This window comes from Acidovorax delafieldii, assembly GCF_007993815.1.
In the GTDB taxonomy this organism is placed as follows: Bacteria; Pseudomonadota; Gammaproteobacteria; order Burkholderiales; family Burkholderiaceae_C; genus Acidovorax; species Acidovorax delafieldii.
The window spans coordinates 395,295-451,317 of the sequence record NZ_VJWE01000011.1 but is presented as its reverse complement, the minus strand read 5'-3'; the positions used below and the strand labels follow the sequence as shown (position 1 = coordinate 451,317).

General features: G+C 61.4%; 56 protein-coding genes (2 of these 56 only partly in view). 46 read left to right on the top strand and 10 right to left on the bottom strand.

Annotation, left to right across the window (positions count from 1 at the left end):
• From phhA to ATF69_RS04760, 5 genes are all read right to left on the bottom strand, one after another.
• Positions 1–127, bottom strand: partial view of a phenylalanine 4-monooxygenase gene (phhA, locus tag ATF69_RS04780; protein WP_056059511.1) — the start only. The gene continues 713 nt to the left of window position 1, outside the view; only the first 127 of its 840 coding nucleotides appear in the window; it begins with the start codon at positions 125–127; the stop codon falls past the left edge of the window.
• A 65-nt stretch (positions 128–192) separates the two neighbouring features.
• Positions 193–1,161 carry a Bug family tripartite tricarboxylate transporter substrate binding protein gene (locus ATF69_RS04775; RefSeq protein ID WP_146870043.1) on the bottom strand — a complete coding sequence of 323 codons (969 nt, stop codon included), beginning with the start codon at positions 1,159–1,161 and terminating at the stop codon, positions 193–195.
• A gap of 73 nt (positions 1,162–1,234) precedes the next feature.
• Entirely contained in the window at positions 1,235–2,347 is a 1,113-nt protein-coding gene (gene hppD / locus ATF69_RS04770; protein WP_108499960.1) for a 4-hydroxyphenylpyruvate dioxygenase, read from the bottom strand.
• A gap of 189 nt (positions 2,348–2,536) precedes the next feature.
• Complete coding sequence (locus ATF69_RS04765; protein ID WP_146870042.1) at positions 2,537–3,526, bottom strand: lipase secretion chaperone; 990 nt, start codon at positions 3,524–3,526, stop codon at positions 2,537–2,539.
• Between the two features lie 3 nt (positions 3,527–3,529).
• On the bottom strand, positions 3,530–4,471 hold the full coding sequence (locus ATF69_RS04760; protein WP_146870041.1) for an esterase/lipase family protein: 942 nt from the start codon (positions 4,469–4,471) through the stop codon (positions 3,530–3,532).
• 165 nt (positions 4,472–4,636) lie between these two features.
• Here ATF69_RS04760 and ATF69_RS04755 point away from each other — a divergent pair, with 165 nt between their 5' ends.
• The 6 genes from ATF69_RS04755 (at position 4,637) to fabB (ending at position 10,732) form a co-directional block, all read left to right on the top strand.
• Complete coding sequence (locus tag ATF69_RS04755; protein WP_015012403.1) at positions 4,637–5,119, top strand: Lrp/AsnC family transcriptional regulator; 483 nt, start codon at positions 4,637–4,639, stop codon at positions 5,117–5,119.
• Positions 5,120–5,465: 346 nt separating this feature from the next.
• A complete protein-coding gene (locus ATF69_RS04750) occupies positions 5,466–6,206 on the top strand; it encodes a GNAT family N-acetyltransferase (protein WP_056059504.1) in 741 nt (246 codons plus the stop codon).
• 107 nt (positions 6,207–6,313) lie between these two features.
• Positions 6,314–7,198, top strand: a complete 885-nt coding sequence (locus ATF69_RS04745; RefSeq protein WP_060986846.1) for a CorC family transporter — start codon at positions 6,314–6,316, stop codon at positions 7,196–7,198.
• On the top strand, positions 7,198–8,829 hold the full coding sequence (gene lnt / locus ATF69_RS04740; RefSeq protein WP_146870040.1) for an apolipoprotein N-acyltransferase: 1,632 nt from the start codon (positions 7,198–7,200) through the stop codon (positions 8,827–8,829). The genes ATF69_RS04745 and lnt overlap by 1 nt, the downstream gene beginning before the upstream one ends.
• Positions 8,830–8,990: 161 nt before the next feature.
• Positions 8,991–9,512, top strand: a complete 522-nt coding sequence (gene fabA / locus ATF69_RS04735; RefSeq protein ID WP_008907199.1) for a 3-hydroxyacyl-[acyl-carrier-protein] dehydratase FabA — start codon at positions 8,991–8,993, stop codon at positions 9,510–9,512.
• A complete protein-coding gene (gene fabB, locus ATF69_RS04730) occupies positions 9,509–10,732 on the top strand; it encodes a beta-ketoacyl-ACP synthase I (RefSeq protein WP_099731313.1) in 1,224 nt (407 codons plus the stop codon). Before fabA ends, fabB begins: the two co-directional genes overlap by 4 nt.
• 63 nt (positions 10,733–10,795) lie before the next feature.
• Here the strand turns inward: fabB and ATF69_RS04725 are convergent, their stop codons facing one another.
• Positions 10,796–11,725 (bottom strand): LysR family transcriptional regulator, encoded by a 930-nt coding sequence (locus tag ATF69_RS04725; RefSeq protein ID WP_056745449.1) that lies wholly within the window; start codon positions 11,723–11,725, stop codon positions 10,796–10,798.
• Positions 11,726–11,933: 208 nt separating this feature from the next.
• On the opposite strand from ATF69_RS04725, the gene ATF69_RS04720 reads away from it, so the two are divergent.
• The 7 genes from ATF69_RS04720 to ATF69_RS04690 all read left to right on the top strand — a co-directional run bounded on the left by ATF69_RS04720 (position 11,934) and on the right by ATF69_RS04690 (position 19,463).
• Positions 11,934–13,010 (top strand): type II asparaginase, encoded by a 1,077-nt coding sequence (locus tag ATF69_RS04720; RefSeq protein WP_146870039.1) that lies wholly within the window; start codon positions 11,934–11,936, stop codon positions 13,008–13,010.
• 342 nt (positions 13,011–13,352) lie between these two features.
• Positions 13,353–14,258 carry a glycine--tRNA ligase subunit alpha gene (glyQ, locus tag ATF69_RS04715; RefSeq protein ID WP_008907201.1) on the top strand — a complete coding sequence of 302 codons (906 nt, stop codon included), beginning with the start codon at positions 13,353–13,355 and terminating at the stop codon, positions 14,256–14,258.
• 20 nt (positions 14,259–14,278) lie between these two features.
• Positions 14,279–16,426: a glycine--tRNA ligase subunit beta gene (gene glyS, locus ATF69_RS04710; protein WP_146870038.1), complete on the top strand. Its 2,148-nt coding sequence runs from the start codon at positions 14,279–14,281 to the stop codon at positions 16,424–16,426.
• Between the two features lie 47 nt (positions 16,427–16,473).
• Entirely contained in the window at positions 16,474–17,070 is a 597-nt protein-coding gene (gene gmhB, locus ATF69_RS04705; RefSeq protein WP_056059492.1) for a D-glycero-beta-D-manno-heptose 1,7-bisphosphate 7-phosphatase, read from the top strand.
• A gap of 85 nt (positions 17,071–17,155) precedes the next feature.
• Complete coding sequence (locus ATF69_RS04700) at positions 17,156–17,929, top strand: lysophospholipid acyltransferase family protein (RefSeq protein ID WP_056059490.1); 774 nt, start codon at positions 17,156–17,158, stop codon at positions 17,927–17,929.
• 10 nt (positions 17,930–17,939) lie between these two features.
• Positions 17,940–18,902, top strand: a complete 963-nt coding sequence (locus tag ATF69_RS04695; protein ID WP_146870037.1) for a M48 family metallopeptidase — start codon at positions 17,940–17,942, stop codon at positions 18,900–18,902.
• 138 nt (positions 18,903–19,040) lie between these two features.
• Positions 19,041–19,463, top strand: a complete 423-nt coding sequence (locus tag ATF69_RS04690; protein WP_146870036.1) for a rhodanese-like domain-containing protein — start codon at positions 19,041–19,043, stop codon at positions 19,461–19,463.
• A 76-nt stretch (positions 19,464–19,539) separates the two neighbouring features.
• On the opposite strand, the gene lysM is transcribed toward ATF69_RS04690, so the two are convergent.
• Positions 19,540–20,028, bottom strand: coding sequence for a peptidoglycan-binding protein LysM (lysM, locus tag ATF69_RS04685; protein ID WP_056745437.1), 489 nt, complete (start codon positions 20,026–20,028; stop codon positions 19,540–19,542).
• Positions 20,029–20,208: 180 nt separating this feature from the next.
• On the opposite strand from lysM, the gene ATF69_RS04680 reads away from it, so the two are divergent.
• Positions 20,209–20,976, top strand: coding sequence for a type III pantothenate kinase (locus ATF69_RS04680; RefSeq protein WP_056059481.1), 768 nt, complete (start codon positions 20,209–20,211; stop codon positions 20,974–20,976).
• Positions 20,977–21,168: 192 nt separating this feature from the next.
• Here the strand turns inward: ATF69_RS04680 and ATF69_RS04675 are convergent, their stop codons facing one another.
• The 3 genes from ATF69_RS04675 to ATF69_RS04665 form a co-directional block, all read right to left on the bottom strand.
• The gene (locus ATF69_RS04675; protein ID WP_146870035.1) at positions 21,169–21,945 is read right to left on the bottom strand and encodes a tetratricopeptide repeat protein; all 777 of its coding nucleotides are present in this window, start codon (positions 21,943–21,945) and stop codon (positions 21,169–21,171) included.
• 56 nt (positions 21,946–22,001) lie between these two features.
• Complete coding sequence (locus ATF69_RS04670) at positions 22,002–22,664, bottom strand: TetR/AcrR family transcriptional regulator (RefSeq protein ID WP_056059478.1); 663 nt, start codon at positions 22,662–22,664, stop codon at positions 22,002–22,004.
• A 229-nt stretch (positions 22,665–22,893) separates the two neighbouring features.
• A complete protein-coding gene (locus ATF69_RS04665; RefSeq protein WP_146870034.1) occupies positions 22,894–23,499 on the bottom strand; it encodes a phasin family protein in 606 nt (201 codons plus the stop codon).
• 228 nt (positions 23,500–23,727) lie between these two features.
• Here ATF69_RS04665 and ATF69_RS04660 point away from each other — a divergent pair, with 228 nt between their 5' ends.
• From ATF69_RS04660 to argB, 32 genes are all read left to right on the top strand, one after another.
• Positions 23,728–25,713 carry an SDR family oxidoreductase gene (locus ATF69_RS04660; RefSeq protein WP_146870033.1) on the top strand — a complete coding sequence of 662 codons (1,986 nt, stop codon included), beginning with the start codon at positions 23,728–23,730 and terminating at the stop codon, positions 25,711–25,713.
• Between the two features lie 111 nt (positions 25,714–25,824).
• Positions 25,825–26,919 carry a dTDP-glucose 4,6-dehydratase gene (gene rfbB, locus ATF69_RS04655; protein ID WP_146870032.1) on the top strand — a complete coding sequence of 365 codons (1,095 nt, stop codon included), beginning with the start codon at positions 25,825–25,827 and terminating at the stop codon, positions 26,917–26,919.
• Positions 26,916–27,806, top strand: a complete 891-nt coding sequence (gene rfbD, locus ATF69_RS04650) for a dTDP-4-dehydrorhamnose reductase (protein ID WP_146870031.1) — start codon at positions 26,916–26,918, stop codon at positions 27,804–27,806. The genes rfbB and rfbD overlap by 4 nt, the downstream gene beginning before the upstream one ends.
• A gap of 13 nt (positions 27,807–27,819) precedes the next feature.
• Positions 27,820–28,704 (top strand): glucose-1-phosphate thymidylyltransferase RfbA, encoded by an 885-nt coding sequence (gene rfbA, locus ATF69_RS04645; RefSeq protein WP_056745426.1) that lies wholly within the window; start codon positions 27,820–27,822, stop codon positions 28,702–28,704.
• Between the two features lie 6 nt (positions 28,705–28,710).
• Entirely contained in the window at positions 28,711–29,256 is a 546-nt protein-coding gene (gene rfbC / locus ATF69_RS04640) for a dTDP-4-dehydrorhamnose 3,5-epimerase (RefSeq protein ID WP_146870030.1), read from the top strand.
• On the top strand, positions 29,178–30,440 hold the full coding sequence (locus ATF69_RS04635; RefSeq protein WP_244303654.1) for a DUF1972 domain-containing protein: 1,263 nt from the start codon (positions 29,178–29,180) through the stop codon (positions 30,438–30,440). The genes rfbC and ATF69_RS04635 overlap by 79 nt, the downstream gene beginning before the upstream one ends.
• A gap of 83 nt (positions 30,441–30,523) precedes the next feature.
• The gene (locus ATF69_RS04630; RefSeq protein ID WP_146870029.1) at positions 30,524–31,450 is read left to right on the top strand and encodes a glycosyltransferase family 2 protein; all 927 of its coding nucleotides are present in this window, start codon (positions 30,524–30,526) and stop codon (positions 31,448–31,450) included.
• Between the two features lie 69 nt (positions 31,451–31,519).
• Entirely contained in the window at positions 31,520–33,238 is a 1,719-nt protein-coding gene (locus ATF69_RS04625) for a GspE/PulE family protein (protein WP_146870028.1), read from the top strand.
• Positions 33,231–34,439, top strand: a complete 1,209-nt coding sequence (locus ATF69_RS04620) for a type II secretion system F family protein (protein ID WP_146870027.1) — start codon at positions 33,231–33,233, stop codon at positions 34,437–34,439. Before ATF69_RS04625 ends, ATF69_RS04620 begins: the two co-directional genes overlap by 8 nt.
• Before the next feature lie 32 nt (positions 34,440–34,471).
• Complete coding sequence (gspG, locus tag ATF69_RS04615) at positions 34,472–34,909, top strand: type II secretion system major pseudopilin GspG (RefSeq protein ID WP_146870717.1); 438 nt, start codon at positions 34,472–34,474, stop codon at positions 34,907–34,909.
• Positions 34,842–35,456: a pilus assembly FimT family protein gene (locus ATF69_RS04610; protein WP_244303653.1), complete on the top strand. Its 615-nt coding sequence runs from the start codon at positions 34,842–34,844 to the stop codon at positions 35,454–35,456. The genes gspG and ATF69_RS04610 overlap by 68 nt, the downstream gene beginning before the upstream one ends.
• Complete coding sequence (locus ATF69_RS04605; RefSeq protein WP_244303652.1) at positions 35,453–35,905, top strand: prepilin-type N-terminal cleavage/methylation domain-containing protein; 453 nt, start codon at positions 35,453–35,455, stop codon at positions 35,903–35,905. Before ATF69_RS04610 ends, ATF69_RS04605 begins: the two co-directional genes overlap by 4 nt.
• Positions 35,902–36,513 carry a prepilin-type N-terminal cleavage/methylation domain-containing protein gene (locus tag ATF69_RS04600; RefSeq protein ID WP_146870026.1) on the top strand — a complete coding sequence of 204 codons (612 nt, stop codon included), beginning with the start codon at positions 35,902–35,904 and terminating at the stop codon, positions 36,511–36,513. The genes ATF69_RS04605 and ATF69_RS04600 overlap by 4 nt, the downstream gene beginning before the upstream one ends.
• 140 nt (positions 36,514–36,653) lie before the next feature.
• The gene (locus ATF69_RS04595; RefSeq protein WP_233584181.1) at positions 36,654–37,424 is read left to right on the top strand and encodes a type II secretion system minor pseudopilin; all 771 of its coding nucleotides are present in this window, start codon (positions 36,654–36,656) and stop codon (positions 37,422–37,424) included.
• 455 nt (positions 37,425–37,879) lie between these two features.
• The gene (locus ATF69_RS23215) at positions 37,880–38,422 is read left to right on the top strand and encodes a PilN domain-containing protein (protein ID WP_244303651.1); all 543 of its coding nucleotides are present in this window, start codon (positions 37,880–37,882) and stop codon (positions 38,420–38,422) included.
• Complete coding sequence (locus tag ATF69_RS04585) at positions 38,419–38,973, top strand: GspMb/PilO family protein (RefSeq protein ID WP_208758691.1); 555 nt, start codon at positions 38,419–38,421, stop codon at positions 38,971–38,973. The genes ATF69_RS23215 and ATF69_RS04585 overlap by 4 nt, the downstream gene beginning before the upstream one ends.
• 665 nt (positions 38,974–39,638) lie before the next feature.
• Positions 39,639–41,879, top strand: coding sequence for a type II secretion system secretin GspD (gene gspD / locus ATF69_RS04575; protein ID WP_244303650.1), 2,241 nt, complete (start codon positions 39,639–39,641; stop codon positions 41,877–41,879).
• A gap of 66 nt (positions 41,880–41,945) precedes the next feature.
• The gene (locus ATF69_RS04570; RefSeq protein ID WP_146870023.1) at positions 41,946–42,401 is read left to right on the top strand and encodes a hypothetical protein; all 456 of its coding nucleotides are present in this window, start codon (positions 41,946–41,948) and stop codon (positions 42,399–42,401) included.
• Positions 42,402–42,571: 170 nt separating this feature from the next.
• A complete protein-coding gene (locus ATF69_RS04565) occupies positions 42,572–43,516 on the top strand; it encodes a hypothetical protein (RefSeq protein WP_146870022.1) in 945 nt (314 codons plus the stop codon).
• A 20-nt stretch (positions 43,517–43,536) separates the two neighbouring features.
• Positions 43,537–44,760 carry a hypothetical protein gene (locus tag ATF69_RS04560; RefSeq protein WP_146870021.1) on the top strand — a complete coding sequence of 408 codons (1,224 nt, stop codon included), beginning with the start codon at positions 43,537–43,539 and terminating at the stop codon, positions 44,758–44,760.
• Between the two features lie 13 nt (positions 44,761–44,773).
• Positions 44,774–45,664, top strand: coding sequence for a peptidylprolyl isomerase (locus ATF69_RS04555; protein ID WP_244303649.1), 891 nt, complete (start codon positions 44,774–44,776; stop codon positions 45,662–45,664).
• Between the two features lie 178 nt (positions 45,665–45,842).
• The gene (locus ATF69_RS04550) at positions 45,843–46,820 is read left to right on the top strand and encodes a glycosyltransferase family 2 protein (protein ID WP_146870020.1); all 978 of its coding nucleotides are present in this window, start codon (positions 45,843–45,845) and stop codon (positions 46,818–46,820) included.
• Positions 46,821–46,822: 2 nt separating this feature from the next.
• Complete coding sequence (locus ATF69_RS04545) at positions 46,823–48,049, top strand: glycosyltransferase family 4 protein (protein ID WP_146870019.1); 1,227 nt, start codon at positions 46,823–46,825, stop codon at positions 48,047–48,049.
• A complete protein-coding gene (locus tag ATF69_RS04540) occupies positions 48,049–48,969 on the top strand; it encodes an NAD-dependent epimerase/dehydratase family protein (protein ID WP_056745400.1) in 921 nt (306 codons plus the stop codon). Before ATF69_RS04545 ends, ATF69_RS04540 begins: the two co-directional genes overlap by 1 nt.
• Complete coding sequence (locus ATF69_RS04535; protein ID WP_056745873.1) at positions 48,966–49,790, top strand: ABC transporter permease; 825 nt, start codon at positions 48,966–48,968, stop codon at positions 49,788–49,790. The genes ATF69_RS04540 and ATF69_RS04535 overlap by 4 nt, the downstream gene beginning before the upstream one ends.
• Positions 49,791–49,794: 4 nt before the next feature.
• Positions 49,795–51,015, top strand: a complete 1,221-nt coding sequence (locus tag ATF69_RS04530; protein ID WP_056745398.1) for an ABC transporter ATP-binding protein — start codon at positions 49,795–49,797, stop codon at positions 51,013–51,015.
• Entirely contained in the window at positions 51,012–51,899 is an 888-nt protein-coding gene (locus tag ATF69_RS04525) for an LpxL/LpxP family acyltransferase (RefSeq protein ID WP_146870018.1), read from the top strand. Before ATF69_RS04530 ends, ATF69_RS04525 begins: the two co-directional genes overlap by 4 nt.
• On the top strand, positions 51,869–52,912 hold the full coding sequence (locus ATF69_RS04520; protein WP_244303648.1) for a class I SAM-dependent methyltransferase: 1,044 nt from the start codon (positions 51,869–51,871) through the stop codon (positions 52,910–52,912). The genes ATF69_RS04525 and ATF69_RS04520 overlap by 31 nt, the downstream gene beginning before the upstream one ends.
• Before the next feature lie 11 nt (positions 52,913–52,923).
• Positions 52,924–53,562, top strand: a complete 639-nt coding sequence (locus tag ATF69_RS04515; RefSeq protein WP_082564988.1) for an acyltransferase — start codon at positions 52,924–52,926, stop codon at positions 53,560–53,562.
• Positions 53,559–54,257, top strand: coding sequence for a lytic transglycosylase domain-containing protein (locus ATF69_RS04510; protein ID WP_244303647.1), 699 nt, complete (start codon positions 53,559–53,561; stop codon positions 54,255–54,257). Before ATF69_RS04515 ends, ATF69_RS04510 begins: the two co-directional genes overlap by 4 nt.
• A gap of 219 nt (positions 54,258–54,476) precedes the next feature.
• Positions 54,477–55,580 carry a glycosyltransferase family 4 protein gene (locus tag ATF69_RS04505; protein WP_056745385.1) on the top strand — a complete coding sequence of 368 codons (1,104 nt, stop codon included), beginning with the start codon at positions 54,477–54,479 and terminating at the stop codon, positions 55,578–55,580.
• 76 nt (positions 55,581–55,656) lie between these two features.
• Positions 55,657–56,023, top strand: the 5' portion of a protein-coding gene (argB, locus tag ATF69_RS04500; protein WP_056059422.1) for an acetylglutamate kinase. It continues 524 nt past the right edge of the window; only the first 367 of its 891 coding nucleotides appear in the window; it begins with the start codon at positions 55,657–55,659; the stop codon falls past the right edge of the window.

The following is a 56,023-nucleotide window of genomic DNA, read 5'->3' as shown; positions in this document are numbered from 1 at the left end:
AGGTGTCGTGGTCGGCGGCGGTGTAGGCCGCGTAGTCCTGCGGGCAGGTGTAGTCCGCGTTGGCACGCGAGTAGTCGCCACGCGGTGGGCGGGTGGATTGGCCATAGACGACAGGGGCTTGTCCCATTTTTTTCTCCTTTGCCGCCATGGTCGGCGCACCGCGACGGGGGTGCGCACCAGCCCACGCGGCTGCTAATCGATCTTGATCTTTGCGGCCCGGATCAAGAACTCGTACTTGCTGTTTTCCGAGCGCACAAGCTGCGCAAATCCGTCGAGCGTCAGCTCTTCGGGCGTGATACCCATCTTCTTGAACTTCTCCTTGCCCGCAGGCGAGTGCATCGCGGCGCTGAACGCGTTGGCATAGCGGCGTGCATCCGCATCGGGCAGCGAGGCCGGCGCGAACAGGCCGAACCAGGTGGACACGTTGAAGCCCTGCACGCTGTCGTTGATGCTGGGCACTTTCGGTAGCGCCTCGTTGCGGCTGAGGGTGGTCACACCCAGCGCCAGCAGCTTGCCCGACTGGATCTGCGGCAGCGCCGAGGCCAGGTTGTCAAACACCATCAGCACCTGGCCGGATTCCAGCGCGGCGAGCGCGGGCTTGGAGCCCTGGAACGGCGTGTGGCCCATCCGGGTGTTGGTGAGCGACTTGAACATCTCGGCCGAGATGTGGCCGATGCTGCCGTTGCCGCCCGAGCCGTACTTGGCCTGGTCCGGGTTCTTCTTGAGGTACTGCACCAGGTCGGGCGTGGTCTTGATGCCCAGCTTGGCCGCCTGCTCCGCGTTCACCACCAGCACATTGGGCGTGCGCGCCACGAGGACGAGGGGTTTGAAGTCCTTGAGTGCGTTGTAGGGGAAGTTCTTGTACAGCCAGGGGTTCACCGCGTGCGTGGCCACGGCGCCCATCAGCACCTGGTTGCTGGTCTTCCCGGCCTTGGCGACCTGGTCGGCGCCGGTATTGCCACCTGCCCCCGGTTTGTTCTCCACGGTAATGGAGCCCAACTGGGCTGCAGCACCATCGGCCACGATGCGGGCCGAGGTGTCCAGCGGACCACCAGCGGGGTAGGGCACCACGATGGTGAGCGGGGCAGACGGGTTCTGCGCCAGCGCGGCAGTGGCCGCGCCGGCCAGAAGGGTGCTGAACAGGGTGCTACGGAGCGACATCGGGATCCTTTTGAGTTCCGGGGAGCGCGCAGTATAGGCACCTGTGCAGGGTTAACCCTGGATGTCCGATGTCTTACGTGTTCAGCACACCACGGCGGATCTGGTCGCGTTCCAGCGACTCGAACAGCGCCTTGAAGTTGCCTTCGCCAAACCCGTCGCGGTAGTCGCCCTCGCGCTGGATGAATTCGAAGAACACCGGGCCCAGCATGGGCGTGGAGAAGATCTGCAGCAGCAGGCGGGGCGTGCCGTCGGCCGTGGTGCCGTCCAGCAAGATGCCGCGCGACTGCAGCTCGGGCACCGGCTGGCCGTGGCCGGGCAGGCGGGTGTCCAGCATTTCGTAATAGACCTCGTTGGGCGCGGTGGCCAGCTGCACGCCGGCCATGCCCAGCTTGTCCACCACGTCCAGCAGGTTGTCGCAGATCAGCGCGATGTGCTGAATGCCCTCGCCGTTGAACTGCATCAGGAATTCTTCGATCTGGCCGCCGCCCTGCTTGGACTCTTCGTTCAGCGGGATGCGGATCTTGCCGTCGGGCGCGGTCATGGCCTTGGACGTGAGGCCCGTGTATTCGCCCTGGATGTCGAAGTAGCGGATCTCGCGGAAGTTGAACAGCTTCTCGTAGAAGTTGGCCCAGAAGCCCATGCGGCCGCGGTACACGTTGTGCGTGAGGTGGTCGATGAGGTTCAGGCCGTGGCCCACGGGGCGGCGGTCCACGCCTTCGATGAATTCGAAGTCGATGTCGTAGATGGACTTGCCGTCTTCAAAGCGATCAATCAAATACAGCGGTGCGCCGCCAATGCCCTTGATGGCGGGCAGGCGCAGCTCCATGGGGCCGGTGGGGATCTCGATGGGCTGGGCGCCCAACTCCAGCGCGCGGTTGTAAGCCTTGTGCGCATCCTTCACACGGAAGGCCAGGCCACAGGCGGAGGGGCCATGCTCGGCACCAAAGTAGGCGGCCTGGCTGTGGGGCTCGCGGTTCAGGATGAAGTTGATGCCGTTCTGGCGGTACAGCACCACATCCTTGGACCGGTGCTTGGCGACCAGGGTGAAACCGAGCTTTTCAAACACCGCCTCCAGCACGCCGGGCTGGGGCGAGGTGAATTCGACGAACTCGAAGCCCATCAGGCCCATGGGGTTGTCCCAGGCAGCGAGCTGGGCGGTGGTTTCTTGCGGCAAGGCGGCATTCATGGGGTGTCTCCGGCATTCGTTGATGAATGTCATGGACTGTAGGCGCGGCCTGCCTCATGTTTCTGGCGAAATCAAGAGGCTTTGGCCTTTGATTTGCAGGAATCTTGTGAATGGTCAAAATTTTGCGCAGTCTGACGGCGCGTTGGGCGAGGTTGGCCGCCGCAGCGCTGCGCGGTCGGCAGAAGGTCCCTATGAGCCCGAGGTGCCCGCGTTGAGCTGGCGCAGCGCCAGGGCGGCGTCAATGCGTTGTTGCTCTTCGGGCGAGAACAGCTGCTGGCGCAGTTGCTGCAGGCCGGGGCCCTCGCCCTGCTGGGTGCGGGCTTGGCTGTACTGGTCGAGGCGCTGGTTCCAGTGCTGTTCGTCCCTGTCCAGCTGCGCCATGGCCTGGGCGGCTGCCGGGCCGTACTGCGCGCTGCGGGTGGCGTAGCGGCTGCGCTCGTCGGTGTTGCTGGCGTTAAAGGCGGCCGTCTGCGCGGCGGCGGTCATGTGTTCGGTGGCGGCGCTGCGTTCGGCGCGGCGCTCGGCGGAGAGTTCGTTGTCGGCCGCCTGCCGCGCCTGGGCGCGCTGCTCGGGGCTGAGCTGGGTGTTGCGCTCAATCTCCAGGCGCGCCAGGGTGTAGCGGTCCAGGTCTGCCTCGCGCGCAAACAGGGCGTCGTATTCGGCGTCGTCAAAAAACTGCAGGCGTACCTTGTGGCGCGCTTCCAGGGCATCGCGCAGGGCGCGTGGGTCGGTCAAATCCTGTGGCGCGCGCAGGCTGCCCAGGGCCACGCGATAGTCCACATAGCGCTCGGCCAGGGCCAGCGCCCGCGTGGCCAGGGAGGCGGGGAAATGTTGATTCACCAAGGCGGCCAGGCGCTGCTTGAGCGTGGCCGGGTCGCTGGCGTCGCCCGCTTCCATCAGCAGCGCTTCCAGCGTGTCGCGCAGGCCGTGCACCAGCAGCGGGTCGGCCGGGCCGTCGGCGGTAGTGGCGCGGCGGCGTGCAAAAAAACTGTGGTCCACGCCCTGTGCTGGCGACGGTTGTACCTGGGCACCGGCGGAGGCGGCGACCGCCCCCACGGGTGGTTGATGCGTATCCCCCGCGCCCAACCCGGCAGGGCCTCCCTGCCACCAGACCACGGCGGCCGTGGTGAGAGCCAGGACTGTGGCGGCAACCGCCAAGGTGCGCGAGAGTTGGGCCATGGTTTACAGGCCTTGTTGCTTCAGGCGGTTGGCGTGCTGGCGGTAGAGCGTCACCGGGTCGGTGGAGAACCAGTCGCGCAGGCCCAGCAGCTGGTTCACCTCGTCGAGGTGGTTCTGGCGGTAGTCGCCCAGGTGTTTGCCCAGGCGCGACGAGCAGGCTGACACCAGGCCGTCGTTGGCTTCGCCAAAGGTCAGGCTCAGCGTGGCCAGCAGCGCGTCGCTGGCGTCGAGCACGTTGGTCAGGGGCAGGGTGCCGGTCCAGGAGTAGTAGCGAACGCCGTTCACCAGCTCGGCCCCGCTGCCGCAGCCGGAGGTGGGAACGCCTGGGGGGAAGCGGCCGTTGAACTTGGCCGAGCCCGCGGTGGTCAGCGAGTCCAGCGCCGCCGTAGGCATCTGGGGCAGGCCGGTGCCGCCGGAGGTCAGGTTGATCAGGCCCACCAGCGCCTTGGCGGCGGCGCTGGCCACGGCTTCGGACACCGAGCCCGCGGGCGCTACGCCGCGCAGGATGTCGGCTACGCGCGAACCCCGGTTCACGCCGCCGATCGAGGTGACCGATGCCACCAGCTGCGGCGCCACGCCCGCCACATAGCGGGTGGTGGGGCCGCCGTGCGAATGGCCTACCAGGTTCACCTTGGGGGCACCGGTCAGCGCCAGGATGGTCTTGACCTGTGCCAGCAATTGCTCGCCGCGCACCTCGGTGCTGTTGGCGGCCGAGACCTGGGCGACGTAGACCTTGGCGCCGCCCTGGCGCAGTGCGTCGGGGATGCCGTAGAAGTAGTCGATCCCAAGGGCCGAGTCAAAGCCGAACAGGCCATGCACCAGCACGATGGGGTAGCGCGTCTGGGTGTAGCCCGTCTGCGCCTGCGCGCCCACGCCCAGCAGCAGCAACCCCGCCGTTGCTGCCAGCACCAGTCGCCGCAAAAAGCAGCTGAAAAATCCGGTCATGTGTTTGTCTCCGTTGGTATGGTTTCTTATGCTCGCAAAAACGAACGACCGTTCTTTTTTGCGAGATCAATTTTTGTATTCGGGCCATAGAGTCACTATCGGGACATACCCGTGTGTGCGCCGCACCATGCAGAAATCACGCAGTTGTTCGTAAAATCCTGCGCCATGAAAGCCTTTGACGCACTCGACAAGCTGGACCGCGCCATCCTGCGCCGCCTGCAGGACAACGGCCGCGAGACGTACGACGTCATCGGAGAACAGGTGGGCCTGTCGCCCAGCGCGGTGCTGCGCCGCGTCAAGCGGCTGGAAGACAGCGGCGTGATCCACCGCTACGTGGCCCTGGTGCAGCCCGAAGCGGTGGGGCTGGGGCTCACGGCGTACCTGAACGTGCGGCTGGAAAAACACACGGAAAGCCACAAGCGCAACCCCATGGACCTGTTCCGCGCCAGCGTGCAGACCTGGCCCGAGGTGGTGGAGTGCGCATCGCTCACCGGCGAAATGGACTACCTGCTGCGCGTGGTGGTGGCCGACATGGCGCACTACAGCCGCTTCATCATGGACACGCTGCTCAAGCATCCCAGCGTGCAGGACTGCAAGACCAGTTTTGTGCTCGACCGCGTGAAGGCGACGACGGCTGTGCCGGTGTAGTCCAGCGCGGGCCTTCGCCCTTGGCTGGGATGGGGCACGTCACAGGCGTGACTCCCTGTGGCGTCTGGCGGTGCGGCGGAGGTTGCTGTTAGGCGGTCCGCGCTTTACGCTCTGGCCCGTGCGGAGAAGGCTTGGCGCAGACGGGGGTGCAGCCACCCCAGCCGTCGCGTCTGCGACCCATGCTGAGGAGATCCGGGGCATGAATACTCTCAAATTGATAGCTATTGAGGCATGATCTTCCAGCGCTTGGAGCCGATTTTTCCGCATTTTGAGTAGGATCACTATTTTGTTGCGGCGCAGCAATTTGGACTGGAAAAGATGAGGGAAAACCCTTATATTTGGCGACATGTTCGCAACCAAAGACTGGCTCAAGGCATCCTGGTACGCAGGCCGGGACCTGCTGCGCCCGGTAACCAGCGGCTCTTCTGCCTCTGACATTCACATCCACCAGCAGGAGACGCCCGTGATGGTTCCTATCCGCTCCCTGGGCCCCTCCTACCGGGAGCGGATCACCCAGCACCTGCTGCAGCTGGAGCCTGCAGACCGCTACCTGCGCTTTGGCTATGCCGCCAACGACGAACAGATCCGCCGCTACGCCGAGCAGCTCAACTTCGAGCGCGATGAAATCTTTGGCATCTACAACCGCCGCCTTGAGCTCATCGCCATGGCCCACCTGGCGTTTTCGGAAAACCCCGAACACAAGCCGTGTGCTGAATTCGGTGTGTCCGTGCTCAAGCAAGCACGGGGTCGAGGCTTTGGCGCGCGCCTGTTCGAGCGTGCCGTGATGCATGCGCGCAATGAGGGCGTGAACATGGTGTTCATCCATGCGTTGTCTGAAAACACCGCCATGCTCAAGATCGCGCGCAACGCCGGTGCCACCGTGCGCCGCGACGGGTCCGAGTCCGAGGCTTATCTGCAGATACCACCCGCCAGCCTCGACACGCGCATGACCGAGATGGTCGAGCAGCAGTTCGCCGAGGTGGACTACCAGCTCAAAAAGCAGGCCAAGCAGTTCTGGGACTTTCTGGCCAATGTGCAGGAAGTGCGCAGCGGCGTGCAACACGCGCGCCACCAGTCGGCCGAGTGATCCGTTGCGGTCGCACCCGCGGCAGTGACGCCGGTGGTGGCCGGTTGTCACGGCAATCCGCTATCCTAGGGGCCTGATTCACTACCGCACGTCCTGCACTCCAGACAGTGTCTGACCCGCACCCCGCGCACCCCGGGCGACCGCCCGAGAGGGAAGACAAGCGCACCTTCCTGCAGAAAGTGGCCGAGTTCATCCATCCTGGGCCGGACTCCACGGAAGAACTCATCGAAACCCTGGCCGAGGCCGAGGACAACGAGGTCATCGGCGCCGAATCGCGCGTGATGCTGGAGCGCGTGATCCGCATGGCCGACATGACGGCGGGCGATGTGATGGTGGCAGCACCGCGCATGGACCTCGTCAACATTGACGCGCCTTTCGATGAGCTGCTGCACCTGGTGATCAGCACCGCGCATTCACGGTTTCCGGTCTACCAGGGCGAGCGCGAGAACATCATCGGCATCCTGATGGCCAAGGACCTGCTCAAGCTGCAGCGGGCGCCCGAGCTGAACATCCGTGCGTTGCTGCGCCCGGCAGCGTTTGTGCCCGAAAGCAAAGGCCTGAACGACCTGCTGCGCGAGTTCCGTGGCAACCGCAACCACCTGGCCATCGTGATCGACGAGTTTGGCCGCGTGGCCGGGCTCATCACCATCGAAGACGTGCTGGAGCAGATCGTCGGTGAGATTGAGGATGAGTTCGACATCCCCGAAGACGATGGCGACATCTTTGGCTTGGCCGACCGGACCTACCGTGTGAGTGGTGACACCCCCATCGAGCGTGTGGCCGAGGCCTTTGAGGTGGCCATCGTGGGTAGCGACCCCAACGAGCATTTCGACACCATCGGCGGCCTGATTGCCCACGAAATGGGCCATGTGCCCAAGCGCGGTGAGCATCTGCAGCTCAGCGGCCTGCATTTTGTGGTGCTGCACACCAAGGGCGGGGCGGTGCGCTGGTTCAAGGTGTCCAGGGTCGAAGACACGCCCTCCGACGGCTGATGTCGCGGCGCTCTCGGATGGCGGGCGGGCCGCTGCTGCCGCAACTGCTGCTGGCACTGGCGGCGGGCCTGGCCCAGGCGGCCTCGCTGGCCTGGCCGGGCAGCGGCCAACCCTTGTGGTGGCTGCAGCTGGCTTCGATGGCTGCGCTCGCCTGGATGGTGCGGCCTTTCGCTGTGGAGCACCCGCGCGTCGCTGCGCCCTGGCGGCGCGGTGCGCTCGTGGGTGGTTTGTTTGCCACCGCCTGGCTGGCAGGCACTTTCTGGTGGCTGTTCATTTCCATGCATTCTTATGGTGGCCTGCCCGCGCCTTTGGCCGTGGCAGCGGTGCTGGGGCTCGCTGCCTTTCTTGCCAGCTACTATTCGGCGGCTTTGGCCTTGTTTTGCCGGTATGCGCCGATGAATCGTGCCGGGAGTGCTCTTCTTTTCGGAGCGCTGTGGCTGCTGGCCGAACTGGCACGGGGCGTCTGGTGGACGGGGTTCCCGTGGGGTGCTGGCGGCTACGCGCATGTGGATGGGCCGCTCGCCGTGCTGGCCCGCCACATGGGGGTGTATGGCATCAGCGCGGTGGCTGCGGCGTTGGCGATGGGCGTGGTGCAGGTGCGTGCCACCGATCTGCGCAAGGTGCGCTGGTGGGCGCTGGTGCTGGCGGCGGGCGGCCTGCTGGCCTGGGCCACGGTGGACCGACTGTGCGCGGTCAATCTGTGCCACACCCCGGCACGGCGCGCAGCGCCCGCCCTGAGCCTGGAGCTGCTGCAGGGCAATATCCCGCAGGACGAAAAGTTCCAATCCGGCAGCGGCGTGCCCGTGGCCCTGCAGTGGTATGCCGAGGTCCTGCGCAACTCCCAGGCTGACCTGGTGGTGGCGCCCGAGACCGCCATTCCGCTGCTGCCCCAGCAGCTCATCCCAGGGTATCTGGAGGGCATCCAGCAACGCTATGCGCAAGGCACCCAGGCCGCCATGGTGGGCATTCCGCTGGGCGATGAAGCGCAGGGCTACACCAACTCCGTACTGGGCATGAGTGCTGCCACACAAGCCGAGCCCTACCGCTACGACAAGCACCACCTCGTGCCGTTTGGAGAGTTCATTCCGCCGTTTTTCAAGTGGTTCACGGCCATGATGAACATCCCTCTGGGCGATTTCAACCGGGGGACCGTGGGCCAGGCGTCGTTTGCCGTGGCGGGGCAGCGCATCGCGCCGAACATCTGCTACGAAGACTTGTTCGGCGAGGAGCTGGGGGCGCGATTCATCGACCCCGCCCAGGCCCCCACGGTGTTTGTCAACTTCAGCAACATCGGCTGGTTTGGCGACACCCTGGCCATCGACCAGCATCTGCACATCAGCCGCATGCGTGCGCTCGAATTCGAGCGCCCGATGGTGCGCGCCACCAACACGGGAGCCACCGTCATCATCGACCACCGGGGCGTGGTTACGCACCAGCTGGCCCGCTACACGCGCGGCGTGCTCAAGGGCGAGGTGCAGGGCCGGGGGCTGGACGCACAAAGTGGCTGGGCCATCACGCCTTACGCGTGGTGGGTGTCCCGCTGGGGGCTGTGGCCGCTGTGGGCGCTGGGGGCTCTGGCGCTGGTGGGGGCCATGGTCGCCAGGGGGAGCCGCAGGCCGCGTGGCAATTGATCCAGGTCAGGCATTGCGCCCGGCGGCGCAGGGGCCTGCGCACCCCCGTGTTTAGAGGCGGCTCCCTATGCCTTGATAATAGAGGCCCGCAACCGGGGGCTGGTGTTGCGTAAAACGATGATTTGAGGCGGGCCATCCGCCGTTCTGGAGCACGACTGAAAATGGCAGATTCCTTTTCCTACGAACAACTGATCGCCTCGGGCGAGGGCCGGCTGTTCGGCGCTGACAGCGGGCGTCTGCCGCTGCCACCCATGCTGATGTTTGACCGCATCACGCACATCGACAGCGATGGTGGCGCGCACGGGCTGGGAAAGATCCGCGCCGAGCTCGATGTCAAGCCCGACCTGTGGTTCTTTGCCTGCCACTTCCAGGGCGACCCGGTCATGCCGGGCTGCCTGGGGCTCGACGCCATGTGGCAGCTCATCGGTTTTTACTTGACCTGGCTGCAACTGCCGGGCAGGGGTCGTGCGCTGGGTGCGGGCGAGGTCAAGTTCACCGGCGAGGTCGGCCCTGATGTGAAACTGGTCACCTACGAAATCGATATCAAGCGCGTCATCAAGCGCAAGCTGGTCATGGCCATTGGCGATGCCCGTCTGCTGGCCGACGGTAAGGAAATCTATGTGGCCAACGACCTTCGCGTGGGTCTGTTCAAGCGCGAGGAAGACGGTAAGGACGCAGCATGACCACCAAGAAGCGCGTAGTCATCACCGGCGCGGGCATCGTCTCGTGCATTGGCAACGACCTGGCCTCCGTGGAAGCTTCGCTGCGTGCGGGCACCAGCGGCATCAAGGCCGTGGAGAAGTTCAAGGAACTGGGTCTGCGCAGCCAGGTGGGCGGCGCCCCGGAGATCGATATCGAAGCGCGCATTGACCGCAAGCAGCTGCGCTTCATGGGCGATGCGGCGGCCTATGCGCAGATCGCGCTGGAAGACGCTATCCAGCAAGCAGGCCTCACGCCCGAGCAGGTCAGCCACCCGCGCACCGGCCTCATCATGGGTTCGGGCGGTGGCTCGCCCGCCAACCAGATCGAAGCGGCCGACACGCTGCGCGAAAAAGGCATCCGCCGCGTGGGGCCCTATCAGGTCACGCGCTGCATGAGCTCCACGGTTTCTGCGTGCCTGGCCACCAACTTCAAGGTCAAGGGCATCAACTACTCCATCACATCGGCCTGTTCCACGTCCGCCCACTGCATCGGCGCGGCCGCGCAGCAGATCGCCTGGGGTGTGCAGGATGTGATGTTTGCGGGCGGTGGCGAAGAGCTGAGCTGGGGCATGTCGCTGCTGTTTGATGGCATGGGCGCCATGTCCAGCAAGTACAACGAAACGCCCGAGAAGGCCTCACGCGCCTACGACGCGAACCGCGACGGCTTCGTGATCGCTGGCGGCGGCGGTGCCGTGGTGCTGGAGAGCCTGGAGCACGCCCAGGCCCGTGGCGCGACCATCCTGGCCGAAGTGGTGGGCTTTGGCGCCACCAGCGACGGTGAAGACATGGTGGCCCCGTCGGGCGACGGTGCCATTGCCTGCATGCAGCAAGCCATGGAAGGTCTGGACGCCCCCATCGACTACATCAACACCCACGGCACCTCCACCCCCGTGGGCGACATGCAGGAAGTGCGCGCCATGCGTGCCCTGTTTGGCGACAAGGTGCCACCGTTCTCGTCCACCAAGTCGCTCACCGGCCACTCGCTGGGCGCCACGGGCGTGCAGGAGGCCATCTACTGCATGATCATGCTGAACAAGGGCTTCATCGCTGGCTCTGCCAATGTCGAGACACCTGACCCGGCCCTGGGCGACATGCCTCTGGTCACGCAAACGCGTGATGCGCAGCTGAACACGGTGTTGTCCAACAGCTTCGGCTTTGGTGGCACCAACGCCAGCCTGGTGCTGCGCCGCTGGAACCACTGACCGCGGACTCCCCACCGCAACGGCCTGCCTGTCTCTGGACATGCAGGCCGTTTTTCATGGGCTCTATCGGCCCGTCAGCGCCTGACGGGCCTTGGGGTTGGGCTGCAGGGCCTCGTGCAGCAAGGCTGGCAACATGCCCAGCATGCGGGTGGCCTGCAGACCGGGCGGAAAGGCGCGCGCGTGATAGCTGTACAGCGACATGGGGGCCAGCTCGTGCAGCTCCTGCGCCACCATCTGTGCAGGGTCCAGCCCCTTGGCGGTGAGAAAGTCCACCACCGTCCAGCCCATGCCCCGGCGCACCAGCTCCAAAGCGAGGCGTGATGTCTGCACCTGGATGCCGGGCCCGGCGGGGGAACCGAGGCGGTGTGCGATTTCGTCAATCGCCTGGCGCATGGGGTCGTCGCCCACCAGGCGGATCACGGGCACCTGCGCCAGCCGCGCACCGGGGCTGGCGGCACGGGGAGCACGCGCCCACACGCTGGTCGCGACCGCCAGGTACAAGCGACCACTGACCAGCAGGTCGCTCGCGATTTGTGGGTGGGGGTGCTTGTAGAAACCCAGGCAAAAGTCCACGCTGCGCGTGAGCAGGGCCTGCGTCATCTGGTCCTGGTGGATGGTGCGCACCTCCACACCCACCTGCGGATGCTGCTCGGCATGGTGCTGCAGCAGGCGCGGCAGAAATTCGTGCGTGATGGACGGTATGGCGCCCAGCCGCACATCGCCCGAATCACTGGTGGCCAGGTTGCGCGCGGTGCGCTTGAGCGCATCCAGCTGCCGGTAGATGCCGGTGGACTCGGTGGCCAGCACCTGGGCCTCGGGCGTCGGGGTCAGGCCTGCGGGCGAGCGGTTGAACAGCCGGTAGCCCAGCTGCAGCTCGGTGTGCGCCACGGCCTTGCTGATTGCTGAGGGGGTGATGCACAGCAACCGCGCCGCAGCGCTCATGTTGCCGGTTTGCAGCACGGCCTGAAAAACTTCCAGTTGTCTCAAATTCATGGCGGAGTTGTCTTGTGGCGGTGGCCGAGGGGCTCTTCATGGCCTTCGAACGGCAGCTCAGGGGTGTGAGCTGAATTCATAAGGGTGGGTCAATTATTCCGCATGACTGTGTTCTGGTTTCTCATAGGATGCGGCACCGCTTCACCGGCGGTTTTGAATAAAGCGGCGCAACGCGTGCTGCCACCCAAAAAAATCAGGAGACCTCTTCATGCGCATTTCTTCCTCCCCCACCGCCAGCCGCTGGCTCGCGGGTTTGCTGTTGTCTGCTGCCTCCGCCGTTGCCATGGCCCAGGCTGCCAAGCCCAATGTGGTGGTGCTGGCCACGGGCGGCACCATTGCCGGTGCGGGCGCCTCGGCCGCCAACAGCGCAACCTATGCCGCCGCCAAGGTGCCGGTGGACAAGCTCCTGGCAGGCCTGCCTGAGCTGGCCAATGTGGCCAAGGTGTCGGGTGAGCAGGTGTTCCAGATCGCCTCCGAGAGCTTCACCAACGAGCACCTGCTGCGCCTCGGCCAGCGCGTGTCGGCCCTGGCCAAGCAGGCCGATGTGGACGGCATCGTGATCACCCACGGCACGGACACCCTGGAAGAAACCGCGTACTTCCTGAGCCTCACCGTGCGCACCAACAAGCCCATCGTCGTGGTCGGCTCCATGCGTCCCGGCACGGCCCTGTCGGCCGACGGCGCGCTGAACCTGTACGACGCCGTGACCGTGGCCGCCAGCAAGGACGCCGCCGGCAAGGGCGTGCTGGTCACGATGAACGACGAGATCCAGAGCGGTCGCGACGTGAGCAAGACCATCAACATCAAGACCGAGGCCTTCAAGAGCCAGTGGGGCCCGCTGGGCATGGTGGTGGAAGGCAAGAACTACTGGTTCCGCGCCCCGGTCAAGCGCCACACGACCAACTCCGAGTTCAACATCGACGACATCAAGGCGCTGCCCGCCGTGGACATCGTGTACGGCTACGGCAACATGAACACCACGGGCATCGAGGCCTACGGCAAGGCCGGCGTCAAGGCGCTGATCCATGCTGGCACCGGCAACGGCTCGGTGGCCGCACAGGCGGTCGATTCGCTCAAGGCCTTGCGTGGCCAGGGCGTGCAGATCATCCGTTCAGCCCGCGTGCCCGATGGTTTTGTGCTGCGCAATGCCGAGCAGCCCGACGACAAGTACGACTGGGTGGTGGCCCATGACCTGCGCCCCCAAAAGGCTCGCATCCTGGCCATGGTGGCCCTCACCAAGACCAATGACAGCAAGGAATTGCAGCGCATTTTCTGGGAGTATTGATCCCTGTTTTCGAGGTTTGAACGCCATGCTTTGACGCGATGCATGCGTTGACGGCCACACCCGTGTGGCTACCGGTACGCACCGGCTTATAGCTCGCGTGACTGGTTGGGAAGGCTGGGGCTCCAAAAGGGCTCCGGCCTTTTTTCATGGGCGCGGGCCGGTGTTGCTGGCGCTGCCGCAGCACGCGCGGCTGCGCGCCGTAAAATCACCGGTTTGCGCGCGCGATGCCCGTCCTTGTTGCCCATGGGGCGGCGGGCGCTGGGTTTGGCTCGCGCACCGCGTTTTCTTCTTTTCCCCTTACTTGCCAGGCCCTGGCTTGCCAGTGCCTAAGCCACAGACGCCATGTTGACATTCCAGCAAATCATTTTGAAGCTGCAGTCCTACTGGGACGCGCAGGGTTGCGCCCTTCTGCAACCCTATGACATGGAAGTGGGCGCCGGCACCTCGCACACTGCCACCTTCCTGCGCGCCATCGGCCCCGAGCCCTGGAAGGCCGCCTACGTGCAGCCCAGCCGCCGCCCCAAGGACGGCCGCTACGGCGAGAACCCCAACCGCCTGCAGCACTACTACCAGTACCAGGTGGTGCTCAAGCCCGCACCGGCCAACATCCTGGAGCTGTACCTGGGCTCGCTCGAAGCCCTGGGCTTCGACCTGAAAAAGAACGACATCCGCTTTGTCGAAGACGACTGGGAGAACCCCACGCTCGGCGCCTGGGGCCTGGGCTGGGAGGTGTGGCTCAACGGCATGGAAGTCACGCAGTTCACCTATTTCCAGCAGGTCGGCGGCATTGACTGCAAGCCTGCCACGGGCGAGATCACCTACGGCCTGGAGCGCCTGGCCATGTACCTGCAGGGCGTGGACAACGTCTACAACCTGAAGTGGACCGACACCCTGAGCTACGGTGACGTGTACAAGCAAAACGAGGTGGAGCAGTCCACCTACAACTTCGAGCACAGTGACGCGGACTTCCTGTTCACGGCCTTCAACGCGCACGAAAAGCAGGCCAAGTACCTGATGGAGCAGCAGCTGGCGTTGCCTGCGTATGAGCAGGTGCTCAAGGCCGCACACAGCTTCAACCTGCTGGATGCGCGCGGCGCGATCAGCGTGACTGAGCGCGCTGCTTATATCGGCCGCATCCGCAACCTGGCCCGCGCCGTGGCGCAGAGCTACTACGAAAGCCGCGAGCGCCTGGGCTTCCCCATGGCGCCGCGCGAGTGGGTGGAACAGATGGTCAAAAAGGCAGCGTGAACGAGCGAAAGAACAAGAACATGACAACCCAAAACCTCCTCGTTGAACTGTTTGTCGAAGAGCTGCCGCCCAAGGCGCTGCAGAAGCTGGGCGATGCTTTCGCCACCGTGCTGGGCGACCAGCTCAAGGCCCTGGGCCTGGCGACGGCTGCCGCGGTGGTCACGCCCTTTGCCTCGCCCCGCCGCCTGGCTGCGCATGTGACCGCCGTGGCCGACAAGGCCGCCGACAAGGCCGTGCAGCAAAAGCTGATGCCCGTGACCGTGGGCCTTCAAGCGGACGGCAACGCCACGCCTGCGCTGCTGAAAAAGCTGCAGGCGCTGGGCGCCGATGTGTCCAACCCCGCAGCCGCTGTGGCTGCTTTGAAGCGCGCGCAGGACGGCAAGGCCGAAGCCCTGTTCTACGACAGCGTGGTGCCCGGTGCTACGTTGCAAGCGGGCTTGCAAAAGGCGCTGGACGAAGCCATTGCCAAGCTCCCTATCCCCAAGGTGATGAGCTACCAGCTCGAAACCGACTGCGAGCTGCCCGGCTGGACCAGCGTGAACTTTGTGCGCCCCGCACACGGCCTGGTGGCGCTGCATGGCAGCACCGTGGTGCCCGTGAAGGCGCTGGGCCTGACCGCTGGCAACAGCACCACCGGCCACCGCTTTGAAGCCGCCGTGTCGCCCGTGGTGCTGGCCGATGCCGACAGCTACGCCGCCACGCTGAAGAAGGGCGGCGCCGTGATCGCCAGCTTTGCCGAGCGCAAGGCCGAGATCGCGCGCCAGCTGGCTGCGGCTGCTGCGAAGGTGGGCAACGGCGCCCGCCCCATCGAAGACGAAGCCCTGCTGGACGAAGTGACCGCGCTGGTGGAGCGCCCCAACGTGGTCATCTGCCAGTTTGAAGAGCAGTTCCTGGGCGTGCCACAAGAGTGCCTCATCCTCACGATGAAGGCCAATCAGAAGTACTTCCCGCTGCTGGACGCCGCGGGCAAGCTCACCAACAAGTTCCTGGTGGTCAGCAACATCAGCCCCGAAGACACGAGCTTTGTGACCGGCGGCAACGAGCGCGTGGTGCGCCCCCGCCTGGCCGATGCCAAGTTCTTCTTTGACCAGGACCGCAAGAAGACCCTGGCCTCGCGTGTCGAGGGCCTGGGCAAGGTGGTCTATCACAACAAGTTGGGCACGCAGGGTGAGCGCGTGGAGCGCGTGCGCGCCATTGCCAAGGCGATGGCATCCCAGCTGGGCGACGCGCAACTGGTGCAGGATGCCGATCTGGCCGCGCAACTGGCCAAGACCGACCTCGTGACCGATATGGTGGGCGAATTCCCTGAGCTGCAGGGCATCATGGGCGGCTACTACGCCCTGAACGACGGCCTGGGCGAGACCGTGGCGAACGCGATCGAAGACCACTACAAGCCCCGCTTTGCAGGCGATGCACTGCCGCGCAATACCGCTGGTGTGGTGGTGGCCCTGGCCGACAAACTGGAAACCCTGGTCGGCATGTTCGGCATCGGAAACCTACCCACGGGCGACCGCGATCCGTTCGCGCTGCGCCGCCATGCACTGGGGGTGATCCGCATGCTGATTGAACAGCGCCTGCCTTTGCATTTTTACGAGCTAACGCGGCTGGCTTTTGCTGCCTTCCCATCGGGCTTGGTTCAAGACAAGGCTGTTGAGTTGGACGAATTCTTGGTTGAGCGCCTCAAGGGCTATCTTCGGGATGGCGGCTTCTCCCCAGCGGAGGTGGATGCTGCCATTTACGCGCGCCAGTTGGGACAGTGGGCCAGCATTCCGCAGCGCCTCGCAGCCGTGCGTGCCTTCGCGGCCTTGCCGGAAAGCCCCGCCCTAGCAGCAGCCAACAAACGCGTCGGCAATATTCTCAAAAAGGCGGAAGCAGAGGGCCCCGTGGATGCCCATGTGAACCCAGAGCTCCTGCAGGAAAAGGCCGAGCAGGACCTGTACGCCGCGCTGCAGCGCTTTGTGCCCGAGGCCAATGCCCAGTTCGACGCGGGCGACTACACCGCCAGCCTGCAGACCCTGGCCGTGCTGCGCGCGCCCGTGGATGCGTTCTTTGACGACGTGATGGTGAACGCCGAGCAGCTGGACCTGCGCCTGAACCGCCAGGGCCTGCTCAAGACGTTGCACGAAGCCATGAACCGCGTGGCCGATTTGTCCCGTCTGGCGGCCTGACCCCTGGTGCTGGTAGGCTGGTGGTTCTCACAAGGCAAACCCCTCCTATGAAACTCGCCATCCTCGACCGCGACGGCACCCTCAACCCGATGGGGGATGAATACATCACTTCGGCCGACGAGTGGGCGGCGGTGCCGGGCGCGCTCGAAGCCATTGCCCGCCTCAACCATGCCGGCTGGCATGTGGTGGTCGCCACCAACCAGCCGGGATTGGGCCGGGGCCTGTTTGACGTGGTGGCGCTCAACGCCATCCACGCCAAGATGCACCGGCAGGTGGCGGCGGTGGGCGGGCGCATCGACGCGGTGTTCTATTGCCCCCATGCGGCCGACGAGGACTGCAGCTGCCGCAAGCCCGCCCCGGGCCTGCTGGAGCAGATTTGCGACCGCTACGGCATGGAGCGTAACGAGGTCCGCGTGGTCGGCAGCTGCGAGGCCCACCTGCAGGCGGGTGCCGCCCTGGGGGCCCAGTTGCACCTGGTGTGCACCGGCCGGTCTGCCGCGTTGCGGCCGGGCGGGGCGTTGCCTGCGGGGTTGCCGGCGGGTACGCAGTTGCACGCCAGCCTCGGAGATTTTGTGGACCAGTTGCTGCCGGTGGTGCCAAGCGCCGCAGCCGCCGTGGCCGCAGCGCCCTTGCCGCTGTCGTGACAGGGCGCAGCAGCATCTTGATGCTATTTAATTAATAGCTGTTGGCGCATATTTCACTAGCGCTTGCGGCCAAAAAGACATCCCAATGGCTCTTATCCGTTCTGTCATTCACCTTCTCTGGATGGGCATCACCGTGGTGCCTTACGCGCTGGCCATCATGCTGGGCACGCTGCTGGGCGTGCGGGGTGTGCCCCTGTACCGCATCGCCCGGGCCTGGCTGTCGCTGTGCATCAGCGGCGCCCGGGTGGTTCTGGGCATCCGCGCCGAGGTGACCGGCATGGAGAACCTGCCGCAGGGCGCCAACGAAGGCGCCATCCTGCTGGTCAAGCACCAGTCCACGTACGAGACTTTCCTGATGCCGGTGATCATGCCGCACCCTCTGGCCTACGTGTTCAAGAAGGAACTGCTGCATGTGCCCTTCTTCGGCTGGGCCATCGGGCGGCTGGACATGATCCACATCGACCGCAACCAGCGCACGCAGGCCTTCAACAAGGTGGTGCAGCAGGGCAAGGACCTGCTGGCCAAGGGCATCTGGATCATCATGTTCCCCGAGGGCACGCGCATCGAGCGGGGGCAAAAGGGCAACTACAAGACCGGGGGGACGCGCCTGGCGATTGACACCGGTGCGCCGGTGATTCCGATCGCAGTGACCTCGGCCAAAGTGTGGCCGCGCAAGGCGTTCGTCAAGCGCCCCGGCGTGGTGGATGTGTCGATTGGCAAGCCCATCTCCAGCGTGGGGCGCCAGCCCGACGAACTGATGCGTGAGGTGGAGGCCTGGATCGAGGCCGAGATGCGTCGCCTGGACCCAGAGGCTTACCCAGCCCCTGCGGCCAACACCGCAGCCCCCAGCGGGAAGTAAACCGACCGTGATGCAGCGGCTTGTGCAACTGGCGCTGGACCTGTTTGACCCGCCCGGGACCCCCGCAGCAGGCCCCAGTCCTGTGGCTGCAGGTTTCAAGCCCAATCAGCCACAAGCGCTAGTGGATCAAGCGCCGGTAGCTCCTAAAACTATAGTGAGCCGGCCTTCGGCGCCAGCGGTGCCGCTGCCCTCGCTGTTGTCGCCCGCCGAATTCCGCCACCCCCAGGCCAGCCGCGAGGTCCTGCTGGGAGATGCCGTCGTGGCCTATGCGCTGCAGCGCGCGCGCCGCCGTAGCATCGGCTTTACCGTGGGGGCCGATGGCCTGTCGGTGCGGGCCCCGAGCTGGGTGACACTGGGCGCAGTGGATGCCGCGCTGCGCGAGAAGTCCGACTGGATCCTGCGCAAGCTGTCGGAGGCGCGCGAGCGCCAGCAGCGCATGGAAGGCGGTCGTATCGTCTGGGCCCATGGCGCAGAGCTGCCCTACCTGGGTGAGCCACTGAGGCTGGTGCTGGACCCGAGCCACGGCTTTGCGGGCAAAGGCGGAGCGCTGGTGGCGGCGGTGGAGCCGGGCGGCGCAGCCACGACGCCCAGCCTGCACATTGGCCTGCCGCACAGCGCCAGCCCCGCACAGGTCCGCGATGCCGTCCAGGCCTGGTTGATGCGCGACGCGCGCCGCCACTTCACCGAGCGGCTGGACCACTTTGCCCCGCTGCTGGGCGTGCGCTGGGCCAGCCTGCGCCTGTCGAGCGCCAATACCCGCTGGGGCAGCGCCAAGGCCGACGGCTCCATCCGCCTGAACTGGCGCCTGCTGCACTACCGCCCGGCCATCATCGACTACGTGGTGGCGCACGAACTGGCCCACCTGCGCGTGATGGACCACAGTCCCCGCTTCTGGGACACCGTGGCCACCGTGGTGCCGGACTACGCGCAGCTGCGCAGCCATCTCCGTGATGAACCCGCCCCTCTATGGTGAATCCCCCCTGAGTCGCCTTCGGCGCCTTCCCTCAAGGGGGACGACGCCCTCGCTGCGGGGCGGCCCTTGGCTTGCGTCCCTCGCGCCGGTCGCGCCCAGTCCAAACGTTTTGCCTAGTGCCCAGAAAGGATCGAAACCATGACAAATACGCTCTCCTCCGTTACTCCCGCCGAAGGCTATGCCGGTGACGTGACGCCCCAACAGGCCTGGCAATGGGTGCAGGCGGGGCAGGCCGTGCTGGTGGACGTGCGCAGCGACGCCGAACGCGAGTGGGTGGGCCACGTGCCCGGCGCCGCAGCGGTCGCCTGGAAGCAATGGCCGGGCATGGCGATGAACGCCGACTTCGATGCCCAGATGCGCGCCGCCGTGCCCGAGGGCGCGCGGGCCGTGCTGCTGTGCCGCAGTGGCGTGCGCTCCATCGCCGCCGCGCGCCGCGCCACCGAGTTGGGTATCACCGCTTACAACATCCTCGAAGGGTTCGAGGGCGATGCGGATGCGCAAGGCCAGCGCGGCAAACGTGGTGGCTGGCGCTTTCATGGCCTGCCGTGGAAGCAGGGCTGATTCGCTATCAAAAAAAGAGCTGCCAGCGCTTTTTCTACTAGCGCTGGCAGCTCAGAGGGCTTGAATCTGCGAGAGATTACTTGGTCAGTGGCGGAATCCGCAGCTTCTGGCCGGGATAGATCTTGTCGGGGTGGCTCAGCATGGGCTTGTTGGCCTCGAAGATCACGGGGTACTTGTTGGCGTCGCCATAGAACTTCTTGGCAATGGCGCTCAGCGTGTCGCCGCGCACCACGTCGTGGTATTGGGCCTCGGGCTCGGGGTTGGTCACCTCCATCAGGTTCTCGACGCTGGTCACGCTGGCCACGTTGCCGCAGCACAGGGTGACTTTTTCCTTGGCGGCCTGGGTGGGCGCGGTGCCTTTGACGGTGACCTTGCCTTGCGTGCCGTCGAATGCCACCTGTACGTTGCTGGCGCCCAGGTTTTGGGACGCGATGTAGGTCTCGATGGCCTTGGATGCCTTGGCGTTGAGTTCATCCTGCGTGGGGGCGGCGGCCGTGGCGGCCTGCGCTTCTTTGCCGCCGAACAGCTTTTCGCCGGCTTCCTTGATGAAACTGAAAAGACCCATGTCGTACCTCCTAATGTTGCAGAAACAGGAAGGACCACTGTAGCGGGTACGGGCGGCTGCGTCGTGTCGGACAGGGGCGCGACACGATTTTTCACAATTTGGGGGCCGGGGAGGGTTGGTGCTGCAGTGGCTGTCGCCCTCGGGCAGGGGCGCATCGCAAAACTCGGGATAATCCGCCGCATGACTTTTCTGGCCATCGACGTCGGTAACACCCGTCTCAAATGGGCGTTGTACGACGCTCCCCGCCCCGGGGCTGCGCTCATTGCGCATGGCGCCGAGTTTCTCGACCACATCGACCGCCTGGCCGAAGGCAGCTGGGCCTCGCTACCCCATCCGACACGCATGCTGGGCTGTGTGGTGGCGGGAGATGCCGTCAAACGCCGCGTACAGGAACAGATGGAAATCTGGGACGTCACCCCCTCGTGGGTGGTGTCATCGGCGCAAGAGGCGGGGTTGACCAATGGCTACGACCACCCCTCGCGCCTGGGCTCGGACCGGTGGGTGGCCATGATCGGCGCACGCCACCATGTGCTGGCAAGTGGCCCTGCACGGCCGCTGGTGGTGGTGATGGTGGGCACGGCCGTGACGGTGGAGTGCATCGACACCGAGGGCCGCTTCATGGGCGGCCTGATCCTGCCCGGCCACGGCATCATGCTGCGTGCGCTTGAATCCGGCACCGCCGGCCTGCACGTGCCTACGGGCGAAGTGCGTCCGTTCCCTACCAACACCAGCGATGCGCTGACCAGTGGAGGCACCTACGCCATCGCGGGGGCCGTGGAGCGCATGTACCAGCACCTGTTGCAGCACTGCGGCCAGGAGCCTGCCTGCATCATGACCGGCGGCGCCGGCTGGAAGATGGCGCCCAGCATGACACGGCCGTTTGAGCTGGTGGACAACCTGATTTTTGACGGACTTCTGGAGATTGCAGCGCAGCGGTTTGGGGGCTGAGGGCTTTTGAGCTCCGCATCCATAGCAGCGCGACACGGCAATCTACTGCAAACCTCTGTGCAAAACTGGCGCTGCGCAAGCCAGAGACACCGAGCAAGGGCCGTCCCGCAGCGAGGGTGTCGTCCCCCTTCCCGAATGGCGTAGCCAGTCGAGAGAAGGGGGAAGCGGCAAAGCCGCTCAGGGGGCTGCCTCTTACTCTTCTTCCAGTTCCGCCCGTGCCATCTCCACATCCAGCCGCTCCATGGCATCCATGGGTTCTGCGGTGGCGGCCTTTTCGTAGAGCGCAGTGGCTTCCTTCATCTTCTTGTCGCCCTCCAGCATGACGAGGGCATTGGCGTACTCAATCATGGCGATGGCCGATCCCGGGTTGAGCTTGAGGGCCTCCTGGAACAGCTTGAGGCCCGTGTCCTTCTTGGCGCCATAGGTCATGCCGCCAATCAGCGAACCCACCTTGTCGATCACCTCCGCATGGAAGGCACCCAGCGCAATGCGCGCATCGGCGTGTTTGGGCGACAGGGCGATGGCTTTTTCCAGCGACTCCTTCACCTTGCCGCCCAGGCCCTGTGCCAGCGCCTTGGCCACGCTGATGCCCTGGCTGTAGCGGCCCAGCGCATACGCATGCCAGTACCAGGCGTTGGCGTTGTTCGGTTCTGCGGTTGCCTGGGCCTCGGCCCTTTCGGCCACCTGCATGAACAGGTCCAGCCGCGTCTTTTCCTTGGGCTCCAGGTAGTTGGCGTAGATGGAGGTGGCTTTGTTGGCTGCGGTAATGCCCGCTCCACCGGCCGCCAGGCCTGCAGCCGCCGCTTTCTCAAAGTCGCCGTTGTGGAACAGCGCCCACGCTTCCAGCGCGGCTGCGTCCTTGGGGCAGGGTTCGGCATCACCGCCATGCAGTCGTGCCCATTGCTTCGTGACGCTCGCAGCGTCGAACTGGTAGTCGCCGGCGTGGGGGAATGGGGTCCATTTGGCCATGGTGTGTGTCTCCGGAAGTTCTTGTGGTTGGGTGTCTGTGGTGGGCCGTCTCTGTATCAGCCAGGCACTGCGGCGTAGGCGCCGACCAGCTCCAGCAAGTGGGCCCGCTGGCCGCTTTCGAGGTAGGGCATGAGCAGGTTCAGCACATGGTGGGCTCCGCGCAGCAGCGCGGCCTGGGCGCTTTCAGGCTCGAGCGCGCGGCGCGGGTCGCGCACGTATTCAAAGCTGAGCCAGTAGGTGAGCACCACGACCATGCTGGTGGCGGTGGCCTCCAGCTCGCGCGAGTCGATGTGCAGCGCGTCTGCGCGTCCCATGCCATCGAGCATGGCGCGCACGGCGCGGGTCTTGTTTTTGAGGATGGCCTGGAAGTGGGTTTCCAGGCGCCGGTTCTTGGACAGCAGGTCGTTGAGATCGCGGTACAGAAAGCGGTACTGCCAGATCAGCTCGAACAGGGAGTGCATGAAGAACCAGGCGTCCTCCACATTGCGCACGCCATCTGCTGCGGCCAGCAGCTCGGTGAGCGAGCCTTCGTAGCGATCAAACAGCGCGTTGATCAGCTCGTCCTTGGCGGGGTAGTGGTAGTAGAGATTGCCAGGGCTGATGCGCAACTCGGCCGAGATCAGGGTGGTGGAGACGTTGGGTTCACCGAACCGGTTGAACAGGTCCAGCGTCACTTCCAGAATGCGTTCTGCGGTGCGGCGTGGCGCTTTCTTCACCATGTGTGTGGGCCCCTTCGCGTCGTTGTGTGTCGTTGTTGCGTTGTCTCTGATGGCTACTCTAACCCACGCAGTCATGCTGCAGTGCGACATGAGAAGAGGGCGCGCGTGTCTTTCCCGTATCGCTTTTAGCGCACTTCACGGGTTTCACCAAAAAAAGAAAAGCGGTCCAGACGCCGTGGCGCGCGGACCGCTTGGTGCGGGCTGGGTGCTTGCCGCTGGCAAGCCGTGATCAGCTGGCCGATGGCGTGCTGGTGGCTGCGTCGGCAGCCGCACGTGTTGCGGTCTTCTTTGCCACAGCCTTCTTGGCGGTGGCCTTGGCTGCAGGCTTTGCCGCTGCCTTGGCGGGCGCGGCCTTCTTTGCAGCCGCCTTCTTGGCAGGGGCCTTGGCAACAGGCTTGGCGGCTGCCTTGGCAGCAGCTTTGGCGGGGGCAGCCTTGCTGCCCTTGGCCAGGGCGTCCACACGGGCGCTCAGGGCTTCCAGGTCGCGGGCCGAGGGCACGCCCAGCTTGGCCAGGGCCTTGGCCACGCGGTCTTCAAAGATGTTTTCGAGCTTGTCCCACTGGCCCTGGGCCTTGGAGCCGATGTCGCTGGCCATGGTGGTCACGCGGCTGGTGGCTTCGGTGATCTTTTCTTCGGCCACGGCCTGGGTCTTGCGCTGGATGGTCAGGCCTTCCTTGACCAGGGCTTCAAACACCTTGCCACCTTCTTCCTGTGCCTTGGAGAAGGCACCCAGACCGGCCAGCCAGATCTGCTGGGCGGAGTCCTTGACGGTGCTGGACAGTTGGGCGTTGCTCTTCTTCTTGTCAGCGCTGAGTTTCTGCAGTTTCTTGACCATAAGGCCTCCATGGTGCGGTTGGTTGGGGTTGCCGGGGCGATTTTGCCTTCGACGCATGGTCGCACTGTACGCCGCACGGTGCGCAAGGTGTAGGCGCGCGCTCCTAAAAATGTAGAGCGTGCCATCTAGCCCGCCTGCCGGCTGGGCGCCTAGCATCGGCGCGGGTTTCTGCTGAATCGGGGTGTGCAGGCCTTGGGCAAGAATGAAGCTATCTCAGAGGAGTTATCCATGCAGTATTTCGTGACGGGGGCAACAGGGTTCATTGGCAAGCGGCTGGTCAAGAAGCTGCTGGAGCGCAAGGGGGCGGTGGTGCATTTCCTGATCCGCAAGGAAAGTGCGGACAAGGTGGCCGACCTGCGCAGCTTCTGGGGCGTAGGCCCTGCACGCGCCGTCCCCGTGTTTGGCGACCTCACCGCCAAGAAGCTGGGCGTCTCGGCAGACGACGTGAAGAAGCTCAAGGGCCAGATCGACCACTTCTACCACCTGGCCGCGGTGTATGACCTGGCTGCCGATGAGGAAACCCAGGTGGCCGTGAACATCGAGGGCACGCGCAACACGGTGGACTTGGTCAAGGCGATTGATGCCGGGCACTTCCACCATGTCTCCTCCATCGCCGCCGCAGGTCTGTATGAAGGTGTGTTCCGCGAAGACATGTTCGAGGAAGCCGAGGGCCTGGACCACCCGTACTTCCAGACCAAACACGAGAGCGAAAAGATCGTGCGCCAGGACTGCAAGGTGCCCTGGACGGTGTACCGTCCGGCCATGGTGGTGGGAGACAGCCAGACCGGCGAGATGGACAAGATCGATGGGCCCTACTACTTCTTCAAGCTCATCCAGCGCCTGCGCCAACTGCTGCCGCCCTGGATGCCCACCGTGGGCCTGGAAGGAGGGCGCGTGAACATCGTGCCGGTGGACTTTGTGGTGAACGCACTGAACGTCATCAGCCACCAAAAAGACATCACCAAGAAGTGTTATCACCTGGTGGACCCAGTGGGTTACCGCGTGGGGGATGTGCTCGACATCTTCAGCCGCGCCGCCCATGCGCCGCGCATGAATCTGTTCGTCAACGCCGCGCTGCTGGGCTTCATCCCCAAGAGTGTGAAGAAGAGTCTGATGGCACTGGCGCCCGTGCGCCGCGTGCGCAATGCCGTCATGAAAGACCTGGGCTTGCCTGAGGACATGCTGACCTTCGTGAACTACCCCACCCGCTTCGACTGCCGCGAGACCATGGCAGCTCTCAAGGGTTCGGGGGTGGCCTGCCCCAACCTCAAGGACTACGCCTGGCGCCTGTGGGACTACTGGGAGCGCAATCTGGATCCTGAGCTTTTCATCGACCGCACCCTCAAAGGCACGGTAGCGGGCAAGGTGGTGCTGATCACCGGTGGATCGTCTGGCATCGGCCTGGCGGCGGCGCACAAGTTTGCCGAGGCGGGCGCCACCACCATCATTTGCGGGCGCGACCAGGACAAGCTGGACGAGGCCTGTGCCGAAGCCAAGGCCAAGGGTTACCAGTTCATCGCCTATTCGGCAGACATTGCCGACATGACCGACTGCGACCGTTTTGTGCAGTTGCTCATCGACAACCACGGCGGTGTGGACTTCCTCATCAACAACGCGGGCCGCTCCATCCGCCGCGCCATCGAGTCGAGCTACGACCGCTTCCACGACTACGAGCGCACCATGCAGCTCAACTATTTCGGCTGCCTGCGCGTGACCATGGGCTTTCTGCCCGGCATGGTGGCTAAGCGCAAGGGCCATGTGGTCAACATCAGCTCCATCGGCGTGCTGACCAACGCGCCCCGCTTTTCGGCCTATGTGGCCAGCAAGGCGGCGCTGGATGCCTGGACGCGTTGTGCCTCCAGCGAGTTCGCGGACCAGGGCATCACCTTCACCACCATCAACATGCCCCTGGTGCGCACGCCCATGATCGCGCCCACCAAGATCTACAACAACGTACCCACCTTGGCGCCGGAAGAGGCGGCCGACATGATTGCCCAGGCCTGCATCTTCAAGCCGGTGCGCATCGCCACACGCCTGGGCATCACCGGCCAGTTGCTGCACGCGCTGGTGCCACGGGTGGCCCAGATCACCATGAACACCAGCTTCCGCATGTTTCCGGATTCCACCGCCGCCAAGGGCGCCAAGGATGCCAAGCCGCAGTTGTCCGCCGAGGCGGTAGCGCTGCAGCAAATGATGCGTGGCATCCACTTCTGATGACCCGCCGGCCCAGACAGAAATACCCGCGTTGAACTCTGTTACCCGGGGGCCGGGCGGGGTGGGATAATCATGGGTTCTGCCGAGCTGGCATTTCACACGGCCCTCCCTATGATTCTGGTTACTGGCGGCGCGGGTTTCATCGGCGCCAACTTCGTTCTTGACTGGCTTGCTGCCTCCAGCGAGCCCGTCGTCAACCTCGACAAGCTCACCTACGCGGGCAACCTGCACAACCTGGACGGCATCCAGGGCGACCCCCGCCACATCTTCGTGCAGGGCGATATCGGCGACACGGCCCTGCTGGAGCGACTGCTGGCAGAGCACCGGCCCCGCGCGGTGGTGAACTTCGCGGCCGAGTCGCATGTGGACCGCTCCATCCACGGGCCCGAAGACTTCATCCAGACCAACATCGTCGGCTCGTTCCGCCTGCTCGAAGCCGTGCGTGCCTACTGGAGCGCGATGCCTGAGGGCGAGCGCGCGGCCTTCCGTTTCCTGCACGTGTCCACCGACGAGGTGTACGGGTCGCTGGCGCCCACCGACCCGGCCTTCGCGGAGACGCGCGGGTTCGAGCCCAACAGCCCCTACAGCGCCAGCAAGGCGGCCAGCGACCACCTGGTGCGCGCCTGGCACCACACCTATGGCCTGCCGGTGCTCACCACCAACTGCAGCAACAACTACGGGCCCTACCACTTCCCCGAGAAGCTGATCCCGCTGATGATCGTCAACGCCCTGGCCGGCAAGAACCTGCCGGTTTACGGGGACGGCATGCAGGTGCGCGACTGGCTTTATGTGAAGGACCACTGCAGCGCCATCCGCCGCGTGCTGGAAGCCGGTGCCCCTGGCGAGACCTACAACGTGGGCGGCTGGAACGAGAAGCCCAACATCGAGATCGTGAACATGGTGTGCGGCCTGCTCGACGAGCTGCGCCCCCGCGCTGACGGCCAGAGCTACCGCACGCAGATCACCTACGTGAAGGACCGTCCTGGTCATGACCGCCGCTATGCCATCGATGCGCGCAAGATCGAGCGGGATCTGGGCTGGAAGCCCGCCGAGACCTTCGATACCGGCATTCGCAAGACTGTGCAGTGGTATCTGGACCATGCTGACTGGGTGGCCAGCGTGCAGACGGGGGCTTACCGCGCCTGGGTGCAGACTCAGTATGCGCAGGAGGCCGCCACTGCAGTCGTCACGGACGTTGCTGCATGAACATTTTGCTTTTTGGCAAGGGCGGTCAGGTCGGCTGGGAGCTGCAGCGCAGCCTGTCGGTGCTGGGCACGATCACGGCGCTGGACCACGACAGCACGGAACACTGTGGCGACTTTGCCAACACTGCGGGTGTGGCTGAGACGGTGCGCACCCTGCGCCCCGACGTCATTGTCAACGCCGCAGCCCACACTGCCGTGGACAAGGCCGAGAGCGAGGCCGATTTCGCTCGCACGCTGAATGCCACCACTCCCGGCGCTATCGCGCTGGAGGCGGCGAAGCTCGGCGCATGGCTGGTGCACTACAGCACCGACTACGTCTTTGACGGCAGCGGCAGCCGCCCCTGGGTCGAGACCGACATGCCTGCTCCCTTGAGCGTGTACGGCCGCACCAAGCTCGAGGGCGAGCAGCTCATCGCGCAGGCGTGCCCCAAGCACCTCATTCTGCGCACCAGCTGGGTCTATGCGGCGCGCGGCGGCAACTTCGCCAAGACCATGCTGCGCCTGGCGCAGGAGCGCGATCGCCTGACCGTGATCGACGACCAGTGGGGGGCGCCCACGGGGGCTGACCTGCTGGCCGACGTGACGGCGCATGCGCTGCGTCACCTGCAGCAACGCCCGCAGGACGCAGGCCTGTACCACTGTGTCGCAGCTGGTGAAGCGAACTGGAACGAGTACGCAAAATTCGTGATTGCGAAGGCGCAGCAAGCGCAGCCTGCTATCAAAATAAAAGCAAATGAAGTTGCGCCCGTCCCGACGAGCGCATTTCCCACTCCTGCCGTGCGCCCGCACAACTCGCGCCTTCATACCGGCAAGCTGCAAGCCACCTTCGGCCTGCAGATGCCCCACTGGCAAGCGGGTGTGGCGCGCATGCTGGCTGAAATCCTCTGATCGGCACCCTCACATGACGCAACGCAAAGGCATCATCCTTGCCGGAGGCTCCGGTACCCGGCTGCATCCGGCCACCCTGGCCATCAGCAAGCAACTGCTGCCGGTGTACGACAAGCCCATGATCTACTACCCGCTGAGCACCCTGATGCTCGCGGGCATCCGCGACATCCTGGTCATCAGCACGCCGCAGGACACGCCGCGGTTTGAGCAGCTGCTGGGCGACGGCAGCCAATGGGGCCTGAACCTGCAATATGCCGTGCAGCCCAGTCCGGATGGCCTGGCGCAGGCATTCATCATCGGAGAGGCTTTCCTGGCCGGTGCGCCCAGTGCGCTGGTGCTGGGCGACAACATCTTCTACGGCCACGACTTCCACGAACTGCTGGGCAACGCGCAGCAGCGCACCGATGGCGCCAGCGTATTCGCCTATCACGTGCATGACCCGGAGCGCTACGGCGTGGCCGAGTTCGATGCCAGCGGCAAGGTGCTGTCGCTGGAGGAAAAGCCCGCACATCCCAAGAGCAGCTATGCCGTTACCGGCTTGTACTTCTACGATAGCCAGGTGGCGCAGATGGCCAGGAGCCTCAAACCGTCTCCGCGCGGCGAGTTGGAAATCACCGACCTGAACCGGCTCTACCTGGAACAGGGGCAGCTGAATGTAGAGATCATGGGCCGCGGCTACGCGTGGCTGGACACAGGTACCCACGAAAGCCTGCTGGAGGCCAGCCAGTTCATCGCCACGCTGGAGCACCGTCAGGGCCTCAAGATTGCGTGCCCGGAAGAAATTGCCTGGCGGTCACAGTGGATCAACAGTGCGCAGCTGGAGCGTCTGGCCAAGCCTCTGGCCAAGAATGGCTACGGCCAGTACCTTCAGCGCCTGCTGAACGACAAGGTTTATTGATCTGCCATGCAAGCTATACGGCAATCCATCCCAGACGTGGTACTGATCGAACCCAAGGTGTTCGGTGACAGCCGCGGATTTTTCTACGAGAGTTTCAACGAGAAGGCCTTTCGCGAGGCCACCGGCGTGCAGGACGCGTTCGTGCAGGACAACCACAGCCGCAGCAGCCAGGGCGTGCTGCGCGGCATGCACTACCAGCTGCCGCCCCGCGCTCAGGGCAAGCTGGTGCGTGTGGTGCGCGGGGCTGTATTTGATGTGGCGGTTGATATCCGCAAAGACTCACAGACCTTTGGTCAATGGGTGGGGGCGCTGCTGACGGAGGACAACCATCGTCAACTCTGGGTTCCCCCAGGCCTGGCACACGGTTTTTTAGTGCTCTCCGAGTCTGCCGATTTCCTGTACAAAACCACGGACTACTACAGCCCCGAACACGAGCGCTGTATCCGTTGGGATGATCCCAGGCTTGCGATTGCGTGGCCCACGCTGGACGTGCAGATTCAGCTGTCGGCCAAGGACCAGTCCGGCCGTCTGCTCGCCGAGGCCGACCTTTGACATTGTTGTTGGAGGCAGGTAGCTCGGAGGGGCGTCCAGCCCCGCTGCGCATTGCCGTTCTGGGGGCAAAAGGGATACCGGCGAGCTACGGGGGGTTTGAGACGTTTGCCGAACAGCTGTCCGTTCGCCTCGCAGAGCGGGGACACTCGGTTACGGTGTATGCCGAGTCCGATCAGGATGCTGTGGCGGATAGCCAGTTCCAAGGCGTTCGGGTGCGTTATCGGCGTCGCCCGCAATGGGGGCCCGCCTCCGTGTTAGCCTACGACTGTGCATGCCTTTGGGATGCCCGCCACGGATACGATCTGGTTTACATGTTGGGCTACGGTGCCGCTTGGGCTTGTTGGTGGCCCCGGGTCAGCGGGACCCCTGTGTGGATCAATATGGATGGCCTGGAATGGGCCCGCAGTAAGTGGGGCTGGGCGGCGCGCGCGTATCTGCGCTGCATGGAATGGGTGGCGACATTGACTGCTACACGCCTGATTGCCGATGCCAACGCTATTGCGCAGAGGCTGCAGAACGTTTATCCAAAGGGCGCGCCTTCCAGTTTTATTGCCTATGGCGCTGAGCCCGTGCGCGAGGGCTCGCTGGATTCTTCAGCGCTCTCGGCTTGGGGGCTGGTGCCGTTTCAGTATATGGTCGTAGTGGCGCGTCCCGAGCCGGAGAACCACCTCCTGGAGATCATTCAGGGCTATATCTTGCATGGCGGCGAGTGGCCCCTGGTGATCGTGGGAGACGTCTCCGGTGCCACCCCTTATCAGCAGCGCTTGCTTCAGTACGCCAGTGAATGCGTACGGTTCGTCGGCGGCATTTACGATCCCCGGCAACTGGCGTGCGTGCGCGCGCATGCGGCCTGCTACATCCATGGCCATTCGGTCGGCGGTACCAACCCCTCTTTGCTAGAGGCCATGGCCTGCGGCAACTGGGTGGTGGCCCACGACAATCCGTTCAACCGAGAAGTGGCACGCGATGCTGCAGACTATTTCGGATCGCCGGAGGAGCTGGCGCGCCGTTTGGACCAATTGGTCGGCCAGTGGCAACTGGCTTACCCTGAGCGCAGTCGACGTGCCCGGGACATCGTAGATACATATTACACATGGGAGCGCATCACCGACGCCTATGAAACGTTGATGTATGCGCAGTGCCGGTCCTCCGCTGCGTTGCCCCATCCGGCGGAGGGCCTGTGACGGCTGTGTGGGGAGCGCGCGATCCTGTACGACCTAGCGAGGGGCTGCAGCCCCTAGCGGGGCAGCCCTTGGTCGATATCCTTATGGCCACATACAACGGCGCAAAGTATCTGGCTGACCAGTTAGATTCTCTGTTGGCGCAGACGCATCAGAATTTTCGTCTGCTGGTTAGCGACGATGGTTCTACAGACGGCACCCTGGCCCTGCTAGAGACGTATCGTTCCCGTCTCGGGGATCGTTTGGTCGTGGTGCCCCATCCTGGGATGGGTCAAGGGGTTGTCAAGAACTTTGAAAATTTGATGCGAGCCAGCCTGCAAGGCTGCCATGCGCACTGGATCGCTTTCTCCGACCAGGACGACGTCTGGCTGCCAGAAAAAGTTGAGCGCTGCCTGCATGTATTGATGCAGTTGGAGCAAGCCACGGGCGTCCATCAACCTTGCTTGGTGCATTCCGATCTGACCGTTGTGGACGAAGAGCTGAACGTCATTGCGCCTTCTTTTTCGCAGCACCAGCGCATGGATCCAGCGGCATGTTCTCCTACCGCGCTACTCAGTATCAATCAGGTCACGGGTTGTACGATGATGATCAACCGCGCGCTGTTGGAGATGTCGCTGCCTCTGCCTGATCAGACCGTCATGCATGACTGGTGGTGCGCTCTGTTGAGCAGCAGCGGGCGCCGCACCTTCCTTGACGAACAGCTGATCCTCTACCGGCAGCATGGATTCAACCAGCTCGGTGCCAAGGATCGAAGGCTGAAGATGCGTCTTTTACGCCTTGTCACGAATGGGCGCGGAGTGCTGCGGCGCGTGCTCAACCTCGGCCGTGCAACAAAAGCCCAAGCTGAGGCCCTGCAATCGCGTCTGGATAGCCGAGGCTATCCCGGGGGCTACGTGTCAGAATACCTTGCTTGGCGCGGCGCGCCCCTCCGGAGCAGGCTCCTGGGGTACCGCAGTTATTACATCGGCCCTGAGCTGGATCGGTTGAGCCGTTGTCTGCTGTGGTGCAGATGACGGTTGTGCCGGGTGGCGCGAAGCGCAGCCAAGCACTGTTGGGTGGGAAATTGTTCAAAGGCGTTGGTCATGAAGTTCTCGGCGGAAGTAGGTGAAGTGGAAAGCGTTGACGTCGCTGCGCCCCGGCTGGGAGAAATGTTGCTCGCAGAGCAGAAGTTGTCGCGCAATGACTTGGAGCGGGCGCTGGAAGTCCAGCGCTCCATGGGAGGGCGCCTGGGGCGGCTGCTCATCAGCCTGGGTCTAGTATCTGAAGTGGATGTCTATGCCGCTTTGGCAAGGCAAGCGGGTTTGCCTCTTGTCCGTCAGGACGCCTTTCCCAAGGAGAAGCCCGCCACCTCGCGGATGAACACCAGCTTTTTGCTCGTCAACAACCTGTTGCCTCTGGGCGAAGCGGGCGATGCGGATTCGGTGCCAGATTTCGCTTCGGTGGACCCTCAAAGCGGTGCTTTGCGCGACGCGCTTCGGCTTGTATTTGGCGAGGTACCCAGGATTTCTTTCGGCTTGGAGTCGGAGATCGCTGCCCAGCTCAATGCCTGGTATGTGGAGGATCCCGAAGCTCAGGGTGACGGCGTAGCCGACCAGTTCGAGGCGTCTGAATTCATCGAACACCTGCGGGACATGGCGTCCGAGGCGCCCATTATCCAACGCGTGAGCCAGATCCTCTCCCAGGCCGTGGCAGCGCAGGCTTCGGACATCCACATTGAGACGTACGAGGAAAAGTCGGTCGTTCGCATCCGCGTGGATGGCGAGCTCTACCCGATCGATGAGATCGACAACAAGGACGCACCTGCTGTCGTTTCTCGCATCAAGATCCTGTCTCAGCTTGATATTGCTGAGCGCCGTATGCCGCAGGACGGGCGTACCAAGCTGCGGGTGCACGGCAAAGAAATGGACTCCCGCGTCTCCACCATTCCCACCATGTTCGGCGAATCGGTGGTGATGCGCTTGCTGGAGAAGAATTTTGACCTGCTCTCGTTGGAAAGTCTGCACTTCACTCCGGCGACTCTGAAGGCCATGCGACAGCTTTTGAGCGTGCCGCACGGGATATTCTTAGTGACGGGTCCCACGGGTTCGGGCAAGTCCACTACGCTGTATGCGTCTATGCAGGAGTTGGAAGGCGAGAACCTCAAGATCCTCACAGTGGAGGACCCTGTCGAATACCGGCTGCAATGGCTCAATCAGGTCCAGGTACAGCCGCAGATTGGACTTACCTTTGCCAAGGTGCTTCGTTCCTTTCTGCGTCAGGACCCTGATGTCATCATGATCGGGGAAATGCGTGACGGTGAAACGGCAGAGATCGCTGTCCAGGCCGCGCTGACGGGACACTTGGTGATGTCCACGCTCCACACCAACAGTGCGCTGGGGGCCATCGTGCGGTTGATCAATATGGGTGTCGAGCCATATCTGATTACTGCCTCGGTAATCGGCGTACTCGCCCAACGGCTGGTGCGAAAGCTGTGCGAACAGTGCAAGCAGGCGCTACCTGCCGAGCAGGCGGATGCGGCAGCGGCTTCGCTTGGGGTGATCCTCGATAAAGGCCAAACCCTATACAGGGCGGTAGGTTGTCCTGCATGCCGGGGCACAGGGTATCGTGGCCGCCTCGCGGTCCACGAACTGCTGCTGATGACGGAAGATGTCAAAAAAGGCGTACTGGAGCGAGGCTCTTCTCTGGGGGGCGGCGATGGCTCTTATGCTGGCGGGAACTTGTTGCAGGATGGAGCTACCAAGGTATTCCAGGGACTGACGACCGCTGAAGAAGTCTTACGCGTTGCACGTCAAAATGATTGAATTTCAATATGACGGTATTGCGTCGGACGGTAAGCCCTGTCGGGGTGTGATGCGCGCGCAGAATGTCGAAGCCGCCCGATTGAGGCTGATTGGCCAGGGGGTGACGCCAGTGCGCATTACCGATAGTTTGGCTGCGGCTGTGCAGGCTGATCCGCAGGCCCGGGGCAGCAAGCTGCGGCGCAGCGAGATCCTGCTGTTCAGCCGCGAGATGGCTCATCTCAAGCAGGCGAACATGCCCTTGGACAGGGCGCTGGTCATGCTCAAGGAAACTGCCAATACAGATCGGCTGAGAGCCTTTGTCGGGAAGGTGGAGGAGGGCGTAAGGGGGGGGAAGTCGCTCTACCAGTCGTTACTGCCATTTGAGCGTGATCTGGGACGGCAGTATCTGGTCCTGATCCGTGCGGGCGAAACCTCTGGCTCATTGCATGTGGTTCTCAAGGAGCTCACCGTGCAACTGGAGGCAGAAGACAAGCTGCGCAACTATGTCATCTCGTCCATGACCTATCCCGTCATTTTGCTGATAGTCGCCGTGCTTTCGGTGGTTCTGCTGTTGGCGTTCGTGGTTCCTCAGTTTCGTGAAATCTTCGATTCCATGGGTGACAAGCTGCCATCTTCCACCAGACTTGTCGTTGATCTCAGCGACATGATTCGCCTGCATTGGATGGCAATTCTCCTGGTCTTGGCCGTCATTTTGTTTCTGGGCTCGCGCTGGAGTGCCACCCCATCGGGGAGGTTGCGCTTGGACAGTATTCTGCTGGATCTGCCTTTATTCGGCAAAGTACTGCGCAACCTTCAGTTCGCCATTTACTTTCGTACATTCGGCATTTTGTTGCAGAGAGGCGTTCCAATGGTAGACGCCTTGCGCATTGCCGTGGATACCTTGACCAATACGGCCTTGCGCAAGGATATCGAGCCCCTGGTCGGGATTGTGAAGGCGGGTAAGCGACTCTCGTCCGGATTTGTTTCCCCGTATCTGGGCAGATCAAGCACTCCCCAGCTGATCCGGGTGGCGGAAGAGACAGGTCAGCTGGATGCAACCCTGTTGGGGTTGGCTGATCGCTATGAGGATGAAGGTCGACGCACTATGGGGCGCGTGCTGGCTGCCATGGAACCCTTGATTATTATCGTTTTAGGCGCCTTGGTCGCGTTCATCATTATTGCGATCTTGGGCGGTGTTTTGTCTATCAATGACACTATTTGATTCTGAATCCTCTGGAAGATATTGAAATGAATATGAAAGAGCTGCAAAGTCCATTCCATGCGCGAGCGCGTAATAACTCCGGTTTCACTCTCATTGAATTGCTGGTGGTGTTGGTGATCTTGACTTTGTTGGCGGGTTTAGTGGGCCCGAAAGTCCTTGATCAGCTTGGTGGTGCCAAATCCAAGACGGCACGCATCCAAATTTCTGAAATTGAACAGAGTCTGGATTTGTTCAAACTGGACGTGGGTCGGTATCCCAACGATGCAGAGGGCTTGCGTGCACTAGCTGAGCGCCCTGCGACGGCGCAAGGCTGGAACGGCCCGTATCTGAAGAAGGGATTGCCAGCGGACCCGTGGGGCGCTGCTTACCTGTACAAAAATCCCGGCCGCAATGGCAGCCCCGATGTTTTCACTCTGGGATCTGATGGCAAGCCAGGTGGTGATGGCGAAAACGCAGACGTTTACAACTGACGTTTCGGTGGATGCCTGGGGTCCATTTGTGTTGATTGGCGGTATTTCCTGCCTTAGTGCGCGCGTCGTAGTCATGCGTCGCGGAGCCTACGGGTTCACCCTGCTGGAATTGCTGGTAGTACTGGTGCTCGCGGGCATCACCACGGCGGTCGTGGGTGCGGGTGGTCAAGCATTTCTGGAGCGCGCGCGCTACACCCAAGCAGTGCGAGACGTGGCAACTCAGCTCAACAAGGCGCGTGTGCTCAGTGTGCAGGAGGGGAGGCCTGTATCGGTGACCTACCTGCCGGACGCGCGTAGGCTTGCGGTGGACGGAAAGCTGTTTCTGGACCTTCACGAAGCCGTCAATATCCAGTGGGAAGCAATGCGCGGTGATGGGCGGTCAGGAAAATCCGTCGTTCCGGCTGGCGAGCTTTTGTTTATCTTCAATCCGGATGGTGGTGCTCGCGGAGGACGTATCTCTGTACTGAGGGGTAGCAGCGGTGTTGCCTTTCGCGTCAATTGGCTCCTCGGAACGGTTGAACAATCTGTGGCCGTGGCGCAGCCATGATGCGGCCGATTAACCGGTTGCGTGCCCCTTGCGCGAGCTTTGTTTGGCAGCGGCGCTGTCTCGCAAAGCCTTTAGGCTTCAGTCTGCTGGAGGCATTGGTCGCGATGGCGATCGCTGCCATCGCACTGGCAAGTCTGTACCGCAGTGTGGGGCAGAGCTCGCAAAGCGTGATGGGGGTGCAAGCGCGTGTGGAGGCCGCATTGGTGGCGAAGTCCGTGCTGGCTGCGGGTATTTTTGCTGAAGACCTCATGCGACAAGATTCTGGTGAGGCAGGTGGGTGGAACTGGCGAGTCGACGTAACGCCAGAGCCGATTTTTCTGAGCGATGAGGCAGGGCGTCCTGCACCCTCGGGTCCGCTGCGTGCGGCCAAAGTCACGGTGCAGGTCAGCAGGGATGGCGTCACGGCCATGACCTGGATCACCTGGAAGCCCTACAGGTCTGCACCATGAGTCGTGCGCCTCGCAAATTGACCCAGGGCTTCACGCTGCTGGAGTTATTGATTGGTCTGGCAGTGACCGCTGCAGTGGTGGCTTTGATTTTTGCAGCCGTAGGATTGATTGGCCGCACCGAGGAGCGCAATCAGCGTGTGGGCGAGCGGGCCGAGCGCATGTTGGTCGTGAGCCAATGGTTGGGCCGTAAATTCGATACGCTGCGCTTGCTGAGTCGTCGCGAAGGCAGTGTCTTCGTCAATTTTTTCAGTGGAAATGCCGCAGGTGCTATTTGGGTTGCACCCCTGCCCGAGCGCGGCGATGCCGGGGGGCTTTATGTTTTCCGCACGACCCCTTTGCGCCATTCAGACGGCCGGGTGGATTTGACTGTGGAGGCCATTCCCTATGATGGTGCTTTGATGGCTATGGACTGGAGTCGTGCCTTGCGCGAAACGCTCATTTCGAACGTTCGTACTCTGCAGTGGCACTACCAGGATGGTCGTACCGGCCAATGGACTCAGGACTGGGACGCGTCCAAGGGTCAGTACCCCGCACGCATCCGCCTTGAAATAGGAGACACCCTCGGAGATTGGCCTTCCCTGGTGTTCCCGCTGGTGAGAGCGAAATGATGATACCGGCTCTAAAGGGTGGTCGGGGGGCCGCGTTGATCCTAGTGCTGTGGCTGGTGGCAGCGTTATCGCTCGTCGTCATGGCGAGTGCACGGAGTGTTCGCCAGCAGACACAGCGGGTAGGGCTGGATCTTGAGCGCATGCGCGTTGAGTCGGTGTTGGACTCCGCGATCGAGTTGACTGCTCAGCAGATGCTCGCCGATAGAAATGCTGGGAATGCTTATCGCTTTCAGCGTCTGTCTATGGGGGGGGGGGACGTGTGGGTGGAGATCACGCCTTCTGGGGGGCTTGTTGATGTCAACGTTGCCAGCGATGCTCTGCTGCAGACCTTGTTCCAGCGAGCTGGAGGGTTGTCTGCCGGCGAAGCGTTGATTCTGACGTCGAGAGTGCGTGATTATCTCGACCCGGACGATTCGCCAGGTGGCGTAGGAGGAGCAGAAGCACCTCAGTACCGAGCTGCAGGCTGGCCGTCCATGCCTCGCAATGGGGCTCTGGATGATCTCTCCGAGCTGCGTTCGGTCCTTGGAATGACCTCTGGCCTCTATGAGATAATCGCGCCCCATTTGGGTATCAATGGGCAGCAACGCATCGAAATCGATTCAGCTCCCCCCGCACTGATTGACGCGCTGACGGGACAGCCGGGATTGGGAGCGCGCATTCACAACTCTCCACCAGAAACGAGGGGCAGTGTGCTCATGACCGGGCCCGCAGCCGATTTTTTTTCGCCTGCGCGCGGCGGCGGAACGACGGTGCGCCTGAAAGCCGCGGTAAGGCTGGAGGGTGAGCGCTGGTGGCAGCGGGAAGCGTGGGTTGATCTGAGTGAGCGCCCGGGTAACCTGACGCCTTGGACCATGCTCTCTCTGGAGCCCACACGCCGTCTCAACACGCAAGAACAGGAATTGAAGCCATGACAGCTTGGAGGCAGTTATCTCTTCGTGCGCACGCGGCGCTGGACCGATTGGCTTGGGGTCTGGGAGACCTTAAGCGTGCACTTATGGAGCGCGGAGGGTGGCCGGCGACGTCGTGCACGGCGATTGCGCTGGATGGTAGTCGCTGGTCCGTCACTGGGACACGTGCCCGCCGACTGAAGGGCGACCGCAGGGCCAGTGCTTTGCTGGTTCCGGAGCCCGAATGCCTTTGGGGCAATGTGCAACTTCCTGATATGCCGCGGCGGTCTTTGCCGAACGGCGTAGAGGAGACACTCTGGCGAGTGTCGCCCTTACCTCCCGACCAGATTGTTGCAGCCTGGCAGGCGGAGCCTCTTGCGCAGGGTGGGTGGTCTGTGCAGTGGGGAATGTGCCGGCGCAATACCCTGCTGGAGCACTTGGGGCGGCAGGGGCTTTCCGAGACGGCGCAGGTATATCTAATGCGCAACGGAGCTGTCTTTCCCGTGCGAGGCGATGCCTGGCGAAAGCAGGACCGACGTCAGGGATTGATGGATTGTGCAGGTGTTGTTGTACTGTTGATTTTGCTAGCTGCGTTGGCCCTGCCAGCCCTCATGCCGCTGGTGCTCAAGCGTCAAGCGGTGGTGCGCGCCGTATCGCATGTCAGCGCTTTGGAGCCCCAGGCGGCACCCTTGCGCCAAAAGATGGACGAGTTGCGTCGGCAAGCCCTGCTGGCCGAAGAGCTGCGCAAGAACGTCAGCGCGGATGTCCCGCTCGCCAGCGTGATTGATGCACTGTCAGGCGCTATCCCCGCCGATACGTGGCTCGATCGTATCGAGGTCAATGGCAGCGAAATTCGGATAACGGGTCTTACGGCCAATGCGACCGAGCTCACCTCCTCGATTGCGCGTGCGCCGGGACTGGTTGACGTTCGGTCAACAGGGGCGAACGTGCGTGACGGCACACTGAATAAAGAGCGCTTTACTTTTGAAATGCGCTGGCGGGGTGAAGGAGTCAAGCCATGAAAATGAATATATGGCGAGCTCGATCTTTGACCCTCATGTTGGTAGTGCTGATCGGTGCCATGGCAGGGACTGCTTTGGTCTACCGGGCTCTGTGGGTACGTTATGACAATGCCTTACTGCAACTTGAGCCTCGTAGCGAGCGCCTGGAGGGCGTGGTCAACGCCGGCAGCCAAATCGAAGAGCTGCTCGGAGTAGCCAGCTCTACGGTAGCCCCCTTGTTGCATTCGGGAGGGGAGGCTGCACAGAACGAAGTGCAGCAGAAGTTGCGCCAGATGATCATGGCTTCGGGCAGTACGCTCGTCTCGCTGCAGGTTGCGTTGGAGCCTGGTGCGGACGACAAGATCCCGCGAATCCGCTTGACTGCTACGGTCAGTGGCGAATGGGTCAAGTTGGTGAACTTTATGGAAAGCCTCCAAGTTCACCGTCCCCCTTTCTGGGTGCGTACCGCCAACGTTACCCGCGAAGGGATGAGCTCAGGCCCTGGCCCCCAGAATGCCCGACTGACCTTGCAACTGGAGGCACCTCTGGTTCCGGAAAAGGCCAACCCATGATGAAAGCTTGGTATCTTGGGCCATTGCTGGGGGCTGCAGCGTTGGCGGCCAGTGCGTATTGGTGGGATGTTGAGAAGGAGCGCTGGACTCCTCCGCCCCCTCGAAAACCTGATCTTCCCAAGGTGGAGCCTATGCCGTCAGTCGTTCCGATACGGGCTAGGCAAGCGATTGAGCACCCATTGTTCTGGACCTCCAGGCGACCTGTAGTGGTAGATGAAAAGAAGAGCAGTCTTGTCTCAGAGTTGATGCAGTCGCGCTTGACGGCCGTCTTCGAGTCCGGGCCTGAGCGTGTGGCGATCTTGCTGCGTGCGGATGGCAGCACCCTCAAGATCACCGGGGAAACCAAACCCTGGCGTATCGAGTCCTTTGATGGACGTAGGGCCTTCTTCATATCTTCGGACGATCAACGAGTGGAGCGTCCTCTAGAGGCAGGAAGTGTGGCTGCGGCGCGGCCAGGAGCGCCCGTTGGTGATCGTCTGCGCAGATCCCCTGCAAATCACTGAGCCACTGCGGCCTACCCCAATATTGGAGCTATCTATATGAACATTCGGCCATCCGTCCTTTTGCTGGCGTTGCTAGCGTCAGGTTGCGCTAGCACGCAAGGCGCTCCTGCCGCACCCAAACCGGCGGAGCCTACACCGGCGGTTGCTGTAGTCCCTGTTGTCATGCCTGCGGTAGCCACCACAGCGCCAACGCCTGCCGTTTCGGTGCCCAAAGCGCAGGGGCAAAAGGAAACGTCTTCGAGTACGAAGCTGTTTCCCGGCAATGATCAGTTCATTAAGCGCGATGTGTCGCCGCGTGTGGATCCAGTCCTCGCCACAGGGGACAAGGTTGCGCTCAATTTTGAAAATGTCACTGTGAGTAACCTCGCAGTGGCATTGCTGGGAGACCTGCTTAAGCTCAACTACACGATTGACGCAGGGGGCGATACGGTGGTGAGCCTCAATACGCGCCAGCCCTTGATGCGAAACCAAGTACTGGATGTACTGGATGCGGTATTGCTACCACATGACCTCGCGATTGTTCGGGATAACGCTGGCGTGTATCACGTGACGAAGCGCACTGTCACGTTAGGGGCTCGCCCAGTAGTGGGTTCGTCAAAATTCAAGGATCTCTCAGGCGCAGGGACGGTCATAGTTCCACTGAACCACATTGCTGCGGCCGAGATGGCCAAGATCCTTGCGCCTCTCGCGCCTCGTGAGGCGATCGTATACGTGGATTCCATGCGTAATCTGCTCGTGCTGCAGGGCAGCAAAGCACAGCTTGGTGGTTGGCTGGAGATGGTTGAGGCGTTTGACGTGGACTTTCTCTCTGGCATGTCGCTGGGGGTGTTCGTGTTGGAGAACGCGAACGTGAATGTGGTGCGAGACGCGCTGCAGGCGATGCTTGGCACCGAGAAATCCTCCGACCCTTATGGCGGAACCGGTGCTGTGGCATCTCCTGGTGGTGCGCCGAGTGCAACAGCAGGCAGTAGCGCGGCTGGTTCGACGTCCGGCGGCGCTGGAGCGAGCGGCGCGGGCGCGCAGATGGCAACACCCTTGGGCGGCTTGATTCGAGTATTCCCCGTGGAGCGTCTGAATGCATTGGTGGTTGTAACGCCGCGCAGCCATTTGTTGGCCCAGGTCGAAACCTGGATTCGCCGACTGGATCGCCCTACGGATACTCTGGAGGCCAGCCTGTTTGTTTACCCTGTGCAGAACGGATCTGCGTTGCAATTGGCGGAAATGCTCAACGGCTTGTTCAGTGGGCAGGCGGGGCAAGGCAAGACAGCTGGTGTGGCCGCGGGTTCTGCACCCACGCAGTTTTCTCAGGGAACCGGTCTCGGGGCGAGCGCAAGTACGGGTAGCTCAGGGGCTTATGGCAGTAGCGCTGGTACTTTGGGCTTAAGCGGAGGAGCAATGGGGTCGGCATTGGGAGGTGCGGGCAAGACATCTGCTAACAACACATCCTTGACGTCGACCAGTCAGCTGGATGGCAATGTACGCGTCGTAGCAGATGAAAAGCGGAATGCGCTACTGATCCGCGCTCCGCGTACTGAATACCGTCGGATTGAGCAGGCTCTCCGTGAACTTGACAAGGCTCCGTCTCAGGTGCTGATCGAGGCAAGCATCGTGGAGGTAACGCTGACGGGCAATCTGGAGTATGGGGTGGAGTGGTATTTGCAGAATGGTCTCAGCAATGGTCGTGAAGGGCAGGCATCACTGAACATGAACACATCGGGGGGCATTAGCGCCAGGCAGCCCGGGTTCTCTTACACGATCGTCAACAAGGCGAATGTAGTGCGTGCGACGCTGAACGCTCTGGCAGAGAAGTCTCAGGTGCGTTTGTTGTCCAGTCCGTCGGTGCTGGTTCTCAACAATCACAATGCAACCATACAGGTCGGTCAGCAGCAACCCATCAAGTCGTCTACCGCAGTAACTACTGGCAACCTTGTGACCGAGTCAATCACCTACAAGGACACGGGGGTGATGCTATCTGTCACGCCTTCTGTCAATGCGGGAGGGTTGATCACGATGGACATTTCTCAGCAAGTAACCGATGTTGGCGAGCGGGACACTGCAACAGGGCAGCGCGCCTTTCAAACTCGTCAGATCCAAACGCGAGTAGCGGTGCGTTCTGGGGAGCCAATCGTCCTGGGTGGTTTGATTCGTGAAAACGACACCAATACTCGCAGTGGTGTGCCGGGGTTTGCCGATATCCCTTTGCTGGGTGCACTGTTCTCCACGACGTCAAACTTGCGCAATCGCACAGAACTGCTTGTCCTGATGACGCCTCGTGCGCTTGAGGATGATGATCAATTGCGCTCTGCAAGTGCCGAAATGCGTCAGCGCATGCGCAGCATGTCTTTGGAGTCGCAGCCCTTCAAGCTGCGTGCTGATGATGTGCCTGCTGTGCCAAGGCAATGATGTTGCGCAGTTTGCTCCTTGCTGCCTGCTTTTCGTATCGTATTTAGTCCACAGGAGATTTCGAGCATGACAAAATTCATGGGTCGCCGCCAGTGGGTCGCTGGCTTTGCGGTGCCGGTAGTTACCCTCTTGCTTGCGGGATGTGCTGTAAACGGCGGTGGGGCGGGGTCGTCAGATGATGACCAAGCCACTTTGCTGCAGCGCGCCCAGGCGTACTGGGCGTTGGTGCGCAGTGGTGACAATGTAGGCGCCTGGAAGTATGAAGAGGCATCCAAAGACCCGAAGGCCACTTTGGAGGAATACCTCAAGCGAGGTGGTGTTGCCTACGAGGCGCTGGAAGTGCGGGACGTGCGTAGTGTTGAAGGCGACCGCGCCATCGTGAATGTGTGGATGCGCTATTCGGTCCCCATCCTGCGCATCAAAAGACAAGAGGCGGTTGCGGAAGACGAGTGGCGCCGTATCGATGGTGTCTGGCACCATGTGCTGCGCCGCAGCGTGATGTTCTCCAAGGATGCCAAATAAGTTCGTTGTTTGAGTGCAACAAACCAACGCATGCCGAGTTTCTGGCGGAAATAGGTTGAAAAATTCAAAGGTATCAGTATAAGATTGCATCAACCCAAACGGAGTACGGATGGGTTGCAGATCCCGCACAGGGTGGGAAAGCTTCCTTCAATTATCTAAGGACTGAGAAGATGAAAAAATTTGCAATGGCAGCCGTTGCAGCCGCTGCGCTGAGTGCTGGTGTGGCGCAGGCGTACACCGTGGGTACGTTCAGCAACGGTTTCGTGGTTCCTAACGTGATTCACAACGGCCCAACCGACACCACTGCTGTTGGCCTGATCAACCAAACCGGCCAAAGCGTTGCTGTGTACTGGACGTTCTTCGATCAGAACTCCACTCACATCACTGACGGCTGCTTTGCTATGACCAACAAGGACTATGAGCCCTTCATCTGGTCTTCGCAGTCCGGTGGCGGTCTGTCCGGCACCCGTGGTTACCTGGTGTTCGCCGTTGGTGCTACCACCGAAGGCGGCACAGCACAAACCGCTTGCGGCGGCGCTGCTTTCCTGGCATCCACCGCTTCCGCAATCTCTGGCAATGCATTTCAAGTGAACAGCGTTGCTAAGGATGTGGCTTTCGTGCCCGTTATCGACGGTGCTCTGACGATCGCTTCTGGCGTTGATATCACCAAGATGAACAACGTGAGCTTGGTGTCCGTTGCTGGCGCTGCTCAAGTTGGCGCTTCCGGTGCAGCTCCTCAGCCAACCTTCAGCATGCGTTACGCTATCGACCAAGCCGCTGGCGGTACGGACACTGCCGTGGTGGTGTGGTCTACTGGCAACCACAGCGGTACGCACACTGTCAACATTTATGATGACAAGCAAAACCGCAAGTCTGTGAACTTCAAGCTGGTGAAGGCTGAGTTGGACTGGTTCGATCCTGAAGGCATCGCTGGTCTGCCTGCTACGTTCACCGACGGTTTCATCGAATGGCAACCAGGTTTGGCTGCTCCTTCTGATGCAACTGCAGCTCTGGGCACCACGCTGTACACACTCGGCGGCTCCGTGTTCACGTACTCGGCTATCAGCTCCACCGCTTTCGGTGCTGTGCAAACCGTTCTGGGTTCGTACAAGTAATCATTCGATTTGATGGGTGTTTGGACGCTCATCAGTCGAATAAATTACAAATTACTATCGCCGATCAGGCGGTAAAAAAAATAGCGCCGCAAGGCGCTATTTTTTTGCTTTGTGAGATTGGCAACATGACTTTGAAAATTCGCTTCTCCACATTCTTTGCGCCCATGCTTGTCGTCATGGCGGCAATATCGGGATGCCAATCCCAGTCCTTGCTCGAGGGGACTGGAGGCGTTGCTCCCGTGCCAGCGTCTTCGCAAATGGCGGTGCCTGTCCCTTTTGCATGGGGAGGAGAAGTGCGTTGCGGGGCGGCTGGGTGTCTGTTGGCTGCTGTCGAGCACGAAAATAATATGCTTGCTCTGCATCGCATTGATGGCCGCAAGTCCACTCTTTTGGATCGCGTACAGGTCGGTTACCACCCAGACTCTGCCGCGTGGCTTGCCGATGATTTGTTGGTTGCGGCTGTGGAGGGTACTGCGAGCCTGGATGTTTTCCGTGTCAGAGGTTCAAAGCTTGATCGGTTGCAGCAGATCAAGGTCGGATTTTCTCCGCGCGACGTCATGGTGGTGAAGGCTGATGGGGGGCGTTACACGCTTTTGGTCAGTCCGTACAACGGTAAAGAAGTGGCCTGGGTTCTGGACTGGGCGGTTGATGATCAGCAGGCGCCTAACGTCAAGAAGGTGTCTTGGTGTGAGGTGGCATGGCACCCGACGAGACTGAAAAAGGTCGTAGGTATCAACGGCTCGGCTATCGCCGCGGCATGCTTGGACGACAAGCAGTTGGTGGCGGTTCCGGAATCAAATTTGCTCTCTGCACCTGTTGTTGTGGCGAGGTTCTCTGCGGTATCTCGGAATGCCCGTCCTTCGCCGCAAGGGAACTGGGTTTACGTGTCTCTGGAGACTGGGGGGCGGAATGCCCGTGTGAATGCGGAGACGGGGGAACTCCAGATGATTGCATCGCCTCTCACTGGCAGTGTGTCGGTGGCGCCGCTGGATGAGCATGTCGTCATTTGGGGAGAGGACCGAGAGCTGTATTTGCAGCGCTTGGATGAGAAAGGCATGGTTGTAGAAACACGCTGGCATGCAGTGAGTGGTTTTGCGACGAGTTTGCAATTGTTGGACATAGATGGAGACGGCGAGCGTGACGTAGTCGCGTTCAACTCGGGCGGTGAGGTGATCGACGTTGTTTACGGCCCTTTGTGGGATCGTGCGAGTCAGAATAGGTTGTTGAAGCAGCGAGCACAATAAAGGAGTATGGGCAATGCGTGGACGTTCTGTGGGTGCGGGTCGATTTTTGGGTGTTTGCCTTTTATCTGCTCTGATGATTGGGGGGGCGCCCGTGGCTACCGCAGCAGATCTGGTTCAGTTAAAGAGTGGAGAGGTCATAACGTCGTCTGATCTGTCTCAATATCTTGAGCGCCGGGTTGACCTGCGCGCCAGCTCCCGTAGCAAGTGGGGTGTGGAGCAAGTACTGCGCGAGATGGCGATGGGAAGGGCGCTTGTGCAAGAGGGAGAGCGTCTGGGTGAAAAACGGCAGCCCGGGAAAGAAGGCGACCGATTTGATGATGCGTATGCAATGTCGGTATTTCGCAAGCTGATGCCACCTTGCGATCCGCCCGCAGATGCCACAGCGGCAAGAAAGTTTTTTGACGAAAATCCGCAGGCGTTCAGAGTTCCGCCCATGGCACGTTTGAATCGCGTGATGCTGCCAGCCTCGGAAACGGTGGATGGCATGGCTGCTATGGATTGGATGATGGCGCAAGCCAAAGTGATTGCGTCAGGTGCCCAGCCTTTCGAGGTCATGGCTAAGCGTGTTGAAGGAATCTATCGCCTGGAAGCGCAAGGTGACATCGGTTGGGCAGTTCTGGTTGATGAGAATGTAATTTTGCGTACCCTCGCTGCGGCGAAGCAAGGCGATATGGTGGGTCCCGTGCGTGAAGGGGATTTTGTGTACCTTTTCTCCATTGACGACAAGCGTGATAGTCGTCAGCTGGCATGGGATGAAGTGGCGGTTTCGGCTGCGGCTAGAGCTGTGAACTATTGCCGGCAGACTGCCACAAAAAAGCTGGAGCAAGACCTCCTCGCGAAGTACGGCGTGGTGATGAACTCGGCTGCCATCAGTGGGCTGTTCGAAAAGGCGCAATCAAAGTAGAGGTGTCTGGATTGTTGTAGCGGCCTGTTACAGCGCTTCTTGCGGTGCCAGTAGGCGACGGTACAATGTACGGTTGCCTAGATATTGCTTTCCGCTTTGGATGCTCAGATGATTCTTGGGGGCGATGGGCGATGCAGCAGATTTTTCTTTTCGAGCGATTGCTTCGCCGCCTCACTGAATGACCCACGTTCGCGCTTCCGTATTAATTCCTGTCAAAAACGGCGGCCCACTGCTTGGCGAGGTGATTGATGCGATCCTGCAGCAGCAAACTCCATGGCCCTTTGAGGTCATCGTTGTTGATTCTGGCTCAACGGATGACTCCGTAGCACTGGTGCGCACGAAGGGGGTTCGTTGTGAAGAGATTTCTCCACAAGAATTTGGTCATGGGCGCACACGCAACTATCTAGCTTCTTTGTCGGTGGGAGAGTTTTTGGTGTTCATTACTCAGGACGCCAAGCCCGCAACCACGGACTGGCTATACAACATGGTAAAAGGGTGTGATGCCGAGCCTGCTGTGGCAGGTGCATTTGGGCCGCATCGTGCTCATCCCGAAGCCCGCCATGTTACGCATTGTGAACTGAGTCAGCACTTCGCGGGCTTCGGTTGCGAGTTGGCTGTGGTCCGGCTTGACGACCGTGCTCGTTTTGCCGCAGACGTCGGCTACCGTCAGTGGTTGCATTTTTTCTCGAGCAACAATGCCTGTATTCGTCGCTCGGTTTGGCAGCAACTTCCGTTGCCAGAAGTCGCGTTTGCCGAGGATCAGACCTGGGCTTTGCGTGCGATTGAGGCGGGCTATGCGAAGGCCTTCGTGCCGGATGCGGTTGTCTACCATTCGCACGACTTCGGTATATGGGAAACACTTCAGCGCAATTTTGATGAGGCGCGGTCGTTTAACCTGTACTTTGGCTATCGAATTCAAGATAACCTTGTGCAGGCCATCAAATCGGGTTTTTACTTGGCAAGACGGGATCTTGGCTGGCTTCGTGATGGGGGGCTGAGGGGGCGGCGCCTGTTGAAGAATGCCGCATACATGGGGTTCATAGAAATGGCTCGTGTTGCCGGGCAATACCTTGGTACCAGGCACGACCAATTACCCCCTTGGCTGCTGCGTTCGGTATCGCGCGATGAGCAATTACAGCGTGCTGGGACTGCTTGATCATGGCGTTGAATCTTGCAAAAAAAGTATGGCGCGTTAAAGAGATGGCGCGCAAAGAGGGCCTGCTTGCAGCACTGCGGGCTGTAGTGCGTCGTCTGAGGCAAGGGCCTGGCCGCCATGTCGATGTGTTCCGCCACTACGGATTTGCAATGCCCTACGTGCTGCCCGCTCGGCCAGGTGAGGCTAAGCAGGGGACGCTTCTGTGGTTTATCCCGGATTTCAATGTGGGTTCAGGTGGCCATCTGAATATCTTTCGCACGATTTGGCATCTCGAGCAGATGGGGTATGTTTCTTGCATCGTGATCGCAAATCCTGTCATGCACCACGACGCCCATGAAGCGCGCAATGCCATCCGCAAGCACTTCTTCCCGTTGGAGGCGGCCGTGTTACTTGGGCAGGACAAGCTTCCACCTTGCGAGTTTGCAGTCGCGACGGGCTGGGATACCGCGTACACAGTGCGCGCATTTGCCGGCGCTCGATCCAAACTTTATTTCGTGCAGGACTACGAGCCACACTTTTATCCTGTGGGCTCGGAGTCGGTGCTTGCACAGAATACTTACCATTTCGGCTTCTTTGGGATCACTGCGGGTGCTTGGCTTGCAGAAAAACTTGCCAAAGAGTATGGGATGGCCACTCGCCCGGTGGGCTTTGGTGTGGAGCTTGAGCGCTACCGCCGATTGCCACGTAGAGAGCCAGAGATCCGCCGTGTTTTCTTCTATGCGCGCCCGCCCACGCCACGGCGTGCATTCGAGTTGGGACTCCTCGTGCTCAATGCCGTTTGGCAGCGCATGCCGGACACGCAGTTCGTACTGGCGGGTTGGGATACCGCTGGTTATCACATCCCATTTCCTCATCTTCCTTGCGGCACGGTTGCGTTGGATGATTTGCCGGATCTTTACAGTCAATGCGATGTGGCTCTGGTGTTGTCGTTGACCAATGCGTCACTGCTACCACTTGAATTAATGGCCAGCGGGTGTGCCGTGGTGTCTAATCGGGGCCCAAATGTAGAGTGGCTGCTGCACGAGGACGTTGCGGTGCTTGCAGAGACTTCGCCCGAAGGTCTGACCGCAGCCATATGCGGCTTGCTTGAGGATGACGAGCGACGTCATGCCCTCAGTGCCAGGGCGGAAGCTTTTGCGCGTGCGCACACTTGGGAAATGGTGGCGCAAGAGTTTGAGGTGGCTTTGCTGGATGCGCGGGCTCAGGTGCATAAGAAGGGCCTTTCCTGATGCGCTGTGTTATCTTGGGCGGGGGAGGCTTTCTGGGGCGTCATATTGGACGTGCTATGGCCGGAGAAGGTGCTGAGGTATGGTCCGTTGACCGGTCCTTGCTGGCGGCTAGGATTGCTCCATGGCTTGCCGGTGAGGTTCAAGCGGATTGTTTTGATCTGTCTACTTGGTGGGATATGGTGGGGGGGGCGGACGTGATTGTCCATTTGGCGTCCTCAACGGTGCCCGCAACGGCGAGTGAAGACCCTATTGGTGATGTCCAGGCCAACCTTGTGGGGACGCTGAGGCTACTCCATGACTTGCGTGGCAAAGCGGCGCGTCCGAGGTTGCTGTTTGCATCTTCTGGTGGCGCCGTTTATGGCCGCCCCTTGTCGGTACCCTTGAGCGAGTTACATCCGACAATGCCGATGGGTGCGTACGGGGCCACCAAGCTGGCCATCGAGCATCACCTGCGCATCGAAGAGGCGCAGTATGGCCTGCCCATACGGATCCTGCGCTTGAGCAATCCCTACGGCGAATGGCAGCAACCTCATGGTGTGCAAGGGGTCATTGCTGTTTTTGCGCACCGTGCGCTCCATTCCACGCCGGTGGATGTGTGGGGGGATGGGTCTGTCGTGCGAGATTTTGTTTATGCTGCAGATGTGGGGCGTGCATTTGTGGCTGCAGCACGTCATCAAGGGGAATCACGCATCTTCAACGTGGGTGGCGGCTTGGGAACCAGTGTCAACGACATTCTGGTCACCCTGGAGCGATTGCTAGGGCGCACGGTAGAGCGCCGCGTGTTTCCTGCGCGGTCATTTGACCCCCCGGTCAACGTGCTGGATATTCGGCGTGCCCAAGATGAGCTGAAATGGAAGCCTGAGATGGCTTTTGGAGAGGGCGTAGCTAAGGCGGTCGATTGGCTGCGGACAGTGGCATGACGGACCCGACATCCCGTTCCCATGCCATTTCGTCGGCATCGTCTCGCAATACACGTCAAGTGTGGGTGCTTTGGCGCTATTGGATGGCGCGTGAGTTCAAGACCCGTTATGCCGGTTCAGTGCTCGGATTTGCTTGGGCATTTGTCCAGCCCGTAGCTACTCTGGCAATTTTTTATGTCTTGTTTGGTCTGGTACTGGCAGTGCGTGTGCCCGGACTGGATGTGGACAACGGTTATCTGTTGCACCTGTTGGCGGGGCTGGCCGTGTGGCTTCCATTCACCGATGCAATTGGTCGTGGTGTCGGGAGTCTTGCTGCATATGAGGACTTTCTACGCAAGCAGCCCATGCCAGCTGAAATACTCCCGGCTGTGTCTGTGGGGGGGAGCCTACTGGTCTTGGGTATAGGCTACGGATTGCTGCTTGCTCTGTCGATAGCGCAAGGTGTAGGGCCGTTTATGTCTTTGGCCTGGCTGCCCGTACTGGTTTTGGCGCAGATTGTCCTCACGTTTGGTCTGACGCTATTGCTCAGCATGGCGCACTTCCTCTGGCGCGACGTCGGATCGATGGTTGCCTTTGCGCTGCAGCTTTGGTTTTACCTAACGCCAGTCGTGTATCCGCTGTCCCAGGTGCCTGAAAAGTTCCATGGGTTGTTTCTTTTGAATCCCTTGGCATGTTTGGTGTTGATGGTGCAGAGCTCGGTATTGCACATGCCGGTGCCGGCAGGTACGCCCTTGGCATTGGTGATTTGGGTTGTGTTGCTGGGCGGAGGCGGTTGGTGGTTTTTCCGTTCGATGAAATCTGCCTTGGGTGAGGCCCTGTAACGCCATGACGATCCGCTTCGAGGGTATCGAAAAAACATACACGGTATATGGCCGCCCTCAGGATCGGCTATGGGAGTGGGTCACCCGCAAGCCCCGTCACCGCGTGCATGTAGCGCTGACTGGTGTGGACTTCGAAGTCAAGGCGGGTGAGACCTTTGGTCTCATCGGCGAGAACGGGGCAGGTAAAAGTACGTTATTGAAAATTGCAGCAGGTACGATCGGACCGACTCAGGGGCGGGTGTCTCGGGAAGGGCGCGTCGCGGCGCTTTTGGAATTGGGCGCTGGATTTCACCCCGAAGAGTCGGGCTACGACAATATTCGCTTCATGGCCGCCTTGCATGGTCTGGAGGGTGAGACGATGGAGGAATTCACCGTCAGAGCGACTGCGTTTTCGGAACTTACCCGTGAGACGTTAGAACGCCCGGTGAAAACTTACTCATCAGGCATGTTTATGCGCTTGGCATTTGCTGCCGCTACGGCTATCGATCCCGACGTTCTCATTGTGGACGAGGCGCTTTCGGTCGGCGATTTGCATTTCCAGAAAAAGAGCTTGAATCGCATTTTGGAATTGCGCGAACGCGGTGCCACAGTTCTTTTTTGCTCACACAATCTATATCAGGTTCGAAGCTTATGCCAGCGCGCCGCATGGATTCACAATGGCCGAGTCCAAGCGATCGGCGCAACGGAAGGTGTAGTAACAGCTTACGAGGCACATGAACGCCGCCGGTACGCACACCTGAGGGTCGAGGTTGCCGAGAATGTGCTAAATGCCCCAGAGCCTTCCGCTGCAGAGGCTCCCACAACAGCACCACTGGTCAAAATTTCGCATCTGATCACTGAGACCAGCGATGGCATCAATCCCGCGCAGGTGGATTCCTTCCAAGATCTGACTGTCGAAATTCAGGTCGAATCGTACTGTAAAGACAAGTTTCACATAGGTTTTGCCTTGGTCAGGCCAGACAAGGACAACGTGTTCGGGACCAGCACCCAATTTCAAGATCCGCCAACACCGTTGAGTGGGGTTGGGACGCATAGCTTGCGCGTTAGATTTCCTTCTCTTCCACTCCTCTCGGGGGAATATCTCTGGAATGTTTACGTGCTCGATGATTCCGGGCTGCAGGTGTTGGACATGGCGGAATTAATTCAACCCTTTACGGTTTTGAATCAAAAGAACCGTGAGGTGGGATTGGTGTGGCTCGACCATGAGATGTTGTTGGCGGCATGATGAACGAATGGCGCTTGCGCTACGCGTTCCCGGCCTTGAGCCGCATGCCGACTACCGTGCCGTGGTACCTGGCTGCGGCAGTGGGACGTGAGCCATATGCTGCACGCCGACTGACAGAGCAGTTCCTCGTCAGGCGTTTCGAACAGGTGTTTCCGAGCGCAACTGCGATTGAACGTCGCCAGTGGGCACGTACGCATTTGTCGATGCTGGCGCGGGAAATGATGGACGCGTCAGCCCTTCACCGATTGGGTCGATCAGGCGGTCCAGAGATCGATGTGCAGGGATGGGAGCATGTCGATACGCTGATCCGTCGCAAGCAAGGGTTCATCCTTGTGCTTAACCACTATGACCGACTGTTGACATCAGCATTGGCGTTGGCCCTGAGAGGCCTGTCGCTGAACACATTGACCATGCCCGTGTTGGGGAATCCTGGGCTCACTGCCGTTCAAAGAGATTTCCTGGTTCGTAAGGTAAAGAGTTTTTCTGAGATAGCTAGAGGCGAATGGCGCACAACAGATCAGGGGATGCGCCCCGTTTATGCGTCCTTGAAGGCAGGCCAGGCATGGGGAATACTTGCCGACGCCTGGGCTCCTGAATTCACAAGGTTACGCAGTCACCCCTTTCTCGGTGGGCAACTGCATTTGCCCACCGGGATCGAACGCATGGCGGAGTCCGCTGGGGTTCCCATGCTGCATGCGGTGACGTACTCCGATGGTGCGACGCGTCTCAGAGTCGAAGTTGAGACATTGCCGGATAATGCTAGGCTGGCTATTGATTCGGTGATCCGGCGTTTGGAGCGGGATGTCCGTAGCCGTCCGTGGGCCTGGTGGCACTGGGGGCAATGGGAGCAAATGTGGACACCTTCGTCCGCCGAGGCGATATGAGCAAAATTGAGCGTTACGACTACGCATTCGACCCTGACGGTGGGGAGTGGGCAGCACGGTTGCTGCGTCGTGTTCCGCCTGGCCAAGGCTCTGTTCTGGAGTTGGGGCCTGGCCCAGGTGCCATGACGCGTGTCTTGTTGGACCGTGGTCACCGCGTCACTGTGGTGGAGAACGACCCTCAGGCCCTTGAAGTCCTCAAGACAATGGATGTGGAAGTCATCCCCGGAAACCTTGACAGCACGGATTGGCAAGATGCAATTGACGGGCGCCGTTTTGACATGGTGCTGGCTTGTGATGTGCTGGAGCACTTGCGAAAACCCGAGGATGTGCTGCAGCGGTTGAGCGGGTTGCTGGCCCCAATGGGGCAGCTACTGATTTCCGTGCCGAACATCGCCTACGCCGGTGTCCTGGCTGCCATGCGCGGTGGCGTCTTCGATTATTCGGACAAGGGGCAATTGGACAGGACGCATGTTCGATTTTTTACCAAGCGCAGTATCGAGAAGGTGCTGCTTGATGCGGGATGGGCGCCGCGAGTATGGGAGGCCAACCGCGTGCCCGTGGAATGCAGCGAATTTGCCGGGTATTGGCGTGCACTTTCTGGTGATCAACGCCAGGCATTGTTGGCAGGTTGGCAAGACTTTGACGTTTACCAATGGATGGTGGTTGTCACTCCCAGTGTCGAAGCACCTATCTGGGAGCTGAAAGAGGCTCGGGGAATGGTGGACGGTTTGCGTGACGAGCTTCAGGCACTGACTCTGGTTCACCAGCGTGAACGAGCCTCGTTGCTAGAGCACCAGAAAGCCTTTGCGGAAGCCAAAGAACTCATTGCGAAGCTACAACAGGAGGTCGGTGAGTTGCGAAAGAATGTGGACTTGCTGCGCTCCGAGAAGATCAGGTTGGACTCTGAGCTGGTGACAGCGCGCGTCGAGCTGCAGGCGAGGACTATGGAGCTGAGCGATCGCGCATGGCGAAGCCGCTGGCGCAGGTTCATGGGTTCGTACCTTAGCCGTTGAGCGCTAGAAAAATGCTGCTGGGAATTCCAGACTTTGTGACGTCACACGCCGGTGTGGACACGATGGGTGAAGGATGTCGGATTGATTCGTCTGTCTCTGTAATGCGTTTTGGGCAGCGCTCCAACGTGCTGTGCCTAGCTGATGGGGTCAGTCTCTACGCCCAGACGCGACTTGTGCTCGGAGATGTGGGTGCTGATCCTTGCGTAGGCATGCATATTGGCGCCCGCACCATCGTGAACGTCGGTAGCTACCTGTCGGGAGAGGGCGGGTTGGAAATTGGTGAGGATGTTCTGATCGGGCCGCATGCCAAGCTCTTGTCGGCGGGGCATGCGATTGATGAGGGGGATGTCGTCATCGCACGTAACCGTATTACCCGGGCGCGAATCGTTATTGAGGATGGTGCCTGGATTGGTGCCGGGGCCATTGTTCTTGAGGGGGTGACTATTGGTCGCGGAGCGGTTGTTGCGGCTGGGGCCTTGGTGCGGCAGGACGTGCCTGCGGGAATGGTCGCAGCGGGCATGCCTGCGCGTTTGATCCGTTCCAGGCGGGGTGCGGCTTGGCCTAGCTCCTCGCCTGCCCCAATTCCATGGCACGGCAAGTTCGCCTCAACACTGAAAACTATCTTGTCTATCGCAGGCAAGAGGATATGACGATGAAAGCCACTGTGCTTGGCGGTGTGGGCGGGCGCATCCGCTCTGGATTTTTCTCTTGCCGTGGTGTGGTGTTGCTCGTGGTGCTGTTCGTGGGCTTGCAGTCTGCCCCCCGGGCAAATCAGATCTGGGAGTTCGTGGACAAGGACGGCGTAACCCATATAGGCAATGTACCCCCATCGGCGCAGTCGCGCGGGGTGATCTGGCTCAACCGAGTGCCGCCCGCGTCGGAGCTGAAAGGCAAAGAGCGCGGTGCTTCCGCTTTGCAATTGCCCGGTTATGAAGATGCCAAATTACACCTAGAGGAAGCGGCCGCAGCTCAATCGTTGGACCCCGCATTTGTCATTGCGGTCGCCGCAGCGGAGTCGGCCTTTAATGCGAAGGCCATATCACGCAAGGGGGCCCTTGGATTGATGCAAGTCATGCCCGCCACCGCTGAGCGCTATGGGGTGGCAGCTCGCCTGTCCTCTGGTGGAGAGCATGCGGCCATGGAGCCTAAGGTAAATGCCCAAATTGGTACGCGATATCTGGCAGATCTGCTGCGTATGTTCGACGGTGACAAGGAATTGGCACTGGCGGCCTACAACGCGGGGGAGGGTGCGGTGATCAAGTATGGCCGACGGATTCCGCCTTATCCTGAAACGCAGCAGTATGTTGAGAAAGTGATGCGCTTTTACCGTGGCCTGCTTCGGTAGTGGCTAAGTGGGCGAATGAGTGAGCCGTACTGTGAGTCGCGTTATGTCGTCACGAAGCGAGTGGTGTCAATTTGCTCGCGTGCATTGCGCCGTGTCCAGGCGACGAGGGTGCCGAGGCCCGATTTTTCGCACGGATTGTCTTCGTTCGAGTGTCCTTGGCGCTGCTGACAACGGTTTCTTGCAGGTACCTCTGGCGAGTGCGGGTACCATCGGCCGCTCATGATTTGGTTATCCGTGGTGGCATTTATCGTGGCTGCGTTGGCAGCAGGGTTCATCGTGCGGTGGATGCGTAGCCATGCTCTTGTGTATGGCGATGGCATGCCACAACGTTTTCATCTGGGGGATATACCCAGACTCGGCGGTGCTGCGCTGTTTATTGGGATTGGTTGCAGTTGGGGGCTGGGAGTTCTGCAATCGACTCATTGGGGAGATCCGGGTTCGCTCAAGTTGGGCGCGTGGGTCGGCGGGTGGTTGGTGGCTTTGCTACCGGCGGTCGTCGGAGGTATTGCTGAAGACATGACCCAGCGTCTCTCGGTACGCTATCGCTTGAGCCTGACGGGTGCTTCTGGCGTTCTCGCTGTCATTCTTCTGGGCCTCAGCTTGCCACGTTCAGGCTGGCCCTGGTTGGACTCGGTGCTGATAGCTGCTCCTTGGTTAAGCATTGCGATTGTGGTTCTTGCTGTTTCTGGGCTTCCACACGCCTTCAACATCATCGATGGATACAACGGTCTAGCCGGCATGGTTGCACTTATTGTCTGCTTGGCTCTGGCTCACGTAGCATTGCAGGTGGGTGATCGTGCGCTGGCCGCCTTGTTGGTGTCAACGGCCGCTGCTACGGGGGGGTTTCTCGTCTGGAACTATCCGCGCGGCATGTTGTTTGCCGGCGATGGCGGCGCTTACGTATGGGGTGGCGTGATTGCGCTGGCCAGCATCTCTCTGGTGCAGCGCAATGCGGACGTATCGCCTTGGTTCCCGATGCTCCTGTTGATCTACCCGGTGTGGGAGACGATTTTCTCCATTTACCGCAAGGCGGTGCGGGGCGTTTCACCGGGCGTGGCCGATGCGCTGCATTTTCACCAGCTCATCTACCGCCGCATTGTTCGTGGGGTGTTTCACGATGATGAGTCCCGCCGGGTGCTGATGCGCAACAACCGTACGTCGCCCTATCTGTGGGGTTTTACGCTTCTGACGGTGGTGCCTGCAGTGCTGTTCTGGAACAACACGCCCCTGCTCATGGCGTTTTGCGGGCTTTTTGTGGTCAGCTATGTCATGGCCTATCTGGCCATCGTGCGGTTCAAAGTGCCGAACTGGCTGCGCCACTGAAGCCTTCTTGTGTTCGCGTGCCTGGCGAATGCGGCACAATTTGCGCCTCACAGTTTTCTCCGGATGGCACGCCTCCATGACCGACCTTCTTTCGATTGCCCCACGCGACAAGGCTGAAATCCTGGCCCAGGCGCTGCCCTACATCCGCAAGTTCCATGGCAAGACCATGGTGATCAAGTACGGCGGCAACGCCATGACGGACCCGGCCCTGCAGGCCGACTTTGCCGAGGACGTGGTGCTGCTCAAGCTGGTGGGCATGAACCCGGTGGTGGTGCACGGTGGCGGCCCGCAAATCGAAACCGCGCTCAACCGACTGGGCAAGAAGGGCGAGTTCATCCAGGGCATGCGTGTGACCGATGCCGAGACCATGGAAGTGGTCGAATGGGTGCTGGCCGGCGAGGTGCAGCAGGACATCGTGGGACTGATCAACCAGGCCGGTGGCA

Bases quoted from the DNA above. Each gene is read 5' to 3' on its own strand.
- fabB (WP_099731313.1), top strand. From the start codon at position 9,509: ATGACCACCAAGAAGCGCGTAGTCATCACCGGCGCGGGCATCGTCTCG.
- ATF69_RS04545 (WP_146870019.1), top strand. From the start codon at position 46,823: ATGGCGTTGAATCTTGCAAAAAAAGTATGGCGCGTTAAAGAGATGGCG.
- ATF69_RS04775 (WP_146870043.1), bottom strand. From the start codon at position 1,161: ATGTCGCTCCGTAGCACCCTGTTCAGCACCCTTCTGGCCGGCGCGGCC.
- gspD (WP_244303650.1), top strand. From the start codon at position 39,639: ATGCCTGCGGTAGCCACCACAGCGCCAACGCCTGCCGTTTCGGTGCCC.
- ATF69_RS04610 (WP_244303653.1), top strand. From the start codon at position 34,842: ATGTTTTCACTCTGGGATCTGATGGCAAGCCAGGTGGTGATGGCGAAA.
- ATF69_RS04525 (WP_146870018.1), top strand. From the start codon at position 51,012: ATGATGAACGAATGGCGCTTGCGCTACGCGTTCCCGGCCTTGAGCCGC.
- ATF69_RS04585 (WP_208758691.1), top strand. From the start codon at position 38,419: ATGAAAATGAATATATGGCGAGCTCGATCTTTGACCCTCATGTTGGTA.
- ATF69_RS04570 (WP_146870023.1), top strand. From the start codon at position 41,946: ATGACAAAATTCATGGGTCGCCGCCAGTGGGTCGCTGGCTTTGCGGTG.
- ATF69_RS04540 (WP_056745400.1), top strand. From the start codon at position 48,049: ATGCGCTGTGTTATCTTGGGCGGGGGAGGCTTTCTGGGGCGTCATATT.
- ATF69_RS04510 (WP_244303647.1), top strand. From the start codon at position 53,559: ATGACGATGAAAGCCACTGTGCTTGGCGGTGTGGGCGGGCGCATCCGC.
- ATF69_RS04535 (WP_056745873.1), top strand. From the start codon at position 48,966: ATGACGGACCCGACATCCCGTTCCCATGCCATTTCGTCGGCATCGTCT.
- lnt (WP_146870040.1), top strand. From the start codon at position 7,198: ATGTCGCGGCGCTCTCGGATGGCGGGCGGGCCGCTGCTGCCGCAACTG.
- ATF69_RS04595 (WP_233584181.1), top strand. From the start codon at position 36,654: ATGCGCGTTGAGTCGGTGTTGGACTCCGCGATCGAGTTGACTGCTCAG.
- gmhB (WP_056059492.1), top strand. From the start codon at position 16,474: ATGAAACTCGCCATCCTCGACCGCGACGGCACCCTCAACCCGATGGGG.
- ATF69_RS04680 (WP_056059481.1), top strand. From the start codon at position 20,209: ATGACTTTTCTGGCCATCGACGTCGGTAACACCCGTCTCAAATGGGCG.
- fabA (WP_008907199.1), top strand. From the start codon at position 8,991: ATGGCAGATTCCTTTTCCTACGAACAACTGATCGCCTCGGGCGAGGGC.
- glyS (WP_146870038.1), top strand. From the start codon at position 14,279: ATGACAACCCAAAACCTCCTCGTTGAACTGTTTGTCGAAGAGCTGCCG.
- ATF69_RS04625 (WP_146870028.1), top strand. From the start codon at position 31,520: ATGAAGTTCTCGGCGGAAGTAGGTGAAGTGGAAAGCGTTGACGTCGCT.
- rfbA (WP_056745426.1), top strand. From the start codon at position 27,820: ATGACGCAACGCAAAGGCATCATCCTTGCCGGAGGCTCCGGTACCCGG.
- ATF69_RS04670 (WP_056059478.1), bottom strand. From the start codon at position 22,664: ATGGTGAAGAAAGCGCCACGCCGCACCGCAGAACGCATTCTGGAAGTG.
- ATF69_RS23215 (WP_244303651.1), top strand. From the start codon at position 37,880: ATGCGCAACGGAGCTGTCTTTCCCGTGCGAGGCGATGCCTGGCGAAAG.
- ATF69_RS04725 (WP_056745449.1), bottom strand. From the start codon at position 11,725: ATGAATTTGAGACAACTGGAAGTTTTTCAGGCCGTGCTGCAAACCGGC.
- ATF69_RS04605 (WP_244303652.1), top strand. From the start codon at position 35,453: ATGATGCGGCCGATTAACCGGTTGCGTGCCCCTTGCGCGAGCTTTGTT.
- ATF69_RS04600 (WP_146870026.1), top strand. From the start codon at position 35,902: ATGAGTCGTGCGCCTCGCAAATTGACCCAGGGCTTCACGCTGCTGGAG.
- ATF69_RS04505 (WP_056745385.1), top strand. From the start codon at position 54,477: ATGATTTGGTTATCCGTGGTGGCATTTATCGTGGCTGCGTTGGCAGCA.
- ATF69_RS04690 (WP_146870036.1), top strand. From the start codon at position 19,041: ATGACAAATACGCTCTCCTCCGTTACTCCCGCCGAAGGCTATGCCGGT.
- ATF69_RS04750 (WP_056059504.1), top strand. From the start codon at position 5,466: ATGTTCGCAACCAAAGACTGGCTCAAGGCATCCTGGTACGCAGGCCGG.
- hppD (WP_108499960.1), bottom strand. From the start codon at position 2,347: ATGAATGCCGCCTTGCCGCAAGAAACCACCGCCCAGCTCGCTGCCTGG.
- ATF69_RS04530 (WP_056745398.1), top strand. From the start codon at position 49,795: ATGACGATCCGCTTCGAGGGTATCGAAAAAACATACACGGTATATGGC.
- ATF69_RS04720 (WP_146870039.1), top strand. From the start codon at position 11,934: ATGCGCATTTCTTCCTCCCCCACCGCCAGCCGCTGGCTCGCGGGTTTG.
- gspG (WP_146870717.1), top strand. From the start codon at position 34,472: ATGAAAGAGCTGCAAAGTCCATTCCATGCGCGAGCGCGTAATAACTCC.
- rfbC (WP_146870030.1), top strand. From the start codon at position 28,711: ATGCAAGCTATACGGCAATCCATCCCAGACGTGGTACTGATCGAACCC.
- ATF69_RS04660 (WP_146870033.1), top strand. From the start codon at position 23,728: ATGCAGTATTTCGTGACGGGGGCAACAGGGTTCATTGGCAAGCGGCTG.
- ATF69_RS04695 (WP_146870037.1), top strand. From the start codon at position 17,940: ATGCAGCGGCTTGTGCAACTGGCGCTGGACCTGTTTGACCCGCCCGGG.
- ATF69_RS04550 (WP_146870020.1), top strand. From the start codon at position 45,843: ATGACCCACGTTCGCGCTTCCGTATTAATTCCTGTCAAAAACGGCGGC.
- ATF69_RS04765 (WP_146870042.1), bottom strand. From the start codon at position 3,526: ATGGCCCAACTCTCGCGCACCTTGGCGGTTGCCGCCACAGTCCTGGCT.
- glyQ (WP_008907201.1), top strand. From the start codon at position 13,353: ATGTTGACATTCCAGCAAATCATTTTGAAGCTGCAGTCCTACTGGGAC.
- ATF69_RS04630 (WP_146870029.1), top strand. From the start codon at position 30,524: ATGGCCACATACAACGGCGCAAAGTATCTGGCTGACCAGTTAGATTCT.
- ATF69_RS04760 (WP_146870041.1), bottom strand. From the start codon at position 4,471: ATGACCGGATTTTTCAGCTGCTTTTTGCGGCGACTGGTGCTGGCAGCA.
- rfbB (WP_146870032.1), top strand. From the start codon at position 25,825: ATGATTCTGGTTACTGGCGGCGCGGGTTTCATCGGCGCCAACTTCGTT.
- ATF69_RS04675 (WP_146870035.1), bottom strand. From the start codon at position 21,945: ATGGCCAAATGGACCCCATTCCCCCACGCCGGCGACTACCAGTTCGAC.
- ATF69_RS04665 (WP_146870034.1), bottom strand. From the start codon at position 23,499: ATGGTCAAGAAACTGCAGAAACTCAGCGCTGACAAGAAGAAGAGCAAC.
- ATF69_RS04620 (WP_146870027.1), top strand. From the start codon at position 33,231: ATGATTGAATTTCAATATGACGGTATTGCGTCGGACGGTAAGCCCTGT.
- rfbD (WP_146870031.1), top strand. From the start codon at position 26,916: ATGAACATTTTGCTTTTTGGCAAGGGCGGTCAGGTCGGCTGGGAGCTG.
- lysM (WP_056745437.1), bottom strand. From the start codon at position 20,028: ATGGGTCTTTTCAGTTTCATCAAGGAAGCCGGCGAAAAGCTGTTCGGC.
- ATF69_RS04700 (WP_056059490.1), top strand. From the start codon at position 17,156: ATGGCTCTTATCCGTTCTGTCATTCACCTTCTCTGGATGGGCATCACC.
- ATF69_RS04755 (WP_015012403.1), top strand. From the start codon at position 4,637: ATGAAAGCCTTTGACGCACTCGACAAGCTGGACCGCGCCATCCTGCGC.
- ATF69_RS04565 (WP_146870022.1), top strand. From the start codon at position 42,572: ATGAAAAAATTTGCAATGGCAGCCGTTGCAGCCGCTGCGCTGAGTGCT.
- ATF69_RS04515 (WP_082564988.1), top strand. From the start codon at position 52,924: ATGCTGCTGGGAATTCCAGACTTTGTGACGTCACACGCCGGTGTGGAC.
- ATF69_RS04555 (WP_244303649.1), top strand. From the start codon at position 44,774: ATGCGTGGACGTTCTGTGGGTGCGGGTCGATTTTTGGGTGTTTGCCTT.